The 46,312-nt window shown below is 40.7% G+C and carries 38 protein-coding genes; 20 read left to right on the top strand and 18 right to left on the bottom strand.

Going from position 1 to position 46,312, the window contains the following annotated elements:
* Positions 1-163: 163 nt before the first annotated feature.
* On the bottom strand, positions 164-2,161 hold the full coding sequence (gene uvrB / locus AC5JMF_RS08545; protein WP_495795276.1) for an excinuclease ABC subunit UvrB: 1,998 nt from the start codon (positions 2,159-2,161) through the stop codon (positions 164-166).
* Between the two features lie 250 nt (positions 2,162-2,411).
* Here uvrB and AC5JMF_RS08540 point away from each other — a divergent pair, with 250 nt between their 5' ends.
* From AC5JMF_RS08540 to AC5JMF_RS08525, 4 genes are all read left to right on the top strand, one after another.
* Positions 2,412-2,879, top strand: a complete 468-nt coding sequence (locus AC5JMF_RS08540) for a hypothetical protein (protein ID WP_495795275.1) — start codon at positions 2,412-2,414, stop codon at positions 2,877-2,879.
* 371 nt (positions 2,880-3,250) lie between these two features.
* Entirely contained in the window at positions 3,251-3,433 is a 183-nt protein-coding gene (locus AC5JMF_RS08535) for a CsbD family protein (protein WP_495795274.1), read from the top strand.
* Positions 3,434-3,705: 272 nt separating this feature from the next.
* On the top strand, positions 3,706-4,146 hold the full coding sequence (locus AC5JMF_RS08530; RefSeq protein ID WP_495795273.1) for a hypothetical protein: 441 nt from the start codon (positions 3,706-3,708) through the stop codon (positions 4,144-4,146).
* A gap of 97 nt (positions 4,147-4,243) precedes the next feature.
* Positions 4,244-4,765, top strand: a complete 522-nt coding sequence (locus tag AC5JMF_RS08525) for a hypothetical protein (RefSeq protein ID WP_495795272.1) — start codon at positions 4,244-4,246, stop codon at positions 4,763-4,765.
* An 8-nt stretch (positions 4,766-4,773) separates the two neighbouring features.
* Here the strand turns inward: AC5JMF_RS08525 and AC5JMF_RS08520 are convergent, their stop codons facing one another.
* Positions 4,774-5,004: a hypothetical protein gene (locus AC5JMF_RS08520; protein WP_495795271.1), complete on the bottom strand. Its 231-nt coding sequence runs from the start codon at positions 5,002-5,004 to the stop codon at positions 4,774-4,776.
* A 731-nt stretch (positions 5,005-5,735) separates the two neighbouring features.
* Between AC5JMF_RS08520 and crtA the strand changes: the two genes are divergently transcribed.
* The 3 genes from crtA (at position 5,736) to hpsJ-A (ending at position 7,715) form a co-directional block, all read left to right on the top strand.
* The gene (crtA, locus tag AC5JMF_RS08515; protein WP_495795270.1) at positions 5,736-6,596 is read left to right on the top strand and encodes a cyanoexosortase A; all 861 of its coding nucleotides are present in this window, start codon (positions 5,736-5,738) and stop codon (positions 6,594-6,596) included.
* 5 nt (positions 6,597-6,601) lie between these two features.
* On the top strand, positions 6,602-6,856 hold the full coding sequence (locus tag AC5JMF_RS08510) for a hypothetical protein (protein WP_495795269.1): 255 nt from the start codon (positions 6,602-6,604) through the stop codon (positions 6,854-6,856).
* A gap of 136 nt (positions 6,857-6,992) precedes the next feature.
* Positions 6,993-7,715 (top strand): HpsJ-like protein, cyanoexosortase A-associated, encoded by a 723-nt coding sequence (hpsJ-A, locus tag AC5JMF_RS08505; RefSeq protein WP_495795268.1) that lies wholly within the window; start codon positions 6,993-6,995, stop codon positions 7,713-7,715.
* Positions 7,716-8,121: 406 nt separating this feature from the next.
* On the opposite strand, the gene AC5JMF_RS08500 is transcribed toward hpsJ-A, so the two are convergent.
* Positions 8,122-8,808 (bottom strand): formyltransferase family protein, encoded by a 687-nt coding sequence (locus tag AC5JMF_RS08500; RefSeq protein WP_495795267.1) that lies wholly within the window; start codon positions 8,806-8,808, stop codon positions 8,122-8,124.
* Between the two features lie 274 nt (positions 8,809-9,082).
* Here AC5JMF_RS08500 and AC5JMF_RS08495 point away from each other — a divergent pair, with 274 nt between their 5' ends.
* Positions 9,083-9,445, top strand: a complete 363-nt coding sequence (locus AC5JMF_RS08495) for a hypothetical protein (protein WP_495795266.1) — start codon at positions 9,083-9,085, stop codon at positions 9,443-9,445.
* A 328-nt stretch (positions 9,446-9,773) separates the two neighbouring features.
* Here the strand turns inward: AC5JMF_RS08495 and AC5JMF_RS08490 are convergent, their stop codons facing one another.
* A complete protein-coding gene (locus AC5JMF_RS08490) occupies positions 9,774-9,917 on the bottom strand; it encodes a hypothetical protein (protein ID WP_495795265.1) in 144 nt (47 codons plus the stop codon).
* A gap of 30 nt (positions 9,918-9,947) precedes the next feature.
* Between AC5JMF_RS08490 and AC5JMF_RS08485 the strand changes: the two genes are divergently transcribed.
* Entirely contained in the window at positions 9,948-10,304 is a 357-nt protein-coding gene (locus AC5JMF_RS08485) for a hypothetical protein (protein WP_495795264.1), read from the top strand.
* A 186-nt stretch (positions 10,305-10,490) separates the two neighbouring features.
* Positions 10,491-12,638, top strand: a complete 2,148-nt coding sequence (locus AC5JMF_RS08480; RefSeq protein WP_495795263.1) for a peptidase domain-containing ABC transporter — start codon at positions 10,491-10,493, stop codon at positions 12,636-12,638.
* A gap of 11 nt (positions 12,639-12,649) precedes the next feature.
* On the opposite strand, the gene AC5JMF_RS08475 is transcribed toward AC5JMF_RS08480, so the two are convergent.
* Positions 12,650-13,051 (bottom strand): zinc ribbon domain-containing protein, encoded by a 402-nt coding sequence (locus tag AC5JMF_RS08475; protein ID WP_495795262.1) that lies wholly within the window; start codon positions 13,049-13,051, stop codon positions 12,650-12,652.
* Between the two features lie 326 nt (positions 13,052-13,377).
* Here AC5JMF_RS08475 and AC5JMF_RS08470 point away from each other — a divergent pair, with 326 nt between their 5' ends.
* Entirely contained in the window at positions 13,378-14,337 is a 960-nt protein-coding gene (locus tag AC5JMF_RS08470) for a hypothetical protein (protein ID WP_495795261.1), read from the top strand.
* Positions 14,338-14,495: 158 nt separating this feature from the next.
* Here AC5JMF_RS08470 and AC5JMF_RS08465 read toward each other — a convergent pair whose 3' ends face one another.
* The 5 genes from AC5JMF_RS08465 to AC5JMF_RS08445 form a co-directional block, all read right to left on the bottom strand.
* The gene (locus AC5JMF_RS08465; protein ID WP_495795260.1) at positions 14,496-18,878 is read right to left on the bottom strand and encodes a nitric oxide synthase oxygenase; all 4,383 of its coding nucleotides are present in this window, start codon (positions 18,876-18,878) and stop codon (positions 14,496-14,498) included.
* A 557-nt stretch (positions 18,879-19,435) separates the two neighbouring features.
* Entirely contained in the window at positions 19,436-20,185 is a 750-nt protein-coding gene (locus tag AC5JMF_RS08460) for a peptidylprolyl isomerase (protein ID WP_495795259.1), read from the bottom strand.
* A gap of 132 nt (positions 20,186-20,317) precedes the next feature.
* Complete coding sequence (locus tag AC5JMF_RS08455) at positions 20,318-21,880, bottom strand: beta-barrel domain-containing protein (RefSeq protein ID WP_495795258.1); 1,563 nt, start codon at positions 21,878-21,880, stop codon at positions 20,318-20,320.
* Positions 21,881-22,045: 165 nt separating this feature from the next.
* Positions 22,046-24,775 carry an ABC transporter transmembrane domain-containing protein gene (locus AC5JMF_RS08450; protein WP_495795257.1) on the bottom strand — a complete coding sequence of 910 codons (2,730 nt, stop codon included), beginning with the start codon at positions 24,773-24,775 and terminating at the stop codon, positions 22,046-22,048.
* Positions 24,726-25,394, bottom strand: a complete 669-nt coding sequence (locus AC5JMF_RS08445; protein WP_495795256.1) for a helix-turn-helix domain-containing protein — start codon at positions 25,392-25,394, stop codon at positions 24,726-24,728. The genes AC5JMF_RS08450 and AC5JMF_RS08445 overlap by 50 nt, the downstream gene beginning before the upstream one ends.
* Positions 25,395-25,991: 597 nt before the next feature.
* Between AC5JMF_RS08445 and AC5JMF_RS08440 the strand changes: the two genes are divergently transcribed.
* Positions 25,992-27,341, top strand: a complete 1,350-nt coding sequence (locus tag AC5JMF_RS08440) for a helix-turn-helix transcriptional regulator (RefSeq protein WP_495795255.1) — start codon at positions 25,992-25,994, stop codon at positions 27,339-27,341.
* Positions 27,342-27,823: 482 nt separating this feature from the next.
* Here the strand turns inward: AC5JMF_RS08440 and AC5JMF_RS08435 are convergent, their stop codons facing one another.
* The 4 genes from AC5JMF_RS08435 to acnB form a co-directional block, all read right to left on the bottom strand.
* Entirely contained in the window at positions 27,824-28,261 is a 438-nt protein-coding gene (locus tag AC5JMF_RS08435) for a DUF29 domain-containing protein (RefSeq protein ID WP_495795254.1), read from the bottom strand.
* Positions 28,262-28,335: 74 nt separating this feature from the next.
* On the bottom strand, positions 28,336-29,013 hold the full coding sequence (locus AC5JMF_RS08430; protein ID WP_495795253.1) for an MAE_28990/MAE_18760 family HEPN-like nuclease: 678 nt from the start codon (positions 29,011-29,013) through the stop codon (positions 28,336-28,338).
* Positions 29,013-30,107, bottom strand: coding sequence for a DUF262 domain-containing protein (locus AC5JMF_RS08425; protein ID WP_495795252.1), 1,095 nt, complete (start codon positions 30,105-30,107; stop codon positions 29,013-29,015). Before AC5JMF_RS08425 ends, AC5JMF_RS08430 begins: the two co-directional genes overlap by 1 nt.
* Positions 30,108-30,259: 152 nt before the next feature.
* Positions 30,260-32,890, bottom strand: coding sequence for a bifunctional aconitate hydratase 2/2-methylisocitrate dehydratase (acnB, locus tag AC5JMF_RS08420; RefSeq protein WP_495795251.1), 2,631 nt, complete (start codon positions 32,888-32,890; stop codon positions 30,260-30,262).
* A 308-nt stretch (positions 32,891-33,198) separates the two neighbouring features.
* Between acnB and AC5JMF_RS08415 the strand changes: the two genes are divergently transcribed.
* From AC5JMF_RS08415 to AC5JMF_RS08385, 7 genes are all read left to right on the top strand, one after another.
* On the top strand, positions 33,199-33,516 hold the full coding sequence (locus tag AC5JMF_RS08415; protein WP_495795250.1) for a 2Fe-2S iron-sulfur cluster-binding protein: 318 nt from the start codon (positions 33,199-33,201) through the stop codon (positions 33,514-33,516).
* A gap of 173 nt (positions 33,517-33,689) precedes the next feature.
* Entirely contained in the window at positions 33,690-33,863 is a 174-nt protein-coding gene (locus AC5JMF_RS08410; protein ID WP_495795249.1) for a DUF8621 family protein, read from the top strand.
* Between the two features lie 117 nt (positions 33,864-33,980).
* Positions 33,981-35,030 carry a DUF3326 domain-containing protein gene (locus tag AC5JMF_RS08405; protein WP_495795248.1) on the top strand — a complete coding sequence of 350 codons (1,050 nt, stop codon included), beginning with the start codon at positions 33,981-33,983 and terminating at the stop codon, positions 35,028-35,030.
* Between the two features lie 137 nt (positions 35,031-35,167).
* Positions 35,168-35,806: a CPBP family intramembrane glutamic endopeptidase gene (locus tag AC5JMF_RS08400; RefSeq protein WP_495795247.1), complete on the top strand. Its 639-nt coding sequence runs from the start codon at positions 35,168-35,170 to the stop codon at positions 35,804-35,806.
* Between the two features lie 27 nt (positions 35,807-35,833).
* On the top strand, positions 35,834-36,181 hold the full coding sequence (locus AC5JMF_RS08395) for a DOPA 4,5-dioxygenase family protein (RefSeq protein ID WP_495795246.1): 348 nt from the start codon (positions 35,834-35,836) through the stop codon (positions 36,179-36,181).
* A 404-nt stretch (positions 36,182-36,585) separates the two neighbouring features.
* Positions 36,586-37,554 (top strand): homogentisate phytyltransferase, encoded by a 969-nt coding sequence (locus tag AC5JMF_RS08390; RefSeq protein ID WP_495795245.1) that lies wholly within the window; start codon positions 36,586-36,588, stop codon positions 37,552-37,554.
* A gap of 4 nt (positions 37,555-37,558) precedes the next feature.
* Positions 37,559-38,026 carry a tetratricopeptide repeat protein gene (locus AC5JMF_RS08385; RefSeq protein WP_495795244.1) on the top strand — a complete coding sequence of 156 codons (468 nt, stop codon included), beginning with the start codon at positions 37,559-37,561 and terminating at the stop codon, positions 38,024-38,026.
* Positions 38,027-38,167: 141 nt separating this feature from the next.
* Here AC5JMF_RS08385 and AC5JMF_RS08380 read toward each other — a convergent pair whose 3' ends face one another.
* The 4 genes from AC5JMF_RS08380 to AC5JMF_RS08365 all read right to left on the bottom strand — a co-directional run bounded on the left by AC5JMF_RS08380 (position 38,168) and on the right by AC5JMF_RS08365 (position 44,929).
* Positions 38,168-38,950, bottom strand: coding sequence for a peptidylprolyl isomerase (locus tag AC5JMF_RS08380; protein ID WP_495795243.1), 783 nt, complete (start codon positions 38,948-38,950; stop codon positions 38,168-38,170).
* A gap of 440 nt (positions 38,951-39,390) precedes the next feature.
* Complete coding sequence (locus tag AC5JMF_RS08375; protein ID WP_495795242.1) at positions 39,391-40,938, bottom strand: beta-barrel domain-containing protein; 1,548 nt, start codon at positions 40,936-40,938, stop codon at positions 39,391-39,393.
* Between the two features lie 143 nt (positions 40,939-41,081).
* Positions 41,082-44,183 (bottom strand): ABC transporter transmembrane domain-containing protein, encoded by a 3,102-nt coding sequence (locus tag AC5JMF_RS08370; protein ID WP_495795241.1) that lies wholly within the window; start codon positions 44,181-44,183, stop codon positions 41,082-41,084.
* A gap of 146 nt (positions 44,184-44,329) precedes the next feature.
* A complete protein-coding gene (locus AC5JMF_RS08365; RefSeq protein ID WP_495795240.1) occupies positions 44,330-44,929 on the bottom strand; it encodes a helix-turn-helix domain-containing protein in 600 nt (199 codons plus the stop codon).
* A 39-nt stretch (positions 44,930-44,968) separates the two neighbouring features.
* On the opposite strand from AC5JMF_RS08365, the gene AC5JMF_RS08360 reads away from it, so the two are divergent.
* On the top strand, positions 44,969-45,235 hold the full coding sequence (locus AC5JMF_RS08360) for a hypothetical protein (RefSeq protein ID WP_495795239.1): 267 nt from the start codon (positions 44,969-44,971) through the stop codon (positions 45,233-45,235).
* Positions 45,236-46,312: the final 1,077 nt, after the last annotated feature.

Genomic DNA, 46,312 nt, shown 5'->3' with positions numbered 1-46,312 from the left:
GGCAGAGACTTGAGTCTCTGACGGTTCAAGTATTTTTGCAAGAAGTCTATTGTCTGGTTCAGATTATGTTGCTAGCGATCGCCTCTATACAGAGACAGAAAAAGACGAGTTGACAATGCAAATATTTGAATAAACGACGCGTTAATTACGAATTACGAATTATTTAATGTCCTAGTAGTTTATCTCGCAAGTGCTTGATGCGATCGCGTAATTTTGCGGCCTCTTCAAATTCTAGTTTCTTGGCTACTTCTTTCATCTGTTCTTCAAGCTTGCCAATCAAATCTGGAATTTGTTCTAGAGGTATTTCGTCTAGATGTTCATCTACAACTTTTAACTCGGTTGCATTCAATCTTCGAGATACTTCTAGAAATGACAAAATCGCGTTACTCGATTTTTTGACAATTGGCTGTGGCGTAATTCCATGCATTTTATTGTATGCCGTCTGAATACCACGACGCCTATCAGTTTCATCAATGGCTTTAACCATGCTATCCGTTAAATTATCAGCATACAAAATCGCTTGTCCTTTAACGTGACGCGCTGCTCTACCAATAGTTTGAATTAAAGAACGTTCAGCTCGCAAAAACCCTTCTTTATCTGCATCCAAAATTGCTACTAGCGAAACTTCTGGTAAATCTAAACCTTCCCTGAGCAAGTTCACACCAACCAACACATCAAATTTACCTTCACGCAAATCTTGGATAATTTCGATGCGTTGAATCGAATTAATCTCTGAATGTAAATATCGCACTTGAATACTATTATCCTGGAGATATTCTGTTAAATCTTCCGCCATTCTCTTAGTTAATGTGGTAATTAACACTCGTTCGTGGCGGTCAACTCTGTCTTTAATTTCTCCTAATAAATCATCGATTTGACCTTCGGTTGGACGCACATAAATTTCTGGATCAATTACACCGGTTGGTCTAATTACTTGTTCGACTATCCGATCTTCGGAAATTTCTAATTCCCAATTTCCTGGTGTGGCTGAAACAAAGATGCATTGGGTAACTTTTTGCCAAAACTCTTCTGCTTTTAAAGGACGGTTATCAGCAGCACTAGGAAGTCTAAACCCATGCTCAATTAATACTTTTTTTCTCGCTTGATCACCGTTATACATCCCACGTATTTGCGGCACGGTAACATGAGATTCATCTATTACTAGTAACCAATCTTTGGGAAAATAATCGATTAAACATTCTGGTGGTTCTCCCGCTTGTCGTCCTGCTAAGTGGCGCGAATAATTCTCGACGCCGTTGCAATAACCCACCTCGTGCAACATTTCTAAATCGTAGCGTGTACGCTGATCGATGCGTTGCGCTTCTAACAATTTTCCCGTTTCTTCTAATTCGGCTTTCCGCTCTTTTAATTCCATTGCAATATCATTACAAGCAGCTTCTAAGCGTTCTTCTGGAGTGACAAAGTGACGCGCTGGGTAAATATTTACTGCTTCTAAACTGTTAATAATTTCGCCTGTTACTGGATCTACATAACGAATCGCATCAATTTCATCACCAAAAAATTCGACACGAATAATTCGGTCTTCGTATGCTGGGCCAATTTCTAATACATCACCCCGGACACGAAAACGTCCCCGACTCATTTCTAAGTCGTTGCGGCTGTATTGTACTGCTGTTAAATCTCGCAACACTTGGCGTTGATTAACTTCCATACCTATTTGGAGAGGAATGGCAGCTTTTAGATACTCTGCTGGCATTCCTAAGCCGTAAATACAGCTGATGGAAGCGACAACAATCACATCACGACGCTCAAAAAGCGATCGCGTTGCCGAATGTCGCAACATATCGATTTCATCATTAATCGAAGCTGTTTTCTCAATATAAGTATCGCTGACTGGGATATAAGCTTCTGGCTGGTAGTAATCGTAATAGCTGACGAAATACTCAACTGCGTTCTTGGGAAAGAACTCTCGCAATTCATTACACAGTTGCGCTGCCAAGGTTTTGTTATGCGCTAGCACTAAGGTAGGCTTACCAATTTTCTCAATCACTGCTGCGACTGAAAATGTCTTACCAGTTCCCGTTGCTCCTAGTAAAGTTTGGTAACGATTACCTGCTTGAATACTTGCACTCAGTTGAGCGATCGCTTTTGGTTGATCGCCTGTCGGACTAAAGGGAGCTTGAAGACAAAATTCTGTCATACAATTTTGCTGAAAATACCCTATCCCATGGTAACGATCCGATATTGTACTCGTTGTACCTGGGTAATCAAACTAATAAATAGCAACAATACTTTACAAATATTTACTGTTTTAATTTACTTATGTATCAGTTTTGAAGATACTTATACCTATATGAGGTTTTTTAAGGTTAAACTCACTTATATAGGAAAGTATTTCATTTTTCCTTAATTATTGTAAAATTCTGTTAATAAACAAAAGGTGTTGGGTTATGAGTATAAGCAGCACTGGCAAGGCAATAAGTCCTCGGCAAAAACATACTAAGCTAAAGGGAGAAACTACAGTGGAAGCTGATAATGGGCATCGTCAGAGCTTGAATGCTGAACAAGCCGATCAAAGCACTGATGCATCAACACAACAGAAGCAAGGGACACTAGTCGTTGCAGGAGTCCGTCCTATAGCTAGCAGTGACCTACAAGTTGCTGAGACAGTTTCAATTGCTGGTGTACGTCCCATTAGTACCAGTAGCTTGCAAGTAGTTGAAACAATGAACGTAATGGGTATTCGTCCAATTACCGCCAATACATTTCAAGTCGTTGATAGCATCAACTTATCTGGTATTCGTCCGATCGCTTCGAGTTCACTGGTAATTTCTCAAAGCTACTCAGCAATGGGCGATCGTCCAATAGCATCAAATACTATAGACGATTCTGATGGACTAATGGGTTTTATAGACTAAAACAAAAAATTATTCCCAGAACTATAACTTGCTCAACCTGATTTCTGAATGGGATCAGGTTTTTTAGTTTGTGTTGATATACAAAAACACCTCCTATAGGTTAGAAATTTACTGAATATTATTCTCTATCTTTTAGCATAGGTAACTAATCTTTTATCTATTTAACTAACATGCAATTAAGAGCTAGAATACCTACTAAAATGGCATTTCTTGGTTTTGAATTTTAAAGTTTAAATTCTGAATTATTTAAATATATCTTGTGGTAGAAGGCTTAAGGGAAAAAATTAAGCTAGTTTGTACTAGAAGTAACAAATAAATCAAAGCTGATTTTCAACTTTGAAATTTATTTTGTATAGAATCAGGAGTAGAAAATGAGCATAGAAGATCGTGCAAAAGCTGCTGCTAAAAACGTTGAAGGTAAAGCTCAAGAAGCACTAGGAAACGTGACTGGTGATCCAGAAGATAAAGCAAAAGGTAAAGCAAAGCAAGCTGAAAGCGAAGTGCGTCACGGAATCGAAGATGTAAAAGATAGTGTCAAGAAAAAGATTGACTAATTCTATCTTTTTCTAGAGAGTAAACTGCTGAAGTTTACCAAAACTAATCATTTGATTTCCCTTATTCAAAGGGTAAAAACAAATAATTAGCTTGATTAATGAAGCATTTTGTGTAGAGACGTAGTTAATTACGTCTCTACATCTATCCTAAGTAAAAATTTTCTCTTATTAAAGACAAATAAAAAAGCTGTAAAGCTAGAAGTCTTAGTTAGCTTGAGCAAAAAAGCTATTTTATCTGTTTCAAGATTTGTTAATTTTAGGAGGCGAATAAAATGATTTTGCTACAACAGAGTCGTAAACTTTTAGCGACTTTGGTCTTAATTTTAGTTCTGACGATAACTACTGCTTGCAGTGGTGGTACTGTAACCCAAGCTGACCGCACGGCTACTCCACCAGTCATAGGCAGGGATGTAACTTATGCAGAATTGGAGAGAGGTAACACACCAGCCGGACAAACTTTTGGTAACTGGGTTGTGCAGACTTCTCGTGGATTAGTTCAGGATGCTTATGTACGTGATAACAACAAATTAGGTGTTGTTATATCACCACAGGTTCGTCCGAATGAAGTACGACCATTAGCAAAATCTCTAGCACAAGGTTTTCGGAAAAACTTTCCTAATCAAGACTTAAAAGTTCTGGTTTATGGCCCTGACAAGAAGCTAATTTTGACTACTCAATACGATGTGAAAACTGGTCAACTTCAATACAGCTAGTTAGCAGGGAGTAGGGAGTAGGGAAAGATACTTGAAGTTTTAATCAAGTTAAGGTCAGGAGTTCAGAAAATTTGACGTGAAAAAGGAGATAAGTAAAGTGACAAGCAGCGAAGAATACAGACGTCACATAATGAAAGATTTGGCTCAGGGTGATGTTGAGTCTCTAGATGATGTGTCAACCGACTCAACTGCTGAGTATGACAACTTCGATGATTTTGCTCAACGCACAACACCAGATCAACGCCGACAGTTGTTTAGTAAATCTGTGCATCCAGACCGGATTCCTACTAGTCAAATGGAGCCGGAATTGCAAAAAGCGATCGCTCAAATCAAACCAAATGAACGGGATGATGTCGCACGTGCCTTTTTCAAGCACTTGAAGCAAAGAGGACTAGACGATCGCCACCTAGAACAACAACTAGGTTTATCTACACACAACCCCAACCGCATGAGCGCTGATGATGTCAGTAAATTGGCGTCCTTCGCTTATCACAACCACCCCGACATCTTCCGTGAGGTGCTAGCGGAACAACCAGGTATTATCAAGTTTCTCAGCAATCCGGTAGTGGCAGGTATTATCGGTATTGCGGCGGCTAAGTGGTTAGGTAGCCGCAAGTAAGTGTTTAGTTAGCTTAACCAAAAAGAAGCCCCGCGCTCTAACGCTTCGTTGAGCGTCGGGGCTTCTTTTTGGGCAATGACGAATTGACGGTGATAGCGAAGCGGTAGCGAGTCATCGAGCGTCGGAATTGCCATTTTTGTGATATTATATTCACCGCTGCTACTTTTAAACAAAGTCGAAAATACTGGTTTGAAAGCAATAGTTGTAAACTCTAATAACGCTAACCAAACTATCAACATAAAGGCGCGTGGGACGCACGCCCTTAAAGCTCAGATAATGTCTTCGCGCGAAGAGTCTCTGAGAAGCCCGCGCTGTATGCTTAAGCATCAGAGTCGGGTACGTCACTAAATCGGTATTGTTAGGTGGGTAATACCTACCTTTTTTATTGGCCATTTTGAGAAAAAATCCTGTGGCGATCGCTTTAAAGCATAAAAATGAACTAATATAATTACGAGTATGAAAAAAGTTTACATAAATTTTATACAAATAAATGCTCACTAATTAGTCTAAAACTCTTACCTTACCTAGATTATGGTAAAGTATCAAATAAAGATTAATAAATTTATAACTTTAAAGATTTGATTAATCTTAGTAAGAATTATTGATAATGCCTAACTAAATATGTGACGATAAGCACTGAATTTTTTTGAGAAAATAGGCAAAGCCATAGTATTATTTCAGAGATAAAAGTCAAGATAACATTTTAAAAGACTAATTAACTTTTTACTGGCCCAATCTTTAAAAATTATCCAAAAAACTTAATTTTTTTTGCGAAAGCTATTCTATAGGATTCCTAATTTGATTTTTGAAAAAATTCCATACCATCGACAAGGTTGATTTTCCACTCCCTCATGCCACTTGCTACAACGGGTAAAACCCCACGAACAAACTCACTCCGCAATGCAGTGGCTCCTCCCTGCCCACGCAAATAATTTCATAAATCAAGTCAGATTCCTATATTTAGAAACACATGAAATCTAACCACTTGACCCCAGCAAAACTAATAGAAAATCCTCAGATTTGGATATTAGGAATAGCAGCAGGCTTAATGGCAATTATCCTAACTCTAACCTGGAGGTCTGGAGACGTTTCTCAAATGGGTATGAGTCTCCTATTTTTGTTTGCTGTAGCCTCTTTGCTTGGGGAAAAACGTCATAAATTAAGTTTAGAGAGCGGAATTTTTCCTAGTGTTGTCGGCTTATCATTGATAGCTTTAATCCTTTGGCAAAGTACTTATTTGCTGGGAGGGCAGTGGCTTGCAACTTTTACTCATGCTTCACCTGTTATTGCTGCCATTAGTCTTGGTTTACTTGCTTCTGGTTTTAAAGGATTAAAGCAATATTGGCAAGAGATAACTATCTTGTTTTTTCTCGGTATTCCAAAGCTAATATTTTCATCCATAACTGATATTTCCCCCATCACCGCCAAATTCTCGGCTTTCGTTCTTTGGTATTCAGGATTTAACGTATCTCTTCACCAAGGAATATATATCCATCTGCCAACTGGAAGTATCAAAGTTTATTCTGGATGTTCTGGGGTAGAATTGATCAGCCACATGTTAGGACTAGCTGTAATTGCTTTGCTGATGTTTCCCATACAACGCAAAAAAAGTATCCTTGTGCTAGCTGTAGCTGTAATTTCAGCATTTATTGTCAACGGGATACGAGTTGCTCTGTTGGCTGTTGTTGTGTCTAATCAGCGAGCATTTGATTACTGGCACGAAGGTGATGGTTCTAGATTATTTGGGATTATTGCAGTAGTGATTTTAGGCTTATTTTACTATTTTCTGATCCAGCAGCAATCAAAAAAACAGGGTAATGCGGGGTCTTGAAAACGATGACTCAGTGGAAACAACTGCGGATTCTAGTTTTAGCTTTAACCCTTGGTGGCGTACTCTTCGTTTTTGCAAAGATATTTTTGACTAAAACTATAGACAAGCCCAAACCAGAAGCACCTAGAGTTAAAATTAATACTTCTTGGCTCTCTAAAACCAGTGAATCCATACCTGTTAGTGATTATTTATACATTTTTCCCAACTCTGCCTCTATAAATAATGAGCAAGTGCAGACTACAGGTAAATCGAATGTGTAATAATCTTTTTGCGGATTTGAATAATTACAAATTTTCGCAAAGGTTTAGTTATTAATTTAGTTTGAATAGCGGCAATCTTAACCTGAGCGATTTTGAATCATCCTAATTTCCATCTTTTTTCTACCTTGTTAAGAACATGACTAAATCAGATAGTGATAAATTCATTCCTTTGGTGCAAGAGTTACAGGAGTTCGCCTTTAGTCAAATAGGTTCAATGAGTATTTTACGAATACTCGGCTATGGGCTATTGTTGCTAGCACTGTTCGATATTGTTGAGATGTTTATCCCACCAAACTTTCTGAATCCAGTTTGGGAATTTCAAACCTTTGGCGCACTGATTGAAAGAGTACCTGTGCCCCTGATTGGTTTAGCACTGATATTTTATGGTGAGTTGCACTCACGTACTAAATGGGAATTTTTGATTGTCAAACTCTTATCTTGGTTAACTTTATTGTTAGCAGTATTGTTTCTGTTATTCATTCCTTTGGCAATTGGTAACACTGTGCGACTCACTAATCAAAGTGCTGCTCAAATTAGTGCTGCATCAAAGCAGCAATTATCTCAGGCAGAACTAGCAGAAAAGCGTTTAAGTGCAGCCACACCGCAACAAATAGAAAGTTTTCTCAAAAGCCAGAATCGTTCTTTAGATGGTAGAAACCCTCAAGAAGTCAAAAACCAACTCTTGTCAGAAGTTTCTAAAGAAAAAGCACGACTTAAAACTCAAGCCCAAACTACTCAATCTGCTCAAAAATTAAGTTTGATCAAGAGTTCTGTGAAATGGAATTTAGGATCTTTAGTTTCTGCGGCTTTATTTTTTACTATTTGGAAGGGAACTAACTGGGCAAGAAGCAATAAATAATGCTCCGTAGGTACTGCAATTAAGGATGATCGCGCTACTCATTCGAGTTAACTAGCACCCCATCCACGCACACGATACCGCACTGTACAGCCGCCGACAACCCTACCTTCTAATGGATGCAGCTGTTGTTTTTGATAACTTGGAGCAAAAATGCGATCGTTGCGATCGCATTTTGCCTACAAATGAGTGGCAAGTTAGACCCTTGACCTTTTTTGAATTCAAAATGCGCTCATTCGCTCATTCACTTAGGAAGAATAAAAATAATTTTGAATTAGTTAATTCTGGGTACAAGCCCCCGCCAAAATCTCTGATTTGGCGGTCAACAAGAGAGTGGTGAGTCCAAGCTCCCACTAATTGTTTTTAATTTTTAATTTTTAATTGGAGCGAAGCGACTTGACTCTAACAATTATCTGTTTCGCCTGGCTCTGCTTTGTCGCTCAAGGTGGCGTATCCAGAAATCCGCTTGCGAACGAATTTCTACTATTTGGTCAATGTCTACCTTTGCTCGAATTGCTTGGCACAATTCTCGAATCGGTGTATCAGGTGAACTATTGATCAAAACATCTTGAAACGGAATGATGTCCTTGAAAGTATGGTAGCTTCCTTGACCTAATTGGGGATATCTTTGATTTTTCCCCTCTCTAATTAAAGGCCATGTTTCTATAAAAAGTTCCACAACTGCCTCTATCGTTGCCCAATTCGTTTGATGAAGCGTCATCCCATCGTGTAGAGAATCGAGCTTTTTCTGGGCAATAATATCTCCCGTATCGATGCCAGCATCAATATAGTGAACTGTGACACCTTTAGGACTATCGGTTAGCCAACTCCAGAAATTAGGAAATGGCCCTCGATTCCAGGGTAAGAAGCTTGGATGTAAGTTGACAATCGGACAATGCTCAATTACTGAAGCAGGGAAAATGTAACTGTATCCACTGGATATTATAAAATTTATCTTTTCAGCTTTAAGAAAATCAACCTTAATTTTTCCTTGGGTTAAGTCCCAAACTATAATTTCATCATCATATTTTTCCAGGGCTGGCAATACTTTATCTGAGAGTACACCTGCCACTAAAATTCTTAGCTCATTCATCATTAACTGATATTGATATACTAATCTTGATATACAGCAATCCTATTTGATTTGCAAACACTGAGAGCTTCAACCCAGCAACTTCTAGAAAAATTGGGGAGCTTACTTATACTGGTTAATTAATTGGCTAATTGGTATAGATCAGCACAACATAAATAATGTATATCAAATTTTGTAACCACTCCAGACAATTGCCTAGTTGATTTAACCATTAAGCGCTCTGATTGTGGTAGTATTTGCGAGAGCAAAAATCATTACCTCAAGAGGTGAACCTCTAATGAGTCAACAAGCTTGCGACGATTTTTTTGTCAAATTCTGTGCCACTCCAGATCTACAACTGGAGTATCTCTATGATGTACGAGCGTTTCAGAGAAACAATAACTTAGAGAGACTGGGGATAGAATTGTTTGAAGCTACTGTTTTTTCGCAAGTCGGGGCAAAGCATGGTTATCAATTTACACCTGAAGAAGCCCTGCAAAAATGTCAAGCAATCACCACCGTAGGAGGCTTCGGCATTAAAGGCGTAAAACTCGATCAAAGAGTGTTGGATGTACTAGCGGCTGGTATGCTACTAACTAATCAAAATAACAACTATAACAACCATAACAACCCGAACAACCGTCTTGGTAAGTCCTTGTAAATGCAGACTATATCTGTAAAATGCAAGCTTCAAGTACCTGTAGAGTTGCGCTCTGAAATAGACTGCACATGGCGTGCTGCATTGAACATTGCAGCTTTGGGGTACTCCGTAATCGTACCTGAAAGTCCGGGGATGAGTTGTCAGCTTGAAGGATAGTTAAATCTGTTTTCGACTCGACACTTTGAACGGGGCTAAAGCCCTGCGTCTATGGCTAGCGCCACGCTTTGCTATCAGACCGGGGTTGCTTACTCTAAAAAATTGCTTGCTTCACCACTAATGAGTAAATACGCCTGGATTCGTCAGCAAAGTTCGGAAGATTGCGCCGCCGCTAGTTTAGCCAATAGCTGAAGGAAGGGTGCGGTGTAGATAAGTTAACTGCAAAAGCAAGGGCAGCAATCACACTCAAGAAACGAATTAAGGTTTTCATGTCATCAACAGCGAATCTATATCTTTGTGCCTGATACCATTTCACGAAAAACTTACATCAAGAGGTAAATCTCTAATGAGTCAACAAGCTTGCGACGATTTTTTTGTCAAATTCTGTGCAACTCCAGATCTACAGATAGAGTATATCTCTGTCATACGATCGTCGCAGGTAAACGATGACGTATACAGACTGGGGGTAGAATTGTATGAAGCTACTGCTTTGTCGAAAGTCGGGGCAAAGCATGGTTATCAATTTACACCTGAAGAAGCCCTGCAAAAATGTCAAGCAATCAGCACCCCAGGAGGCTTTGACATTAAAGGCGTAAAACTCGATCAAAGAGTGTTGGATGCAGTAGCGGCTGGTGTTTTGATGTTGCTGCTGACTAATCAAAACAATAACGCGATGAACCATCTTGGTAAGAGACTGTATTAAAAGTGCGGGCTGCATTGAACGTTGCAGCTTTGGGGTACTCCGTAATCGTGCCTGAAAGTCCGGCGATGAGTTGTCAGCTTAAAGGACAGTTAAATCTGTTTTCGACTCGACACGTTGAACTGGGCTAAAGTCCTGCGTCTTCAGACCGGGGTTGCTTACTCTAAAAAGTTGCTTGCTTCACCACTAATGAGTAAATACGCCTGGATTCGTCAGCAAAGTTCGGAAGATTGCGCCGCCGCCAGTTTAGCCATTGTTTTAAAACATTACGGCAAAAATATTTCAATTAACCAAGTACGGGAAGCCATTGGTACCCAAATCGGTGGCACAAGTTTCTTGGGTTTAAAGTGCGGTGCAGAAAGCTTAGGATTTATTGCTGAAGCGTTTCAAGTTGAAGTGGAATGGCTTGACAATTTAGATAATACTGTGCCAACTATTTTGTATTGGCAGGGCTATCATTTTGTGGTATTGCTGGCTAAAGAAGGGGAAAGATTTGTGCTTTCAGACCCCGGTATCGGTATTCGATATGTCGATCGCACCGAGTTATTGGCAAACTGGCAAGGTAATTTAGCTTTATTCTTAAAACCCCATCCTATCAAATTTATACTCGTCCAAAACCAACACCAAAATCTTTGGACAAACTGGCGCAAACGGTTATTTCCTTTGCGTTGGCATTTGCTGGGATTGGTGTTACTAAATTTATTATTTAGTGGGACGTTGGTGGCTGTACTTGTTTTACAGCAAATACTAATCGATCGCCTTTGGCAGCCTTCAAATTTCTTGCCATCTTTGATGGTCATTTTTATTAGTCTAGCCGGCGTTGTTTTCTTAAGTGCTGGTTTATCTTTCGCTAGTTCGACTTTAGCAACTTTCTTGACTGGGCGTTTACAAACAAGTCTCAGAACAGATTTTGGTCAACAATTACTCCAGTTGCCACTAGCTTATTTTGAAACTCGCGGTTATGGCACGATTGGAATGCGATTAGGTGATATTGCATCCGTTAGCCAATTAATCGATCTACTGTTGGTAAAATTGCCAATGCAGACATTTGGTGGCTTACTGGCATTAGTCGTTTTATACTTTTATCATCCTTTTTTATTGCTGAGTGTGAGTGCGATCGCTATTTTACTCAGTGTGATTTTCTACATTTTCTATGCTTACATTCAGCAAACCCTTTATCGAATCTGGTTAACTTCAGGAAAAAATTTCTTTCTACTTTCCCAAATCTTTGCTAACGCCCTGACAATTAAAACAACCGCCAGTGCTGATTTTTTAAAGCAAGAATTACTTTTGAAACAAGAGGAAGAAATCACTGCAAATGCTCAAAATAACAACATTAACAATCTCATTAATAGTCTGCTTTCCTTACTTTCAGAACTCGGAAAAGTAGCACTATTAGTAGTTACTTGTTGGTTATTTTTACAGCAACAACTCAAATTAGGAATATTCATCGCTGTAGTTGGCTTAGGAAATTTAGTTATAGAAGCTGCTAATACTTGGCTGCAATTTGTTTTAGAGTTTACGAAGGTAAAGATAAAAATTCAAGACTTAGAGGAGCTATTTCAAGTGCAGCCGGAAACGGCAGCAGATAATCCCAATAGTTGGATTGACCTTTCTCCTCACGAAGATATTATTTGTAAAGAATTAAACTTTCAATATCCCGGTCGATTGCCCTTACTTAAAGATTTTTCTGCAACTCTGACTGGTGGGCAAGTCATCGCCATTATTGGGCATTCTGGTTGTGGTAAAAGTACGTTAGTCAAGCTGTTAAATCGCCTCTATAGTTTACAAAAAGGTGATATCTTTTTGGGAAATGATAACCTGAAAGATTTACCCATAGAATGCCTACGTCGTCAAATACTTTTAGTTCCGCAAGACTCCCGCTTTCTCACCCGTTCCATTGCCGATAACTTGCGATTGGGGGTTCCTGATGCCACGATGGAGGAATTAGTGGCTGCTTGTGAAGTTGCGGCGGCTGGAGAATTTATTAACTTATTCCCAGAAGGCTATGACACGATTTTAGGTGACTTTAGTGCCAACCTTTCTGATGGTCAAAAGCAAAGAATTGGTTTGGCTAGGGCAGTTTTAATGAATCCTCCTGTGTTGATTTTAGATGAAGCGACGGCTAACCTCGATCCACCCACAGAAGCCCGTGTTTTAGATGCTTTGCTGGCACAGCGTCAAGGCAAAACAACGATTTTAGTCAGCCATCGACCGAGAGTAATTGCTAGGGCAAATTGGATTATTTTAATTGAGGAGGGAGAAGTTGTATTTCAAGGGACTATCTCTGATTTTCGTGACTTAGCCAGCGTACACTTAGAATTTCTCAATCCTTGAATGAACTACCTTTAGCTGGCTTTGCCTGAGCTAGAGGTTTCTACATCCTCTAACTTGTTTTTAGCAAAGTTACTTTGAGATTTTTGACGCTTCTTTTGCCCTAGTTGCCGCATACTTCCAGCTTGTTTTTGCTTACTGGTGGATACGGTAGAGCCAGCGACATCAGCGCCTACGAAGCCGATACCCGACTTCGGTAGAATTCCTTTAGCCCAATAAAGCATAACTTCGGCAGCAACAATATCCCTATCCTGCAAATATCCACAACCACACTCATGCGCTCGAATATCGAGCGTTTTTTTGTGCTGATGTCCACACTTAGGACAGGTTTGAGACGGCTTTAGCTGACGGGTTGGAACCTCTATAAAAACACCACCAATCTGTTCTACTTTGTATTTGATAGTGCTGCGTAACATTCCAAAACCAACATCAAGAATAGACTTATTTAGTCCAGCTTTTCTAGTTTTTATACCAATTCTCCATTAAGACGCACAGAATTTTAAAATCCTCTGTATTCATTGTGCTTATATCAATGGTTTCTCTAAAATCCAGCAATAGATTTAAACTCACAAACCCTTACTATATCCGGTTTTCCTAGTTTTGAATTTTGAATTGGTATTACTTGCTATTTGAGTATTCCTACCAAGTCTGGATACTCCCAATTGATATTGAGCTGTAATTGAACAAGAACTGAGCATTTATTAACCCGTTATGAGCAGGTTTTGACCTGGAAACTGGGCATTTGGTTGAAACAAACTATGACTGTCAGAAAGAGTTAGTTCTGACTAAAGTTCAATTTATTCCAGCAGAAAATGTCAAAGGAGGAAATATGTATTCAATCAAAAAGTTAGCTTTTGTTGCCTTGCTCTGCTCTTGTGTGTTTTTCCCTTCCGTAGTCAGGGCAAAACCAGCTGATTCCCTTAATTCCGCAGTAAGTGTAAAACCAGTTAACTCCCTTAATTCCAAGGCAAGACAACGAGTTCTGGAAAAGTATAAGATTTTTTCTTGTCATTGCTACCTGAATCAGGATATAGTTCTACCTAACAATAACAGCAGTGCAATTGTTAGCATTACTGTAGTACTTCCTGGTATAGACCCAAGTGAAATTGGAGGGCCGTTCGTTAATCCATTTGGAGACCAAAATCCTAGCATTACTACGGATGCGAATGGAAACACCCTGATTACATTCTCAGGCAGTCCAATCGCAGCAGGAACTCCTACCCATTTTGGATTCGGGTTAAACGGAGCAACACCTACAAGCGGACAATTAATGGAGAATCCGGGACTTAACCAGGTAACAGTCGGGTTAATGCAGACTGGTGGCCAAGTAGAAGAGGTTGCCCTCCCAACAGTTGATCGCAGCGTTAAAACCCCAGCAAGTCAAGAGGTTCAATATGTGGTAGGTTATGTCGAAACACAAGACCCTACAGCCCAAAATGGCATTAGTCTCAGAGATTGGTTTCAATTTCCGATTGCGGCAAATGCTCCATTCACGATTAACTTCAATAACCCCTCTGGCTCTGCCTCAGTAAGTTTATCAAATGTTCGCTATCTTGTAAGTAATATGCGAATCCCCTTGGCGGCGCTGAACTCTACAAGTCTCCCACCAAACGCACCTGAGTTCATACCCTTGTCATCAACTATCCCAGACCAGACTGTATTATCTCCAGGAGAAAAAATTGATGTAGAAGTAAATAGATAAAATCCTACTCAAACGCCGATTGAACAATAGAAGTTTCAATCGCCTTTTGAGCAGTAGATGTTGCTTTGTTCAATTGTTAAAGCTCTTAAATTTACTTAATCATTATTCCCGTTCAAATCTTTGGTTTGGATGGGTTCTCTGGTTGATGACTCAGTTTGTCAAGTTGGTTGCTTCACCCGCTCTAGCCATTTTTCCGCCTTCGAGTATTTGTCTTTTTGTACCTGTTGAATTGCTTGCTTGAAGTTCAATTGCACACCCCAGACATCGCTATGGAAACGTTTTTCCTGCTTCATCTTGTCGAAAAATTCGACGGTTTCAATGTGTGAGAGATTGCCCTCGGTTTTGGCGATCGCCATAAACACCTCAAACACATCATCTGCCATCTTCGCGTCACCGCAGACATAGTAATGACATTGCGGATGACATAGTAATTGCCATAATGCTTGTGCATTTTCCTGCATTAAGCCTTGCACGTAGACTTTCTTCTGGTTTAGACGGGAGAAAGCCACTTGTAGATCGGTTAGCACTCCTTGATTTTGCCAGGTTGTCAGTTGCTCGTTATACAAGAAATCACTTTGATTGCGACAGCCAAAGTACAGACAAGCATCTCCTAGCTGTGTTCCCTGTTTCTGTAAAGCTTGACGATATTGCAGGAAAGCAATTAGCGGTGATACTCCTGTACCTGGCCCTACCATCAGCATCGGCGCTTGTGGATCGGCTGGGGGACGGAAGCCAGAGGTGCGTACACTAATCCGAACTTTTGAGCCAACTTCCAATCCCGCTAGGTAATTGGAGCAAAGCCCTTGACGCAGTTTACCTGCGTCAGTTTGAATTTGCAACACGCCAACTGTAATTTGAATTTGTTGGGGGTGCAGAAGTGGACAAGAAGAAATGGAGTAAAGACGTGGCTTTTGCTTCGGCAGCAGTTCCAGCAAGGCTTCTATGGTAATGAGGGCAGAGGGGAATTCATCAAACAGATCGACAACACTCATGAAGTTGTCTGTAATCGTTTTCTTGAACGTAAGACTGTCGGGATTATCCTCTCCTTGGCGGAGAATTTCTAACCAAGTTTCCAAACGTTGTTTGTCTTGGGGATTTTGTGCAGATACGTGTAAGTAAGCGAGTAAATCGTTCAACGGTTCCCGTAAGGACAAATCGAGTTCTGCAAACAACAGCTGACCAACAGTTGTCGGCACTGCAACAGGCGGCTGGTCTTGGGTTGTGCCATCAGGTGTAGTATATTCAGCAGTAAAGTAGACATCAGGAGTAACACCCATTCGCTGACACAAACGATTCACCAGTTCTGGAGGATTGCAAGGATGTACGGCAACGTGGTCGCCTGTTTCGTACTGTAAATCTGTCTCAGAAATATCGAAAACGAGATAGCGAGTGGAACGGCTACCAGGAATTACTTCTTTGAGTAATTCATCATTGGCAACTAACGGCACTTCTATGTCTCTATCGCTGCTGACGGCTGTGGGGATAAGGGTTGCAGCTGCTGCACTTAAGAATTTCACAGTTAGTTTAGGAGTAGCGGCAGTTGTGGCATCACCAGATGTCTCATCTGCACCCAACACACGAGAAATCAGTCCTAACCATTCTTTGAAAGTATCGGCTTGTCCCTTAATTTCATCGCCTTTTTGCAGTGGTACAACACAATTTGCACCTGCCTTGGCGAGTGCCTTATCAACTGCAATGCCAGCCGCACAAAAGTGTTCGTATACGGTGCTGCCAATCCCTAAGACAGAATAGTTCAAGCCATTGAGAGAACTTGCAGGCAGTTGTTTTAGCCGTTGGAGAAATTGCTTACCGTTACTTGGCATTTCACCGTTGCCGAAGGTGGAGGTGATAATCAGCAGCAGTTTTTCACAAGCAAGGGAATCAATGGGATATTCATCCAGCGCCATCACTTTCGGATGGAATTGCTGTAATTGACGAGCCGCTTTGCGGGCGAACCCTTCAGCAGTTCCCGTTTCCGAAGCATAGAGAATTAAGATTCGATCGCGCTTATTGCCATCTTCATCTGTTGTCGCCATGAATTGCTTTAAATCAATGCCATCTTCCACGTCCCAGCGATCGGCGGCATGGTGATAGGCAGGTTCGAGGTAAAAGTCCCGCATCTGGTGATGCCACACAGGACAGGTACTACCACCCGCAGCAGGAACAACCCAACCCCAGTCACCCGGACATTCCCGCCCTGCTTTCTTCTCCCGGAGATCGTGGGTGAGGAATTGGCGCGAGGCGGTTTGATGATCGACCATCGTCACTTTGGCTTTTTGAAAGGAATGTAGTATAGCAATGTTGAGTTCTAGAGCAACGCGATCGCGCCACAGGGTTTGCTCAGAACTGGTATCCAGCTTCAGGACTTGGGCAATTTCCTCCATCTTGTTGTAGCGGTACTCATCTAGGAAATCGCGCATGATTTCGGTGTCCATGTACCAGCCGTTGAACGGCATACAGCCGTAGTGGATACCACCAATGTGAACGGAGAAATTACTAATTGCTGGAATCGCATACCAGCGCATTCCCATATCTCTAAATTCTGGAATCGTCGGATGTTCAATTGGCACTTCTAGTACTTCTTCGGGCTGCCAGTGATACATCTTTGGCTCCCGGCCGGGAACCTCAATTACTAGGGGCAAAATGTCATAGGCGCTGCGCGGTTCGGGCGGTTGCCAGCCCATTTTTTTGACGATCGCATTAGTCAGTGCCAGGTTAGCCGGATCGCCGAGAACGCTGCCATCAGGCATCTCATACGCCGCATAGCGATATAGTTGAGAGTTCCACAAGCGCGGCCCCCACCGTTCCTTCGGCTGCTGAGGACGAAAGACAGTCATGGTAATTTGCAAGTTACCGCCATTGGTCGCAAACTGAACGTGTTCTTGACACTCGCGGAACATTTCATCGGGGTCGGTGACATGACGGCGATCGCGGATTACCATATTGTTCCAGGCAATCCGCCCCACACACTTGGAGGCATTACGCCATGCCACTTGCGCCCCATATGCTAGTTCTTCATAGGTGTGAGTATAGGTTCCCGTCGCGCGAACCTCCTCTTGAATTTCTTTCCAGCGTCGCTCTTTTTCCTCCGATTCCCATGCCTGTTCACCTGAAATTAGATCGAGGAACTGCTTGGCTTTTTTGAGCAATCGCTCTCGATTGAACATTGGTAATTTGATTACGTTGATCACGCGATTAAGCAAGGTCGCCCATCCCTGTTGTAGCTCTGGAGTCAGGTTAGGCACGTATTTCTCAAATAGGACAAACATCGTCTCGCCGATTGCTGGATAGGCGCAGGTTGGGACATTAGCAAAGCTATGCACCTGTCCTAAAATCCGCAGTTCTCGTAAGATTTCATCGCTGCTGCCAGTTTGTAGGCAACGCACCAAAAATTCCAATGCCTGAAACAAGTGCAGCGACAAGTAATCCATATCTGCCCGTCCAAAAAATGGCAGCACAAACGGGTATTTTTCAAAGAGGATTTGGTAAAATTCCATACCCATCTTCTGCTTGTTTTGGCCAAATACTGACCAGGACTCTGCCATTTTTTGCAGTATTTCCGGCGGCAGGGCTTCATTGTAACGCTGGACTGCCGCTGCCATTGGCAAAATAATGTAGGTATTAAAAAATTTATAGAGAGCCGAGTTTGCACCTTGTTGCAAATCCTCGCGATCGTACTCCTCCAAATATGGGATTGAAGGCAACATCCACATCCACACCTGCCGCGCCTTCACCCAATGCTCCGGACGCATTCCCATATCTGCAAATAATTTACCATAGTCTTCAACCGTATCAAAGCCGTCCCCTTTTTCGGGTGGCACTCCCGTTAAAGGTTCACTCACCACCACTTGCGTTTCCGGTTGCAGTTGATGAATGGCACAGTCAAACAACTCATAAAAAAAGTCGCTGGTGCTGTCAATTGCTTCCCCAAATAAGTACTCTAGTTCCGGTGACTCTAACAGCAGCCGCTTCAGAAATTTTTCCATCTCAAGTTCTTTCCACGATCGCAGCTTGTTCCACACATCCTTAACGATCACTTCTTCAGATGGCGTTAGGGAAATCGCTTCGGGAAGCTCAACTTCAACTTTACCATTATCTTCACCCCGTACCCGTCGCGCTCCATTTGAGCTACCAAACAGCGTGACTGCGCTGCTGTTGCCCTCACTAATGCCTTGGGTCAAACGCGCTTTCAGCTTGAGCTGGGGTGCATATGTCCAGGTTGTAATTGGAAACTCTAAATCGGCGTTCCGGTCTCCATTTAGACTATCTTGTGTCGTAAACGTCGCAGTACCCACATCCTGCCACGGTTGGCTGATATCTCCTTCTCGACAACAAAACGTGATGGCGATCGTGCAATCCCCTTTGTTTTTCAACTCCACTAACCAGCTTGGCTGCATCCGAGCAAATAAATCTCGTTGTAATAGGGTCTCACCTTCATTCGATACCATCTGCACTCGACATTTATACTTGTAGCGTTTGGTATCTGGAGTACCAATAGCAGAAATTTCGGTTAAGTAGATAATGCGTTGCGTGTCGAGCATGGTATTGTCTTTGGGGATAATACATTGGATTTCGCTTAGTTAGGATAAAGGATAATACATTCAGCAAAGTTTTATCTAGTGGTTCTTAATTAAAGTCAGTAGACCAAAAACTTTTGCATTAGCGAAGCTCACCGAAGGTATCGCGCATAGTTTGAGATGCTTGAGCGTAAACAGCCTATCAGTTGGTATAGCCCGCTTGGTGGTTCTATGAGTAGAACTACGTCGGTTAAATAAAGGATTTAAGACTCCTCTATTAAATAATTCGTAATTCGTAATGACGCGACGCTCCTGTGTCGCTAACGCTATCGAGGACTCGCTCTAAGCGAAGCTATGCCGCAGGCTTTACGCTGCGAAGCGCGTAATTCGTAATTAAGTTTTGTAATGGGGATTTAGCGCAAAGTCACCAGGGGGTTTCCTCCGAACTGCCTCAACTTTGTAAGACAGACCCCAACACAAAACTTGCCGATTAGAGAACCGGGGGACTTAAACCCACGGAACTAGTTAAAAAGTTTTGAATTTTAAATTAGCCTATCTCCTCTAACAATATCGCAATGCATTCATCCCACACTTAAAAGGAGTGGGCTTTCTGCTCCAAACGCTGTAACTTTTTGTTGAAGCCATTCAGAAAATAAATCTGATAAGATGTGAGCGCGTAATTTTTCATCTAATTTTGGCTCAATTAATTGTTCTACAAAAATTAGATGTACTCCCTTAGAAGTCAAAATTGGCTTAAGAAACTGAGGAGGTTTAGCAGCAAAAACAGCAGTAGAAATTTCCGGCTTTAAATCCTTGCGGCCTAATATCCCCCGATATCCCCCTTGGCGGCGTAATTCAGTATCTTGAATATGTTGATGAGCAACATCATAAAAACTCATCTCACCTTCTTTAATCGCATAGAAGAACTCTAGCGCTAAATCTTCATCCTCTAAGACAACTTCGTACATTGCCACACCAACATAATCTAATTGATGTTCAAAAAACCAAGGTTCAACCTTATCTGCAAACAAATATATTGCCAACTTTCCAGAAATCAAACTAATATGAGCAATTTGTTCAAAATCATCTAAAGAAAGACCATGTTTTTCCAACCATCCCCAAGTATCATCAGCACTTTGAAGTTTGTACACTAACCGTAAATTATCTGCTGCTTGTTGCAGTTCCTCGTTCTCTACATTAATACCCACCTCTACTGCTGCATTTTCGATGACCTTACGCGTTACAAATGCCTCAGTGATTTCAGGTAACTTGCAAGTTAACTTCACCTGCTCAAGAATATCTTCATTTGAAACAGTAATATTTAGTGACATGATATTTCCCCATGAAGTAAACAAAATTAATTAATGCTGAATAAGAGCATGAAAGCTAAAATGTAAACTCTCAAACTCTTATACTCTGCGCCTCTGCGTGATCATAATCAAACCAGCATCGCAGCAGAAAACCTACAATTCAACCCCACCCTGCTGTAACTTCTTGAATGGGTCAAGTAGAAAATCAATAATCCGGCGCTGACGCACAATTACCTCAGCCGTTGCTGTATCACCAGGATGCAACGCAATACACTTTTGACCAGTAGGAATACAATGCTGTTTGATAGCAATTTCCAAGTTATAAGCTGCTACCTTCCCATTAGGAGTATCCACTTCTACAGTAGTAGGAGAAATTTCTATTAAATCACCTTCTACTACTCCGTAATCTTGAAACGGATAAGCGTCAAACTTTAACTTAGCTAACAATCCTTTACGCAAAGAACCGCTCTCGGTTGTCGCCATCTGCGCTCGAACTATTAAAGGTGAACTTAGGGGTGAAATCTCCGCCACCATTGTTCCTGTCTGCACTACAGAACCAGCTTTCTGAATTGGTAGCTGAAATATAGTACCACTTTCTGGAGCTTTTAAGATTCGCTGCTCCATCTGAAACTCTAATGATTGAATTTGACTCTTGCTTTGAGCAATTTCTGCTTGTAATGCGGTCACTTCGGTTTCTAAATTTTTTAACTGTTCCTCAGTTTTTAGCATTGCTAGCTTACCAGAATGAGTCAATGTTTGATAACTTCTTTCCTGTTCTTTCAGTTGCAATTGAGCTTGGGCAATATCAGCATTTGATTGTCGAATATTTTGCTCATAACTACTTTTCTGCTCTGTTAAACGTAGCTTAGATTGCTCAATATCTGATTTTGTTTGTTCATAGAGCTTTTGTTTTTCTTGAACTACATCTTTTTTTTCAACAAAGTTAATTTCTGGGACAACACCGTTCTGCCAAAGTTGATGATAGCGTTCCATCTCACGCCTGTTACTCACCAGATTATTCTCTACTAACTTGTTAGCTGTTTGGCTATGCTGAAGAATTTGTTTGGCTTGATTGACTTGAGCTAGTTTTTCTTCCTTTTTTAAGTTAGAGGAATTCTTAATTGCGTTAAGATTTTGCCGTGCTTGGTCTATTTGAGCCTGCTTTTCTAACTCTTGGGCTTGATTTTGTTGCCGTTGAGTCGCTAAAGCTACGACTAACTGATTCTTCAATAAATTCAACTGCGACAGTCGATTTAATTGTCCTTCTAATTTATCTTTTGCTTGTCGCAGTTCTGCTTTGACTAATTCTGATTCCAATACTAATAGAGTTTGACCGGTTTTAACTAGTTCACCTTCCTTAACCCGAATTTCTGCTACAGATCCTGTGACAGCAGCATCTAATTTTACTGTTTTTCCTTTAGGCTCAAGTCGTCCTCTAGCTATACCTGTTTCATCAACTCTAAACAGCATTGCCCAAGGTAAAATGATAGATACAAAAATTACTAAAAAATACAGCAATCCTCTTGTCCAAACTTTGGGCAAGCTATCAAGTGATCCTTGTGTAATATCAGACCAATCATCACTTGATCTAACCTGTGTTTGGAAAGCTAAATTTTGAGATGGCTGTTGTTGTTCCGGAATTTGGGGTGTAATTTGTTCTTTTAATTCATACTCATGGATTTGGGAAGAAACCCTTCCATTTAGTGTATTTGGCATGATTTTTCGAGTAATTATTTAACCGCAGAGAACACAGAAAACACAGAGGATAGAGGTAAGACAAATTCTTTTTTATCCGACTAAAAAGGGTTTATATCTCCATCACAAAACGTAATTACGAATTACGTTAGCGTAGCGGTAGCGACGAAGGAGCGTCATTACGAATTACACAGATGCATCTAACTGTTGGTGATTGAGATAAAAATAATGCCCTCGCTTGGCCATCAGTTCTGAGTGAGTTCCACTCTCAATTAACACACCTTTATCTAGCACTAAAATCAAATCTGCATTTCGCACAGTTGAAAGACGATGGGCAATTACTAAGGTGGTTCGTCCTTGAAGAATTGTGTTCAAATTCGTTTGAATAATTCTCTCGGATTCTGCATCTAAGTGAGAGGTTGCCTCATCGAGAATTAATAATTTAGGGTTGCCTAGTAATGCCCTAGCAATAGCTACACGCTGCCGCTGTCCACCAGATAACAAACCCCCACTTTCACCAATTTGGGTTTCATAACCCATGGGCAATTTTTTAATAAACTCGTCAGCACCTGCTAATTTTGCTGCTTCGATAATCTGTTCTAAATTAGCCCCAGGATGTCCTAAGCTAATGTTTTCTCGTATTGTTCCACCAAATAAAAAGGTATCTTGATCAACTACCCCAACTTGCTGGCGTAAAGAACGCAAGGAGATACTACTAATATCTTGTCCATCAATCAATATCTTGCCATTGGTAGGGGGATATAAACCCAAAACTAACTTGGAAATAGTTGTTTTTCCAGAACCACTACGTCCCACCAACGCCACCATTTGCCCTGGTTTAATTGCAAAGCTGAGGTTTTGTATGACATTAACTTCGCTTTCTGGATGATAGCGAAATGTGACGTTTTCAAAGCGAATATCACCCCGAATTGCTGGTAAAGATTGCCGTGTTTGATGCTGTAAATCTTCTTCAGGTTCCGTATCTAACACGTCGTTAATACGTTCGGTTGCAATCACCACTTCTTGCAATTGATTCCACAACACTGTTAATCGTTGGAAGGGAGTAATAATGTTTCCCAGCAGCATATTAAATGCTACTAATTGCCCAATTGTTAATTGATTATTAATTACCAAGTGTGCGCCAAACCATAACATAGCGGTGGTGATCACTGCTTGAATCAGGTTGCTGAAAATTTGCAAGCGATTGCCGATAACTTGTCCAGAAAAGTTAGTTTTAACCTCCTTATCTAATAACTCTTCCCAATGCCAGCGCACTGTTTGTTCTACTGCCGTGGATTTAACTGTTCTGACACCTGTTAGAACTTCAATCAGATAACTACTCTCGTTGGCAAAAGCGTTAAAGATTTCTCGCGATATCTTCTGGAGAAAAGGTGTAGAAATCAATGCCAGCAAGGCAAAAGGCGGTACTATCACTAACGCCAGCAACGCCATTTTCCAGCTGTACCAAAACATCAACCCTACATAGATAAAGACTGTGAGTAAATCTAGGAGGATAGATAAGGCTTCACCTGAAAGGAAGCGTTGAATTTTGCGATTCTCCTGGACGCGAGAGATAATATCCCCTACATAACGAGACTCAAAGAAGTTCAAGGGTAGCCGTAAGGTATGGCTGATGAATGCCACTATTAGTGCTAAATCTAGCTTGTTTGCTGTATGGTCAAGCAGATATTGCCGTAACCCTGTCATGGCGACGCTAAACAAATTAAAAATCAGCAACCCAATCCCTATGGCTGTCAGGGTGAGTTCAGAACGCTGCACTACTACTCGATCTAAAATTAGCTGAGTGAATAGGGGGGTGATTAGTCCGAATAGCTGGATAAACACCGAGGCAATAAACACCTCCAGGATTACCAAAGAGTGAGGTTTGATCAACTCAAAGAATTGCCAAAAGGGAGTTGTACTCTCTTTGGTATCTTTCAAAAAGGCTGTGGGTTGCAGTAGCAGTGTATAGCCAGTCCAGTTGGCTTTAAATTCAGCGTGGCTAAGGGTGCGTTGTCCGATCGCCGGATCAGCTACAATTACATGTTTACGAGTAATCTCATAAACTACAATATAGTGCTTGCCTTCCCAATGTGCGATCGCAGGTAATGTTTGTTTGGCCAAAGTGTCAAGACTCGCTTTTACAGGTCGTGTAGCAAACCCAATGCTTTCTGCTGCCACCGATAACCCCCGTAGCGAAGCACCATTGCGGTCAACATTAGCAATGTCCCGCAAACGATTCACACTAAAACTCTTTCCCCAATAGCGAGACACCATCACCAAACAAGCTGCACCACAATCTGATGCACTTTGTTGAGCAAAAAATGGATAACCCTTAATTACTCGTTGCAACAAGTGTCCGACTCGTTGCTGAGGATTAGGAAAGTAAGCTTTGCTAATCTTTTTTTGGGGTTTCGGCTTGAATGCTGGTGTTGATGAGATACTTGTTTGAGGTTGTGTGTCAGCATCAACGGCTTTTTCTGAGGACTTTTGCGACACCAACAGTGAGTTACGCCCTTGTGCTTGCTCCCATAAATGTTCTCGGATTTGGGGATATTTCACCATCAAGGGTAACAATACTTCGCTGGGCACAAAGCATAATTGCAAGTTAACACTCGCCCTCGCTGCATAAGGCATAAACCCAGTATCCGGGAATAAGGTAAATTCCCCAAAGCAACCGCCAGTTTCCAAACTAGCAATTAATTCCCCCGCTTCATCAAGCAGCCTCACCTTACCAGTAATCACAATGTAGATGCCTGCTTTTACCTCAGTTCCCTGCCAAAACTTGCCCACTTTTGGGTTGAGGGATTTAGATTGTTTGAGGCAAGACTGAAATTCTTCTTCGCACAGAGAATACTGTAAAGTATTACTCAACTGTTGCAGAGAAACTAACTGCTCGGATAGATTTTGCACCATAAATCTCTAAATCAGTACCTGATGTTGCTAAGTTAATAGGCAAAAATCCGATATTGTCTGACATATTTTCGGATCGAAGGTCGTGAATCAATATTTTGGAATTTTTAGCCTTTTCAGTGGCTGCTGCTTCGATATGACTGGGGTGTGGTCGAGTGGATAACCCCATCTGTTTGAGTAAGCGTTTGAGTTGACGATTGCTCATCTGAATACCCAACTCTTTGTGCAAATGTTTGCTCAACCAATTAATTGTCCACCGCTTAAAACAATAGCCATAATCGCGGGGACTATGGCTAATCAGTTCTTTCAAACGTTCAGAATATGCTTGATTTGCTGCTTTTGGACGACCAATCGGGCAATCTTGCCATTGGTGGGCCATCCCAGCACGGGCAATGTGCGTCCAATGTCGTACAGTTGCTGAACAACATCTCAAAGTTTGACAAATTTCAGTTTGAGATTTTCCCTGATCTGCTAGCAGCATGATTTGAATACGCTGGCGGTATTGGTGAGACAAATCTTCTTGCAAACTTTTTTGCAGAACTTTGCGCTGAAAAGGCGTGAGAATCCGTTCTTGCACTAGAACGCCGCCTTCACAAGTTAGTTGATGATTCGGCTGTGACATATCTCAGTAATCATTTGGAATATCGATTTAGCTAGGACTGGAGAACTCAGGGCCCCCGCTCCCGGAGGGAGTGGGGATTAGGGGTAATGGGGAATTAATAATCATCTTTCTCCCTCATCTTTTGGTTGGTGAGTTTCGGCTACGCGGTAATCGAGCGAAGTCGAGATTCAACTACTGCGTACCCCTATGGGCAAGCAAGCTCTGACAGGAGAAGTCGAACCAAATCTCCCTCATCCTTCTTATCCTTTTCTCACATGAGTGATTTCCAAAATTAATTTTCTCATTCAAATCTACTTTGTCAAGGGAGGATAGAAAGTTTTTTTGTGAAGTTTTTTGTTGAAATGTAATATATATATACAAACTATTAACAATTCAAAATTAAGAACAGTTAAAGATTTAAACCCCAACTCAACTGAAGTTATTTGTAGATTAGGGGTTTTAAACCCTTTAACTCACGTACATCAAGAAATTCTAATTTTAAGATATAATTAAGAGATGGTTAAAATACAATAATAAAGTATCCACTTTTAATCATTCATGTGATACACTCATGTGATCATGTGACAAATAATTTCTGCAAAACAATGGCTTTGTGTCGTGATTAGCCAAGACTTTCTGCAAACTTTAGCGACTGAATACAGCGTGTCCAACCTAGAACTGAAGGTTCTAGAATTGGCTATGAATGGAGACTCGACTACAACAATTGCACAGAAGTTAGAGGTTAGTGAGGATGCCGTTCGCAAAAGACTGAGTGAGGTTTACCGGAAATTTAAAATTCCTGGCAGTGGCCCTGTAAAGCTGACCAAACTGCAACAGCTAATCCTATCCCGCTATCAAGAACATACTGTCCAAAGTAGTTCAAACTCATCTCCTAATTCGCTCAACTTTAGGCAACAGGATGTTAACCCCCACCAAATTTGGGATGGTGCGCCTGATGTCTCAACTTTTTATGGACGTGCTGAGGAACTGGCAACTCTTGAGAGATGGATTATTAGAGATAATTGTCGTGTGGTAATGTTGCTAGGTATGGGAGGAATTGGCAAAACCAGTTTGTCTGTAAAGTTAGCTAGACAAATTCAAGATAGTTATGAATATATTATTTGGCAATCACTACATTATGCCCCACCAATTAAAGAGTTTCTAACTAATGTAATTGAATTCTTAGCATCCCCACAAAAAATTGATTTACCAGAAACTCTTTATCAAAAAATTTCATATTTAATCAGGTATCTACGCCAACATCATTGTCTGCTAATACTAGATGCTATAGAAGTAATTCTAGATAGTGATAATCAAGTTTGGCGCTATAGCAATGAACTTGAAGGTTATGGGATACTTTTAAAAAGGTTGGGAGAAGAACAGCATCAAAGCTGTTTGGTGCTTACCAGTATAGAAAAACCTCGAGAAGTTGCCTTACAAGAAAGTCGCACAGGTTTTGTTCGTTCATTAGAACTGAAGGGTTTACAACCGGAAGCAGCACAACAAATTTTACTGGATAAAGGTTTGAGTGGAGAACATCAATGGCTTGAATTAATTCAAACTTATCGAGGAAATCCATTAGCGTTAAAAATAGCTGCTGCAACCATTCAAGAAGTATTTAGCGGTCATACTAGTGAGTTTCTCAAGTATGAATCTTTATTAGCTAGTAATATGTTTCGAGAGATTCTAGATTGGCAGTTTAAACGCCTGTCAAATATAGAAAAAGAAATTATGTATTATTTAGCTAGGGAAAATAATCTAGTTTCAGTTCAGAATTTAAAAATGGCGATGCCAACGTCAATCACGACCTCAGTATTGATAGAAACATTGGAGTCATTGAGATGGCGATCGCTACTTGAAAAAGTTCAAAGTGAAGGTAAAAATACAACTGAAACACTGTTCTCGCTACAGCCTGTTGTCATGAATTACGTTAACTCTGAATTTAGAGATGTGCGTGACAAGCACTAAATCACTGAGGAGCCGCGTGAAATTAACGTTTCATGCACGGTTTTGTAGCCGAGTCAGGGAGGTGACTTTCTGGCTTAGGCATCTAACACCAGCTAAGCTAATCTGCCTTTAACTTGCATAATCCTTTGCCTCACAAAGACGCGGAGAGAAGTTGCGTGCGGGGGTTCCCCCCGTTGAGCAAACTTCGGAGGACGCGCTTAAGGGGAGACGCGGGGATGCAATTTGAATGATTATTAGCTTACACCCAGGCTTTGACCTGGAGCCTAGACTAGTTCCCGGTGCGTATACCTAACACTAGCTTTATGGTGATTTTTGATTGTCAGCGTGAGGAAGTTGTGATTTAGATCTTAAAAGAGGCGATCGCATATGTTTGGTAAGATGGAATCTTACACCTAGATATTCCAGTAGATATCACTAATGTACCCAAAGAATTTATCAAAGTCGAAGGATTAAAAACAGAAGATTGCGAACTTGAAGAGTAATTAATCATTTAATGTTTCTTCTAAGGTAAAAGGAGATTCTTTCGGAAAAAAACTTAATTTAATGCCTGTTTCATCGGATGCTTTGAGACAAGCTTTTCGATAACAATCTTCAAATACTTCTGTAATTAGAGATTTTAAGCTAGGACTATCTTCTAATAATATTTCAATACATATGCGTTGTTCTGTAATCGTACTACGCCAACTTTCGCTGTGCTTTTCTGGTTGATATTGCCATTTTAGCAAGTGCATTAATAGTATAATTAATCGGCTTTTTAATTCCCGTTTTTCACTTCTCCCCATGCTTTCAATTTCTTCAATTAAATTAGCTATATCTATTTCCGTAAGATTATTTGCTTTTAATTGCTGGACAATTGTTTGTGTCCACAAGTAAAAGTCTTGTTCGTAGAGGTTTTGGGTATTAACAGATTGAGCATTCATAATATTCAAATTACCATCTTTTTTACTTCATTTCAAAGATACTGAAGTTTTGATTTAAATTCATTTATAATCAACTATTTTAAATATTCTTCGTTAGTTAGATAAATCTCTATATTCTCTAATATTGCCTTTAAATAAGAAATAACTCTTTTTTGAATTTCAAATAATTCGTCAGCAGTAGCATCTCTGCCAACCTCCTCAAATGATTTAAAACCATGTGCTAAATCATTCCTATTAGTCTTAACTGTTAATAAATCGCTACCGTTTTTAGTTTTTTTAGCATTTGTTTTACATGAAAAACCATATATCTCAGATGTATGTAGTATTTTTCTTGCATCAACATTACCTGAAAATAATTTTTCTTTATCAAAACTGCTGGATATTATATCACATGAAATATTGTTTATGCTCTTTAAAAGAGCATCAGGAGAGGTATTATCCTTGAAGTTCTTAATAATAATTTTTTTAATTTTATCTGTGACATTATCAAAAGAAATATTTTTATTTTGAAATTCATCAAAAATTGTTGTAATTGCGTTACGCATTGTAGATTCGACTAGATTATAGAGTAACAAAAATCCTGTTGCTTTAAGAGTTTTTTCTAAATCACTGTTTATTGATTTGGTTTTTGTATTCTTAGCATTACCCATGCTTAATTTAATTGAACCTTGCTCTAAGTTTTTCAAAAATAAAAAATATCTACTAACTTCTTGAGCGCGTTCACCAAAATCTTTAAATAATGTACTTTTCATTAATTACCTAGAAGCTGATCACGAACATAATGAATACGATTAATAACTTTATTTTGAGAACTATATGCATCAGATGTGGTGTAGTTTTTAAATGTTTGACTATCTAAAAAATCAGTTGATTTTGGTATTAAATTTGGATTTTCTCTTAATGCTAAAGCAATACCTACACAAATTGATTCAAACTTAATCCTAGTTGTTGGTTCATAGCGATCTTTTGTTTTTCGATAAATATGTAATGCATCAGGAAAATACTTTTTGATAAATTCTAACACTAGATAAAATTCTTTCTTCATTGCATCAATATTTAATGACTCAGATTTATTTTCTTGTTCTAAATAATTATTTAAAAATTTATGGACTTTTCTGTTAGAATCAGAATAATTTTGATAATTATTTAAAAATGCAAAAAAACGCAAAATAAATTCTTGTGGATCTCTTCTATTGGTTTCAGTTTCAGTAAAAGAGCATAAATCTAGAAATTGCTGATGTTTTGATAATTCCTCAATTAGATCCAGAAACTTTCCTGGTTTACCTCCTCGGCGTTTCTCCATTTCATTTAATTCGACACTACCACTGTTAATTCTCTCAAAAAGATCCCTTCTGATTTCTTCATCTGCTTCTTTTGTTAATAGAATCATTCTAATAGTAGTTCGTTTAAAACGTCTTTGGCGTGGTAGCGGTAAATCTTGAAAAGTAAATCCATTCAGAGTTTTTAATTTTTCAAGATTTTTTAATTTAAGTTCATTGTTAATAAACCTAGTTAAAGTGCGAATACGTTGTGTACCATCTATAATTTCTAAACGAGCTAAATCTTCGGATTCTGATATATCAGCAACAAAAATGTAAGGGATTGGTAAACCTAAGATTAAAGATTCAATAAATTTTGATTGTCTATCTTCATCCCAAGACATTTCTCGTTGATAGTCTGGAATAAACAATTCATTTTCATCTTCATCTCTTCCATCTAAATATTTTTGAATAATTACTTCTATGGGGTATTCTAAAGTGTTATAGTCAACACGCTTTGTTTTATCACGAATATCTATTTCAGCATTTTCTTTTTGTTCATCTGTAATTCTTAATTGAGTTACCATAATTTGAAAAATTTTTTGCTAAGTTTTAGAATAGAGATTTTCTATTAAGTTAAATATAACCAAATTTTACCACTGAGCTAAGCTAAAAGTGAGTTTTGAAAAAATCCCCCTAATAATAAACATCTGGTGGGTCAACACCCACCAGAATTAAACTATACCAATAAAGCTTGTTCCTCCTTAGTAATCACTCGTCCTTCATCTTCAAAACCAGCGATTTGATCGAAGTTCAAATACTGATATAAATCATCAGCAAAAGGATTAATCTTCTTCGCCACAATATCTAAATATTCTTGCACTGTGGGAATCCTACCCAACAGCGCACAAACTGCGGCTAATTCAGCTGAACCAAGATATACCCGTGCATCTTTACCCATGCGATTATTAAAGTTGCGGGTAGAGGTAGAAAATACTGTTGTGCCATCAGCAACTCGCGCCTGATTTCCCATACACAAACTGCATCCTGGCATTTCTGTCCTAGCACCTGCCGCCCCAAAAACGCTGTACACACCTTCTTCTTTCAATTGATGTTCATCCATGCGTGTTGGTGGTGCTATCCATAGGCGAGTTTTCACCTCTCCTGCACCTTCCAAAACTTGAGCTGTGGCGCGATAATGACCGATATTTGTCATGCAAGAACCAACGAATACTTCTTGCACTGGATCATTTGCAACTTCCGATAACAATTTCACATTATCGGGGTCATTGGGAGCTGCAACAATTGGTTCTTTAATTGTGTTCAAATCAATTTCAATGATTTCGGCATACTCGGCATCTGCATCGGCTGCTAATAATACGGGATTTGCTAACCATGCCTCCATTTTGGCAATTCGTCGTAGCATAGTACGCTCATCGTGATAGCCCCGTGCGATCATATTTTTTAACAGTGCAATGTTAGAACGCAGATATTCAGCAATTGTTTCTTGACTAAGCTTAATTGTACAGCCGGCACAAGAACGTTCTGCGGAAGCGTCGGTGAGTTCAAAGGCTTGTTCTACTTTTAAGTCTGGCAAACCTTCAATTTCCATAATCCGTCCAGAGAAGATGTTTTTCTTATTTTGCTTCTCTACTGTTAGCAATCCTTTTTGGATGGCAACATATGGAATGGCGTTAACAATATCTCGCAAGGTGATACCGGGTTGTAATTCACCTTTGAAACGTACCAAAACTGACTCCGGCATATCTAAAGGCATGACACCTAAAGCTGCGGCAAATGCGACTAAGCCAGAACCAGCGGGGAAGGAAATACCCAAGGGGAAACGTGTGTGAGAGTCGCCACCAGTTCCCACGGTGTCGGGTAACAGCATCCGGTTCAGCCAAGAGTGAATGATGCCATCACCGGGACGGAGGGCGACGCCGCCACGTTGGGCGAAAAAGTCTGGAAGTTCGTGATGAGTTTTGATATCAACTGGTTTGGGATATGCAGCGGTATGACAGAAGCTTTGCATTACTAAGTCTGCACTGAAACCTAGACAGGCGAGTTCTTTTAATTCGTCGCGGGTCATGGGGCCTGTGGTATCTTGGGAACCAACGGTAGTCATGATTGGCTCACAGGATGTACCGGGACGTACACCGGATAATCCGCAGGCTTTGCCGACAATTTTCTGCGCTAGGGTGTAGCCTTTGCCTGTATCAGTTGGTTGTTGGGGACGGATGAAGACGGTACTGGGTTCTAAGTCGAGTGCTTGCCGAGTTTTGTCGGTGAGGGTACGCCCAATCAGTAGGGGGATACGTCCGCCGGCGCGGACTTCGTCGAGAATGGTGTCGGGTTTGAGGGTAAAGGTGGAAATGACTTCGCCAGCAGCGTTGGTGATTTCGCCTTTGTAGGGATGGATGGTAATCACCATGCCCGTTTCTAACTTAGTAACATCACACTGGATAGGCAAAGCACCGGCATCTTCAGCGGTGTTGAAAAAGATCGGCGCGATCGCACTACCTAAAATATACCCCCCGGCGCGTTTGTTTGGTACAAAAGGTATGTCATTTCCCATATGCCACAGTACTGAGTTGATGGCAGATTTCCGGGAGGAACCTGTGCCAACCACATTACCTACGTAAGCAACAGGATGTCCTTGCTGCTTTAACTTGGCAATAGTTTCTAAGCTTCCTGGTTGCCGTGACTCTAGCATTGCCAGGGCGTGTAAGGGAATATCGGGACGAGTTGTGGCGTGGGTGGCGGGGGATAAATCGTCGGTGTTAGTTTCACCAGACACTTTAAAAACGGTGACGGTGATGGCTTCTGGTACTGTTGCGCGACTAGTAAACCATTCAGCCTCTGCCCAAGAGTCAATTACCCGCTTGGCGAAAGGATTAGTTTTCGATAGTTCTAAAACGTCGTGAAAAGCATCGTACACCAGCAAGATTTTACTTAAAGCGGTGGCGGCGTATGCTGCAATTGGTTCTTTACCTTGTCCACCCATCACCAAGGGTGTTTCGGAGGACGCCGATACGGATACGGTGGGAAATTGCAATAAATCGATTAAAGCTTGCACATTGTAACCGCCAACCATAGTCCCCAGCAATTCTACCGCTTCGATGGGCGAAATTAAGGAGCTGGTAACTTCCTCCTTGGCAATGGCGGTTAGAAATCCGGCTTTGACATAAGCAGCAGCATCAACACCAGGGGGAATGCGATCGCGCAATAAATGCAATAATACATCTTCCTCACCCTCTGGCGGGTGTTTCAATAATTCACACAACTCTGATGTTTGTTTTGCATCCAAAGGCAAGGGAGGAATCCCTAGTGCTGCTCTTTGGGTGACGTGTTGACGATATAATTCCAGCATTCTGAACTCCAAATATCTTGTTGGGGACTGGGGATTGGGGAGATGAGGGGGATGAGGGAGACGCGGGGACGCGGGGACGCGGAGAATAATCAATAATAAATGACGAGTGACAATTCTCAATTCCCAATTCCCCAATCCTACTTTAAGTTTTTTGTCTGGCAAGGACTTATAATTATCACTGTATAGCCATTTTTGCCAATAAATGCTGTTTGCAAATAATTCTCTTTTCTCATGTTTTAACTTGTTTGTGTGTCTATTTATCAGATAATATATTTCACCTGTTGGCTGCGTCACGTTCATAATTGTATATGTCTAAAACCTACACAGTAGAAATTCATCACCAAGGCAAAATTCATACTTTGCAAGTTCCGGAAAACGAAACGATTTTATCAGTTGCAGATGCTGCTGGTTTAGATTTGCCAAGTTCTTGTCATGCAGGTGTTTGCACCACTTGTGCTGGTCAAATAACTGAGGGAAATGTAGATCAGGCTGATGGCATGGGTGTGAGTCCAGAACTGCAAAAGCAAGGATATGTATTGCTTTGTGTAGCTAAACCACTTTCTGATTTAAAAATTGCAACTGAGAAAGAAGAAATTGTGTATCAATTGCAATTTGGTAAAGACTAATAATCAGTATAAAAGGCAATTGTTGATAACTGATAGATAATTTCAGCTATTTTCAAAACAGTTACCCACGGAAAAGTCCCACAACCAAATATAAAAAATGTATCTTTCCCTACTCCCCACTCCCCACTCCCTACTCCCTTTTTCTAGTTAGCAAACAAATAGGATTGACTACAATGACAACTCATTTTATTACCGCAGAAATTGACCTGCAAGCAACTCCTACCGAGTTAGAAAAAGCAATCGAGGCAGAACTGAAAAAGCAGGGTGAACCTTTACGTTGGGCGATTACCTCAGTTGATATTGAACAACAAAAGGCTGCTGTTGAAGCTGTTGTGACTAAAAAATAGTCATTAGTTATTTGTCAATTGTCATTTAGCGATCTTCGCAGCGCTAGCGACGTAGGAGCGTCACCCATAGGGTCATTTGTTCTTGACTTTTGACTAATATCTAGAATCAAGAAATTTGTGAATCAACATCCATACACTGCTATCTTAATTGTACCAACTGGTATTGGAGCTGCTATTGGCGGTTATGCTGGGGATGCTTTACCAGTGGCAAGAGTCATAGCACAGGTATGCGATCGCCTGATTACTCACCCCAATGTCCTCAATGGTGCAAGTTTATATTGGAATATCCCCAACTCCTTCTACGTTGAAGGCTACGGGCTTGATAAATTTGCCGCTGGATATTGGGGTTTACGCCCCGTTCGCAGCAACAAAGTAGGTTTACTTTTAGACAAAGGTATTGAGCCAGAGTTACGGCTGCGACACTTGCAGGCAGCCGATGCGGCTCAAGCAACTCTCGGTTTGACCATAACTAAATATGTAACTACCGATGCCCTATTAGACGTAGAACTACGTATGTCAACATCGGGAGCGAGTTGGGGAACAATTGGCAACCCAGATAGCTTGTTGCGGGCTGCTGAGATTTTAATTGAGAAAGAGGGGGCAGAGGCGATCGCAGTTGTTGCCCGCTTCCCCGATGATATAGATGAAGCAGCAGTACAAAATTATCGCCTCGGAAAAGGTGTCGATCCCTTAGCAGGCGCAGAAGCCGTAATTAGCCATTTAATAGTGCGAAACTTCCAAATTCCCTGCGCCCATGCTCCTGCACTTTCTCCAGCGCCCCCAGATCCTAATTTATCTCCTCGTTCCGCAGCCGAAGAATTAGGCTATACTTTTTTACCAAGTGTCCTTGTCGGCTTGAGTCGCGCACCAAAATTTCTTATAGAGAAACAATTATTCACATCTCTACAAGAAGATATTTGGGTAGATCAAGTAGATGCGGTGATTGTGCCTGCCAGCGCCTGTGGTAGCAGTGCTTTACTGAGTTTAAGCCAAAAGCAATGTCTAATAATTACAGTAGAAGAAAATAAAACTCAGTTACAAGTTACTGCCCCAGCGTTGGGGATCAAATCCATGCAGGTAGACTCATATTTGGAAGCAATAGGTGTCTTGGTAGCACACAAAGCAGGCATCAATCCCTCTGCCCTCAGTCCCAAATTATTATCTTAGTCATTGGGAATTGGGAATTGTCATTTGTGATTCTCCGCGTCCCTGCGTCTTTGCGTCTTCCCCAGTCACGCCAGTTCGCTCAACGGAGGACGCCTCCGCACGCGACTGGCTCCCCAGTCCCCATTCCTCCAAAACCCGTGGTTGAACAAAAAAAGCAAGACCCAGAAATGCCATATCTAACACGCTTCCAAGTACTTGGGGCGATGGGAGCGACTGCCATAATTTTTTTGATAGTCGCTAAATTGTCGTTATACTTTGGTAACTTTCCCTTATTTTCCTGGCGTTGGGATCAAAAAGCGCTGCTGTGGGGCATAGGGTTAGGATTCATCATTACTGCTTTGAGTGGTGTAGCTTATCGCTTGTCCCCTCCTTACCGCAAAAGTGCAGATTACTACCTAGAAATAGTACTAAAGCCACTGGCTTTACCAGACTTAATTTGGCTGGGATTATTACCTGGTTTAAGTGAAGAATTATTATTTCGAGGTGTGATGTTGCCTGGTTTAAGTGAAGAATTATTATTTCGAGGTGTGATGTTGCCTGCTTTGGGTTCTGATGATGTAGCTGTGATTCTATCCAGCCTTTGTTTTGGCATCTTGCACCTCAGTGGTTCTCAACAATGGCCTTATGTAATTTGGGCAACAATCATCGGCGTAATCCTGGGATATAGCACTTTGCTCAGTGGTAACTTATTAGTGCCGATTCTCGCTCACATAACTACAAATTGGATTTCTAGCTGTTTGTGGAAAATATGGCGGTTATCTGGTGTTAAGAGCTAGTATTCGGCACATAGAGGTAATGCTAAATTGACGGAAGAATCTATTAAAATCATTGTTTTTCATGCACATGTTTACTTCAGTTCAGTAAGTTTTGACGCAGCTTCAAGGGTACGTGAAGGATTGGGTGCAAGGTTTGATGTTCAACTCGGACACTGGCATCATCAGCCCATTGGGCCCCATCCACAACCGATGTACCAAGTGACGTTTTCAAGCGAACAATTTGGTAAAGTTGTCCCCTGGTTAATGCTGCATCGTGAAGGATTGGATATTCTTATCCATCCTTTGACAGGTGACGATGTGGCAGATCACATGGACAATTCCTTATGGCTAGGAGAGAAGTTAAAGCTTGATGTCGAGTCTCTCAGAGCTGGTTAATGCTTCGACTTCGCTCAGCAACTATTCCCTGTTCCCTGTTCCCTATCTGTTTCAAACGAGATGGAGGTTGCTCGGTATTAATTTCAACCGTAACCTCCAGGTATGGAGCAATTACAGTTATGCGGATTGGTATTTTCGCAAAAAGGGAACAGGGAACAGTGCCAGCGTAACGCACTGCGGTAGGGCTTATCGTTAAAATCTCTCCGTGTCCCCGTGTCCCCGCGTCCCCGCGTCCCCGTGTCCCCGCGTCAGTCTATATCGTTTTCAGGCGGACATGATATTCTGGCGTGGCAAGCTTTGAATGTTGGGAGAGATTTTAAAGTTTATTTAGCGCTAAAGCGCAACTACGAACATTTTCTATGACAATGATTAGAAGTAAGCCGGAATAGTTATCTAAGCTACTCATGAGCCAAAGTTCTCAAAATACCCCTTTCTCACGTAAATCTGTTCAATCATATTTCCATTGGTTTTATGCTTTTTGGAAGTTTTCTCGTCCGCACACAATTATTGGTACTACTTTGAGTGTGCTGAGTTTGTATTTTATTGCTGTAGCTATTAATCATAGTTATGATTATCTACTATCTCTTCCTAATTCCCTATTTCCTGTTTTGGGAACGTGGATTGCTTGTTTATGCGGCAATGTCTACATTGTGGGGTTAAATCAATTAGAAGATATTGAAATTGACAAGATTAATAAACCTCATTTACCTTTGGCATCGGGAGAATTTTCCCGCAAAACAGGGTTATTGATTGTAGTAATTACTGGCATATTAGCTTTAGTTATAGCTTGGCTATGTGGCCCATTTTTGTTGGGGATGGTGGCTATTAGTTTGACGATTGGTACGGCTTATTCTTTACCACCGATTCGCTTGAAGCAGTTTCCATTTTGGGCTGCACTATGTATTTTTTCTGTGCGGGGCACAATTGTTAATTTAGGGTTGTATTTCCACTTTAGTTGGGTGTTGCAACAAAGCCAATCAATCCCGTTGGTGGTGTGGATATTAACTTTGTTTATTTTGGTATTTACTTTTGCGATCGCTATCTTTAAAGATATCCCCGATATGGAAGGCGATCGCTTGTACAATATCTCTACTTTTACTATCCAACTCGGCCCACAAGCTGTATTTAATCTTGCTCTTTGGGTAATCACTGTTTGCTATCTGGGAATGATTATAGTCGGTTTGCTACGTGTTGCTTCGATTAACCCTGTATTTTTGATCATTAGCCATTTATTATTGCTGGTAGGGATGTGGTTTCGGAGTTTGGCGGTAGACTTAGAAGATAAAAGTGCGATCGCTCAGTTCTACCAATTCATTTGGAAACTGTTTTTTATCGAATATCTGATTTTTCCTCTCGCCTGCTTTTTAGCTTAAAACCATGCTAGAAACCTTTTCTCTCAGTTCTGTTATTGCTGCGATCGTAGTCGTTTTTAGTTTGGCAATTCTCGGCTATTTCGCTTGGAAAACCTTAATTACCTCTGATTTGTTTCAAAAAGGAGTCAATCTCTATCAAGCAAAAGATTACGCAGGTGCAGAGATAGTTTTTCACAAAGTTATCTCGCTTAACTCCACTAATGATGTGGTTCGCTTGCTATTGGGAGATGTCTTATACCAGCAAGGCAAAGTAGAAGCAGCAACAGAATTATTTCAAGAAGTAATTCGCCGCAGTCCCAAAAATCCTGATGCATATTTGCGTTTAGCAAATGTTTTAATGCAGCAAGAACGACAAAAAGAAGCCCAAGTCAATCTGTTACAAGCTAAGGATTTACTGCAAAAACAGCGCCAACCTGAAAAAGCTCAGAAAATTAGTCTTTTATTAGATAAAATGAGCGCTAAATCTAGCTAATTTTAATTACGAATTACGAATTACGTTAGCGCAGCGGTAGCAACGAAGGAGCGTCATTACGAATTACGAATTATTTAATGGTTTGTAGTAAGCACTTTAGTGTTTAGAAAATCATAAATAAAGTTCTTACTACGAACTTGATTAGGCTGGCTTCAGAATATCTTTAGACGATTGAGAAGTAGCATCCTCTGTAACTTTTACCACTATTTCTATATTGGTAACTTGTTGCTTTAACCAATCAGCAAACAAGTCTCCAATAATTTTTAGGCGTCGCGATTCGTCTAATTGAGGTTTAATAATTTCTTCAACTGCTATTATATGTACTCCTTTTTGTGTAGTGATTGGTTTCAGAATCTGTGGTGGATTTGCAGCAAAGACTGCTGCTGCTATCTCTGGTCTGAAATCGCTACGAAAACGGATGCCTTGATATCCTCCAGCACGTCTGGTTTCTGCATTTTGGATGTATTGACGAGCAATTTGTTGGAAACTGATTTCGCCTTCTTGTAAGGCATAAAATAGTTCTAAACCTAAGTCTTCATCATCTAATATAACTTCATAGGTGACTGCTCCCATATAATCTAGTTGGTGTGCATAAAAAAATGGTTCAACTTTATCTGCAAATAAGTGATTTGCTAACTTAGCAGACATCAGGTTAATTTGGGCTATTAATTCAAAATCATCTAGCGAAAGATGATATTTTTCTAACCATGTCCAAGTATCTTCTGCTTTGATGAGTTTGTTGGCTAAACGTAAGCTATCTGCTGCTTGTTGCAGTTCTTCTATACTGATTTCAATTCCTGCTTTTTCTATCTCATTTAGAATAAATTGCCGAGTAGCGATCGCTTCTGCAACACTCGGAATTTGACAAGAAAGTTTAACATGATAAAGAATATCTTCAGGAGAAACAGTTAATAATTCCGGCATCATCAATTCCTCCAAATTACTACTCTTGTTTAAGAGAGTTTGTCACCTTTTCCTAACTTTTTAATTATATACCTTTGTTGTATGCAACAAACGCAATCTTAATTGTTTTTATTAGACAAAAAGTATGTCATGAGAATAGATTTTTTAGATAAACTGATGCGGTGTTTAATATGGTTGAAAAGCTCACGCAGAGCCGCAGAGTCGCAGAGAGAAATACGAGAAATAGGAAATAAAATCCCTATTTGCTTTTTTGCATTTGCTGAAATAGACAACAAAAAATAATAAGTTTTTTGTAGGGGTTTAGCAATGCTAAATCCCTACTACTAATATTCATGGTGTTATTATTTCTGAATAGACGAAAATAGGAAAAACTGTTCCCTGTTTCCTGTTACCTGCGATGTACTGAGCGAAGTCAAAGTGTTCGCTTTTTTGATTGATCACTAAAGTTCTAAGCCACCACTTTGCAATTTTTTAAACGGATCTAAGATGAAGTCTACTACCCGACGCTGACGGATAATTACTTCTGCGGTTGCTGTTTGTCCAGGGGTTAAAGAAACGCGTTTGTTAGCGGCTTGGATGTAGGGTTGATCTAAGGTAATATCTAACTCGTAAGTTTCGATGTTGCCTTGGCTATTTTGTTGAACTTTGGAGTTAGGCGCAATCCAACTGACGCGTCCTTGCACTACTCCGTAGTCTTGGAAAGGATAAGCATCAAATTTGAGTTTGACTGGCATTCCTACCTTCAAAAATCCACTGTGTTCGCTGGGCATCTGTGCTTTTACAATCAAAGAAGCGCCTTTAGGTGCGATTTGAGCAATTAATTGCCCTGGTTCGACGACTGAGCCAGGTTTTTGAATAGGTAGCTCGAAAATAGTACCATCAATAGGCGATCGCACTACTCGCTGTTGTAATTGGAGTTTGAAGGCTGTAATTTGGCTACCAGTTTGAGCAATCTCTGATTGCAGATTAGTAATTTGTGTTTGTATGTCTTTAAGCTGTTCCTGATTTTTCAGCACTGCCAGTTTACCAGCCTGCACAACGCTTTGATAGCTGCTTCGCTGTTCTTGTAAGCGAAGTTTTGCTTGTTCTATATCGGCTCGTGCTTGAGTCATAGTTGCTTGATAGCGGTTTAATTCCTCTTGCAAGCGTAATTGAGCTTGTGTAAAATCAGAACTCGCTTGTTCTTGTAGACGTTGGCTTTCTTCTGCTGTCTTTTCCAACTCTACAACTTTAATTTGAGCGATCGCACCCTGTTGTAAAAGTTGCTGATAACGTCCTACTTCTGATGCATCTCTGCTTAAACGACTTTTGGCTAATTTTTGGGCAATTTGGCTGGAATTAATACTTTGTCTAGCTTGTTCTACTAAGGCTAGTTTTTCCAGTTTTTGTAAGTTGTAGCTACTCTGTTTAGCGTCAAGGTTTTGCTGTGCTTGACTAACTTGGGCCATTTTTTCCAATTCTTGAGATTGGTTTTGTTGCCCTTGAATGTTGTTCGTCAGGATAATTTGGTTTTTAAGCAACTCTAATTGTGATAGCCGAGTTTTTAACCCTTCTAGTTTTGTCTGCGTTTGTTGGAGTTCTGCTTGCAAAACATCAGATTCTAGTTCTACTAAAACCTGTCCGGCTTTGACATCTGCGCCTTCTTTGACACTAACTGTGGTGACACTGCTAGTAACTGGACTATCTAGTCTTTGGGTAGCGCCTTTAGGTTCTACACGTCCTCTAGCACTTCCTGTTTCATCAACTTGAGCTAGCATCGCCCAAGGTAAAACGATCGCGGCAAAGCATACCAAAAAATATAATACAGAGCGCGTCCAGACCTTTGGTAAAGCATCTAAAAGTTCTTCGGTACCGTAATACCAATCATTAGACTCAACTGCCGTTTTAGTGCGCGGATAGATATCAGCACTCACATTCTCAAACAGGAGAGATTCATCCTGCTTAGGTGAGGCGAGAGCGTATGATGAACTGTGAGATTGGTTTGACATGGGTTTAAGTAGGAGTAGGGAGTGGGGAGTAGGGAATGGGGAGTAGGGAGATGAGGGAGATGAGGGAGATGAGGGAGATGAGGGAGAAAGATAATTACCCAGTCCCCAGTCCCCAGTCCCCAGTCCCCAATCCCCAGCCTCTCTTACGCTGTTTGAGCGAGCTGTTGCTGGTTGAGATAGAAATAATGACCTTTTTGCGCGATTAGCTGATCGTGAGTACCGCTTTCGATGAGTACGCCACGATCTAAGACTAAAATCAAGTCAGCGTGACGCACGGTGGAAAGGCGATGAGCAATGATCAAGCTTGTGCGTCCTTGCAGAATTTTTTTGAGGTTATTTTGAATAATTCGCTCAGATTCGGCATCTAGGTGACTAGTTGCTTCATCTAAAATTAAGAATGGGGGATTTCCTAGCAAAGCACGAGCGATGGCTAAGCGTTGACGTTGCCCACCAGATAACATGCCTCCACCTTCACCAATTTGGGTTTCATAGCCCAATGGCATTTGCCGAATAAAGTCATCTGCCCCTGCTAGCCGTGCCGCTTCGATAATCTCTTCTAGGGTGGCTTCTGGATGAGCAATGCTGATATTTTCGCGAATCGTTCCACCAAACAAAAAGGTGTCTTGGTCTACAACACCCATCTGAGAACGGAGCGATCGCAGGTAGACACTAGTCACATCTTGGGCATCAATCAACACTTTTCCATCTGTCGCTAGATATAGACCCAAAATCAATTTGGACAAAGTAGTTTTACCAGAACCGCTACGCCCTACAACCGCAACGGTTTGACCAGGCTTAATTTCAAAACTGAGATTTTCTAGGACATTAATATCGCTTTCGGGATGATAGCGAAAGGTCACATTTTCAAAGCGAATGTTACCTTGTAAACTCAGTAATGACTGACGGGATTGATGTTGTAAATCTTCTTCTGGTTCGGCTTCTAAAACATCATTAATCCGCTCTGTAGAAATGATAACTTCTTGCAATTGGTTCCACAAAACTACAAGTCGCTGGAAAGGTCGAATAATGTTGCCAAGCAACATATTGAAGGCAACTAATTGCCCGATTGTTAATTGGTTTTGGATGACTAAATATGCCCCAAACCATAGTAACCCTGTCGTAACTAGTGATTCAATAGCAGAACTGAAAACTTGTAGCTGATTACTAATTATCTGCCCACTAAAGGTTTTTCTGATGACATTGTTTAGTAGTTCTTCCCAATGCCAACGTACTGTTTGCTCAATTGCCATAGAACGAACTGAGCGAATACCCGTGAGGGCTTGAATTAGATAGCTGTTCTCTTTAGCTGAGGCATTAAAAACTTCACGGCTGATGCGGCGTAAGAAAGGTGTAGCAACAAGGGCGAGGATCACAAAAGGCGGTACAATCGCTAAGCTGAGTAATGCCATTTGCCAGCTATACCAAAACATCAACCCTACATAAATAAATACTGTCAGCAAATCTAAAATGATCGATAGTGCTTCTCCTGTTAAAAACCGCTGAATTTTTTGATTTTCTTGAACACGAGAGACAATATCACCAACATAACGCGATTCAAAAAATGCTAAAGGTAAACGAAAGGTATGTTTAATAAAACCTACTAACAACGCTACACTAATACGGTTGGCTGTGTGATCTAATAGATATTGTCGCAATCCATTAATCCCAACACGGAATAATCCAAAAAGGATTAATCCTATACCTACAGCGTTTAATGTCAAGGTACTACCTTGAACAATTACTCTGTCTAATAGTAACTGAGTAAATAGGGGTGTAATTAGCCCAAACAACTGAATCAAAACTGAAGCAACAAAAACTTCTAGCAGTACTTGCGCGTGTGGTTTAATTAAATCAAAAAACTGCCAGAATGGTGTAATTGCTTCTTGGGTTTCCTTTAGTAAAGCTGTAGGTTTTAATAACAGTGCATAACCAGTCCAACCCGCTTTGAATTCAGCATGAGTTAAAGTGCGTTGACCGATCGCAGGATCACCAACAATTACTCGCTGCTTAGTGATCTCATAAACAACGATGTAGTGTTTACCTTCCCAATGCGCGATCGCCGGTAGAGATTGCTGTGCTAATTTATCCAGGCTGGCTCTCACAGGACGGGTAGCAAAGCCAACGCTCTCAGCCGCAGCAGTTAAACCCCGCAACGATGCCCCACTCCGGCCGACGTTGGCAATTTCCCGCAGGTGGTTAACACTAAAGCGCTTACCCCAATAGCGACTAATCATCACCAAACAAGCAGCTCCACAGTCCGAGGCGCTTTGTTGTTCAAAGAATGGATATCTCTTCGTCAAGCGTCCCCACAAATGCCACACCCTCACCGTTGGGTTAGGAAAGTAAGCTTTTTGGATCTTTTGTCTATTTTTCGGCTCCGGCTGGGCTTGGACATTAGGAATCGGGGAGCGTGAAGATAGCAGTGATGCACTCAAAAAATTTTCCGCGTCTTCTTGCCTAGTTCCTGGCTCTTGTTGCCGTTCTTGGAAGTCGATTAACTCGGCTAACTGCGGCCAGTGTTGTAGTGCTGTTTGCCAATCAGCATTTTTCAAACTATAAGCGATCGTTGGTTTTGTGACTTGCCAACTTCCCTGTTGGGGATTGATATAGATGTTACCAGGTGTTACTCTTCGCCCATCAGAGTGTAGCAACTCTCCCTGTCTTAACAACCAAAGCTTAATATCTCTGGTAATTTTGGTATTTAAAGAACCACTCGCCAAATTACGCCGCTCAAACAGAGATAACGCCTTGAACATCTCTTCTGTAGAGCCATTACGCGGAATTAGAGAATTGTGGCAACATAACAGCAGTAAATCCCAAAGTTGAGCGCTGGCTAAAAGGCGAGCCTCCAAAGGAGGAGCTTCGCTAACGCGAACAGTGCCAGATGCATCAATTACATCTAGCAGCACTTCTTGGTTGAGATAGCAAAGCTTTAAGTTTACAGAAGCTCTAGCAACATAAGGACTAAATTCCTCTTCTGGGAATAGAGTCATCTCACCAAATGATCCCCCAGATGATAGGGTGGTGATCAAGTCATTAGAACTATCCAGTAGTCTGACTTTACCGCTCAGAACAATATAAATTCCGGGCGTGGCTGTAGATGCTTGCCAAAACTGCTTTGCTACTGGTGGTTCGATAATCTCCAGCCCTCTAAAACATTTATCGAGATCCTCCTTTGACAAAGACTCACCCAAAACTTGAGTGAGATATTCAGTTAACTGTTGCTGGGAAAACGCTGATGGCATTTTCTTACCTCCAAGACAGTGTGAAGTCTAATTCGTAGTTGATAAATTCGTAATTCGTAATTAAAGACTGTTTGAGACAAGGTCATGTATGAACAAAGGGGAATTAAACCCCAAAATGATGAATTACGAATTACGAATTAGTTAATCTAACTATTGGTCTGAATCAGATTGAATGACCAATGCAGACTAGGTTCGGAATTAGATTGCAAATCGCCGATGGTAATCCCCGCATCCTGAGTTTGGTCAGGTTCTGGTTGATTAATGTTTTTACGCTTGGTAGAAAGTCCCATTTGTTTGAGCAAGCGGTTAATATGGCGATCGCTAATTTCAATAGCGAATTCAGTCGCTAAGTGTTTACTTAACCATTGAGCTGTCCAATGACTAAATGCATAGCCATAATCGCGTGGACTATGGCTGACCAATTCTTTTAAACGCTCAATATATCGATCATTTACTGTTTTGGGTCTGCCTATTGGTCGCTCGTTCCATTTATGCCCCATACCCGCTTCTGCTATACCAATCCAGTATCGTGCCATCTCCTGAGAACAACCTAAAATTTCACAGATTTGGGTTTGAGATTTACCTATGTCAGCCAGCAACATAATTTCAATCCGCCGACGATATTCTGGCTGTAAATTCGCTTGCAAGTTTTTGAGCAGCGCCTTCCGCTGAAAAGACGTTAAAAACTTGCCTTCTTGTGAATCGAGATTCTCAAAAGCTATGTCTTGACCGGAATAATGTGACATAATTTTTACCAGTTGCCGTCAACTGTAAAATGTGGATAAATGTTTCCATTGCAACTATCGCTAAATCTTAATAACTTAAGATTCACAGTTGCAGAATTAATTAGGCATCGTTGGTTAGTTCAATTGGTCACGGCGATCGCGCGACGAAGGGCGAATCCTCTGTTATCGGAGACGCTAACAGCAAACGAGCATCAAAGTTCCACGCCATACCAAAGGTGGCGCTTCGCTACACTTCGCCAAAGCGGCGTTCCTCCCACAGCTTTGGAAATGCGTACTGGCAAAGGTCAGAGCAAATTCCATCAGTAAATATAATTTTTCCTTTGCTCTTACCTAATCCCTTTTACACTTGCAAGCAGTAGTTAGCAACCCGACAAGATACGCAAAAATTTTGCTGTTAAGTTCCACAATGAACAGCAGTAACTGGTAAAGCACCTAAAACCAGTAATACTCACTACATTTGACCTCAATAATTGGACTAACTTTCCTTAAGTCTGATGTGACAATAGTGTTGGTTAAGACCATTCGCCCTTAAGTAATGATCGCAGGAAAGCACATCTGATTTTTCTAATGGTTCTTATTTTGAGGACTTGAGTGAACTCTACAATACAGGTTTATAGGTCAACCTTCAAAGTAAGGTAGTTAAGTCTTAATTACTAAAAATAGGTTGAACCTTCTTTCATGAATTGGAACCTAAGAGCAGTCAAGGTCAGGTATAAGTGTAAATCTACTTCTTACATTAGCCTAAAATTAGCTATATTCTCATCAGCAGATAGAGAGAAATAAAAAACTCTCTGATAGAGAAGCTTAGCTAATAAGTGACAGTTACTCACTGTTTTTTTCATGCACTGTTATTTATTTATTTAAAAATTCTCCTACATCTAGTCAAAGGTATTGACAGAAACTAGAAATATTCATCAAAAAATAATGATAATTTTACAAAAAATTTATAATTATTCTGTAAACGAAAATAATTACTTTATCTATTAAAAATTTTTAGTGAATGAAAAATTTGTCTTGAGGATTTCTTATGATTAAAATTTTTAGTAAACACAAAAAATATTGATAGCATTAATTAATTAAACCTCTATCCCAAGAAGTATAACTTGATATTTATTAATCTCTAACATATATGTAATATAAGTATCCATCTAGAGGATGAAAATAATCAACTTTTTGCCTAAGTTTGGTAAAAGGGACAGGGGGAGGCTGACAAGTGTAGATTTTTAATATTTTGCGTTTTGATCGACGCGGAGACGGGGAGACACGCAGATGCGGAGAATAATCAATTACAAATGACGTTAGCGTAGCGTTAGCGAGTCCGCGATAGTGTTAGCGAAGCGGTAGCGATAGCGTAGCGTAAAGCCTGCGGCATAGCTTCGCTTA

The sequence above is a fragment of the Desmonostoc vinosum genome, assembly GCF_059505385.1.
This window is presented reverse-complemented; position numbering and strand designations above follow the sequence as displayed.

What these genes read in the sequence shown, in the direction of transcription:
- uvrB (WP_495795276.1), bottom strand. Translation starts at nt 2,161, where the DNA reads ATGACAGAATTTTGTCTTCAAGCTCCCTTTAGTCCGACAGGCGATCAA.
- AC5JMF_RS08540 (WP_495795275.1), top strand. Translation starts at nt 2,412, where the DNA reads ATGAGTATAAGCAGCACTGGCAAGGCAATAAGTCCTCGGCAAAAACAT.
- AC5JMF_RS08535 (WP_495795274.1), top strand. Translation starts at nt 3,251, where the DNA reads ATGAGCATAGAAGATCGTGCAAAAGCTGCTGCTAAAAACGTTGAAGGT.
- AC5JMF_RS08530 (WP_495795273.1), top strand. Translation starts at nt 3,706, where the DNA reads ATGATTTTGCTACAACAGAGTCGTAAACTTTTAGCGACTTTGGTCTTA.
- AC5JMF_RS08520 (WP_495795271.1), bottom strand. Translation starts at nt 5,004, where the DNA reads ATGTTGATAGTTTGGTTAGCGTTATTAGAGTTTACAACTATTGCTTTC.
- crtA (WP_495795270.1), top strand. Translation starts at nt 5,736, where the DNA reads ATGAAATCTAACCACTTGACCCCAGCAAAACTAATAGAAAATCCTCAG.
- AC5JMF_RS08510 (WP_495795269.1), top strand. Translation starts at nt 6,602, where the DNA reads ATGACTCAGTGGAAACAACTGCGGATTCTAGTTTTAGCTTTAACCCTT.
- hpsJ-A (WP_495795268.1), top strand. Translation starts at nt 6,993, where the DNA reads ATGACTAAATCAGATAGTGATAAATTCATTCCTTTGGTGCAAGAGTTA.
- AC5JMF_RS08500 (WP_495795267.1), bottom strand. Translation starts at nt 8,808, where the DNA reads ATGATGAATGAGCTAAGAATTTTAGTGGCAGGTGTACTCTCAGATAAA.
- AC5JMF_RS08495 (WP_495795266.1), top strand. Translation starts at nt 9,083, where the DNA reads ATGAGTCAACAAGCTTGCGACGATTTTTTTGTCAAATTCTGTGCCACT.
- AC5JMF_RS08485 (WP_495795264.1), top strand. Translation starts at nt 9,948, where the DNA reads ATGAGTCAACAAGCTTGCGACGATTTTTTTGTCAAATTCTGTGCAACT.
- AC5JMF_RS08480 (WP_495795263.1), top strand. Translation starts at nt 10,491, where the DNA reads ATGAGTAAATACGCCTGGATTCGTCAGCAAAGTTCGGAAGATTGCGCC.
- AC5JMF_RS08475 (WP_495795262.1), bottom strand. Translation starts at nt 13,051, where the DNA reads ATGTTACGCAGCACTATCAAATACAAAGTAGAACAGATTGGTGGTGTT.
- AC5JMF_RS08465 (WP_495795260.1), bottom strand. Translation starts at nt 18,878, where the DNA reads ATGCTCGACACGCAACGCATTATCTACTTAACCGAAATTTCTGCTATT.
- AC5JMF_RS08460 (WP_495795259.1), bottom strand. Translation starts at nt 20,185, where the DNA reads ATGTCACTAAATATTACTGTTTCAAATGAAGATATTCTTGAGCAGGTG.
- AC5JMF_RS08455 (WP_495795258.1), bottom strand. Translation starts at nt 21,880, where the DNA reads ATGCCAAATACACTAAATGGAAGGGTTTCTTCCCAAATCCATGAGTAT.
- AC5JMF_RS08450 (WP_495795257.1), bottom strand. Translation starts at nt 24,775, where the DNA reads ATGGTGCAAAATCTATCCGAGCAGTTAGTTTCTCTGCAACAGTTGAGT.
- AC5JMF_RS08445 (WP_495795256.1), bottom strand. Translation starts at nt 25,394, where the DNA reads ATGTCACAGCCGAATCATCAACTAACTTGTGAAGGCGGCGTTCTAGTG.
- AC5JMF_RS08435 (WP_495795254.1), bottom strand. Translation starts at nt 28,261, where the DNA reads ATGAATGCTCAATCTGTTAATACCCAAAACCTCTACGAACAAGACTTT.
- AC5JMF_RS08430 (WP_495795253.1), bottom strand. Translation starts at nt 29,013, where the DNA reads ATGAAAAGTACATTATTTAAAGATTTTGGTGAACGCGCTCAAGAAGTT.
- AC5JMF_RS08425 (WP_495795252.1), bottom strand. Translation starts at nt 30,107, where the DNA reads ATGGTAACTCAATTAAGAATTACAGATGAACAAAAAGAAAATGCTGAA.
- acnB (WP_495795251.1), bottom strand. Translation starts at nt 32,890, where the DNA reads ATGCTGGAATTATATCGTCAACACGTCACCCAAAGAGCAGCACTAGGG.
- AC5JMF_RS08415 (WP_495795250.1), top strand. Translation starts at nt 33,199, where the DNA reads ATGTCTAAAACCTACACAGTAGAAATTCATCACCAAGGCAAAATTCAT.
- AC5JMF_RS08410 (WP_495795249.1), top strand. Translation starts at nt 33,690, where the DNA reads ATGACAACTCATTTTATTACCGCAGAAATTGACCTGCAAGCAACTCCT.
- AC5JMF_RS08390 (WP_495795245.1), top strand. Translation starts at nt 36,586, where the DNA reads ATGAGCCAAAGTTCTCAAAATACCCCTTTCTCACGTAAATCTGTTCAA.
- AC5JMF_RS08385 (WP_495795244.1), top strand. Translation starts at nt 37,559, where the DNA reads ATGCTAGAAACCTTTTCTCTCAGTTCTGTTATTGCTGCGATCGTAGTC.
- AC5JMF_RS08380 (WP_495795243.1), bottom strand. Translation starts at nt 38,950, where the DNA reads ATGCCGGAATTATTAACTGTTTCTCCTGAAGATATTCTTTATCATGTT.
- AC5JMF_RS08375 (WP_495795242.1), bottom strand. Translation starts at nt 40,938, where the DNA reads ATGTCAAACCAATCTCACAGTTCATCATACGCTCTCGCCTCACCTAAG.
- AC5JMF_RS08370 (WP_495795241.1), bottom strand. Translation starts at nt 44,183, where the DNA reads ATGCCATCAGCGTTTTCCCAGCAACAGTTAACTGAATATCTCACTCAA.
- AC5JMF_RS08365 (WP_495795240.1), bottom strand. Translation starts at nt 44,929, where the DNA reads ATGTCACATTATTCCGGTCAAGACATAGCTTTTGAGAATCTCGATTCA.
- AC5JMF_RS08360 (WP_495795239.1), top strand. Translation starts at nt 44,969, where the DNA reads ATGTTTCCATTGCAACTATCGCTAAATCTTAATAACTTAAGATTCACA.